General features: G+C 64.7%; 41 protein-coding genes and 1 other RNA gene (2 of these 42 cut by a window edge). 21 read left to right on the plus strand and 21 right to left on the minus strand.

Translation table 11 applies throughout. The features are described 5' to 3' along the window. Positions 1 to 147 carry the final stretch of a DUF885 domain-containing protein gene (locus tag GA615_RS20120; protein WP_152053122.1) on the plus strand. It extends 1,626 nt beyond the left edge of the window, so only the last 147 of its 1,773 coding nucleotides appear in the window; the start codon falls outside the window, past its left edge; its stop codon occupies positions 145 to 147. Between the two features lie 224 nt (positions 148 to 371). Here GA615_RS20120 and GA615_RS20125 read toward each other — a convergent pair whose 3' ends face one another. Continuing rightward, positions 372 to 1,538 carry a hypothetical protein gene (locus GA615_RS20125; protein WP_152053123.1) on the minus strand — a complete coding sequence of 389 codons (1,167 nt, stop codon included), beginning with the start codon at positions 1,536 to 1,538 and terminating at the stop codon, positions 372 to 374. 228 nt (positions 1,539 to 1,766) lie between these two features. Further along, positions 1,767 to 5,492, minus strand: a complete 3,726-nt coding sequence (locus GA615_RS20130) for a WD40 repeat domain-containing serine/threonine protein kinase (RefSeq protein ID WP_161602453.1) — start codon at positions 5,490 to 5,492, stop codon at positions 1,767 to 1,769. A 257-nt stretch (positions 5,493 to 5,749) separates the two neighbouring features. On the opposite strand from GA615_RS20130, the gene thrS reads away from it, so the two are divergent. Then, positions 5,750 to 7,924 (plus strand): threonine--tRNA ligase, encoded by a 2,175-nt coding sequence (gene thrS, locus GA615_RS20135; protein ID WP_152053125.1) that lies wholly within the window; start codon positions 5,750 to 5,752, stop codon positions 7,922 to 7,924. 40 nt (positions 7,925 to 7,964) lie between these two features. Here the strand turns inward: thrS and GA615_RS20140 are convergent, their stop codons facing one another. The 6 genes from GA615_RS20140 to plsX all read right to left on the minus strand — a co-directional run bounded on the left by GA615_RS20140 (position 7,965) and on the right by plsX (position 14,215). Beyond that, positions 7,965 to 9,233: a polysaccharide pyruvyl transferase family protein gene (locus tag GA615_RS20140; RefSeq protein WP_152053126.1), complete on the minus strand. Its 1,269-nt coding sequence runs from the start codon at positions 9,231 to 9,233 to the stop codon at positions 7,965 to 7,967. Positions 9,234 to 9,274: 41 nt separating this feature from the next. Beyond that, a complete protein-coding gene (gene fabF / locus GA615_RS20145) occupies positions 9,275 to 10,522 on the minus strand; it encodes a beta-ketoacyl-ACP synthase II (protein ID WP_201750259.1) in 1,248 nt (415 codons plus the stop codon). Between the two features lie 97 nt (positions 10,523 to 10,619). Beyond that, positions 10,620 to 10,853, minus strand: a complete 234-nt coding sequence (gene acpP / locus GA615_RS20150) for an acyl carrier protein (protein WP_152053128.1) — start codon at positions 10,851 to 10,853, stop codon at positions 10,620 to 10,622. Positions 10,854 to 11,207: 354 nt separating this feature from the next. Then, positions 11,208 to 11,984 carry a 3-oxoacyl-[acyl-carrier-protein] reductase gene (gene fabG / locus GA615_RS20155; RefSeq protein ID WP_152053129.1) on the minus strand — a complete coding sequence of 259 codons (777 nt, stop codon included), beginning with the start codon at positions 11,982 to 11,984 and terminating at the stop codon, positions 11,208 to 11,210. A gap of 188 nt (positions 11,985 to 12,172) precedes the next feature. After that, positions 12,173 to 13,093, minus strand: a complete 921-nt coding sequence (gene fabD, locus GA615_RS20160; protein ID WP_152053186.1) for an ACP S-malonyltransferase — start codon at positions 13,091 to 13,093, stop codon at positions 12,173 to 12,175. Positions 13,094 to 13,153: 60 nt separating this feature from the next. Continuing rightward, positions 13,154 to 14,215: a phosphate acyltransferase PlsX gene (plsX, locus tag GA615_RS20165; protein WP_152053130.1), complete on the minus strand. Its 1,062-nt coding sequence runs from the start codon at positions 14,213 to 14,215 to the stop codon at positions 13,154 to 13,156. A 519-nt stretch (positions 14,216 to 14,734) separates the two neighbouring features. Between plsX and dps the strand changes: the two genes are divergently transcribed. Then, positions 14,735 to 15,241: a DNA starvation/stationary phase protection protein Dps gene (dps, locus tag GA615_RS20170; protein ID WP_152053131.1), complete on the plus strand. Its 507-nt coding sequence runs from the start codon at positions 14,735 to 14,737 to the stop codon at positions 15,239 to 15,241. Positions 15,242 to 15,385: 144 nt separating this feature from the next. On the opposite strand, the gene GA615_RS20175 is transcribed toward dps, so the two are convergent. Together GA615_RS20175 and GA615_RS20180 are read right to left on the minus strand one after the other, a co-directional pair. Beyond that, on the minus strand, positions 15,386 to 18,391 hold the full coding sequence (locus tag GA615_RS20175) for a hypothetical protein (protein ID WP_152053132.1): 3,006 nt from the start codon (positions 18,389 to 18,391) through the stop codon (positions 15,386 to 15,388). A gap of 388 nt (positions 18,392 to 18,779) precedes the next feature. Beyond that, on the minus strand, positions 18,780 to 19,559 hold the full coding sequence (locus GA615_RS20180) for a hypothetical protein (RefSeq protein ID WP_152053133.1): 780 nt from the start codon (positions 19,557 to 19,559) through the stop codon (positions 18,780 to 18,782). 278 nt (positions 19,560 to 19,837) lie between these two features. Here GA615_RS20180 and GA615_RS20185 point away from each other — a divergent pair, with 278 nt between their 5' ends. Continuing rightward, on the plus strand, positions 19,838 to 20,968 hold the full coding sequence (locus GA615_RS20185) for a YncE family protein (RefSeq protein ID WP_152053134.1): 1,131 nt from the start codon (positions 19,838 to 19,840) through the stop codon (positions 20,966 to 20,968). 43 nt (positions 20,969 to 21,011) lie between these two features. After that, positions 21,012 to 22,379 (plus strand): right-handed parallel beta-helix repeat-containing protein, encoded by a 1,368-nt coding sequence (locus tag GA615_RS20190; RefSeq protein ID WP_152053135.1) that lies wholly within the window; start codon positions 21,012 to 21,014, stop codon positions 22,377 to 22,379. A gap of 113 nt (positions 22,380 to 22,492) precedes the next feature. Here GA615_RS20190 and GA615_RS20195 read toward each other — a convergent pair whose 3' ends face one another. Together GA615_RS20195 and GA615_RS20200 are read right to left on the minus strand one after the other, a co-directional pair. After that, the gene (locus GA615_RS20195; RefSeq protein WP_152053136.1) at positions 22,493 to 22,678 is read right to left on the minus strand and encodes a hypothetical protein; all 186 of its coding nucleotides are present in this window, start codon (positions 22,676 to 22,678) and stop codon (positions 22,493 to 22,495) included. A 33-nt stretch (positions 22,679 to 22,711) separates the two neighbouring features. Next, a complete protein-coding gene (locus GA615_RS20200) occupies positions 22,712 to 23,845 on the minus strand; it encodes a DUF1559 domain-containing protein (protein ID WP_152053137.1) in 1,134 nt (377 codons plus the stop codon). 276 nt (positions 23,846 to 24,121) lie between these two features. Between GA615_RS20200 and GA615_RS20205 the strand changes: the two genes are divergently transcribed. After that, a complete protein-coding gene (locus GA615_RS20205) occupies positions 24,122 to 24,679 on the plus strand; it encodes a hypothetical protein (RefSeq protein WP_152053138.1) in 558 nt (185 codons plus the stop codon). 279 nt (positions 24,680 to 24,958) lie between these two features. On the opposite strand, the gene GA615_RS20210 is transcribed toward GA615_RS20205, so the two are convergent. Beyond that, positions 24,959 to 27,655, minus strand: coding sequence for a M16 family metallopeptidase (locus GA615_RS20210; protein WP_152053139.1), 2,697 nt, complete (start codon positions 27,653 to 27,655; stop codon positions 24,959 to 24,961). A gap of 953 nt (positions 27,656 to 28,608) precedes the next feature. On the opposite strand from GA615_RS20210, the gene GA615_RS20215 reads away from it, so the two are divergent. The 8 genes from GA615_RS20215 to GA615_RS20250 all read left to right on the plus strand — a co-directional run bounded on the left by GA615_RS20215 (position 28,609) and on the right by GA615_RS20250 (position 36,558). After that, positions 28,609 to 29,340 (plus strand): YceH family protein, encoded by a 732-nt coding sequence (locus GA615_RS20215; protein ID WP_152053140.1) that lies wholly within the window; start codon positions 28,609 to 28,611, stop codon positions 29,338 to 29,340. A gap of 22 nt (positions 29,341 to 29,362) precedes the next feature. Continuing rightward, a complete protein-coding gene (locus GA615_RS20220) occupies positions 29,363 to 29,650 on the plus strand; it encodes a hypothetical protein (protein ID WP_152053141.1) in 288 nt (95 codons plus the stop codon). A 199-nt stretch (positions 29,651 to 29,849) separates the two neighbouring features. Further along, positions 29,850 to 29,947, plus strand: an RNA gene (gene ffs, locus GA615_RS20225) — signal recognition particle sRNA small type. A 185-nt stretch (positions 29,948 to 30,132) separates the two neighbouring features. Then, on the plus strand, positions 30,133 to 32,106 hold the full coding sequence (gene dnaX, locus GA615_RS20230) for a DNA polymerase III subunit gamma/tau (protein WP_235905578.1): 1,974 nt from the start codon (positions 30,133 to 30,135) through the stop codon (positions 32,104 to 32,106). Between the two features lie 112 nt (positions 32,107 to 32,218). Continuing rightward, positions 32,219 to 32,566, plus strand: coding sequence for a YbaB/EbfC family nucleoid-associated protein (locus GA615_RS20235; protein WP_152053142.1), 348 nt, complete (start codon positions 32,219 to 32,221; stop codon positions 32,564 to 32,566). Next, a complete protein-coding gene (gene recR / locus GA615_RS20240) occupies positions 32,563 to 33,204 on the plus strand; it encodes a recombination mediator RecR (protein ID WP_152053143.1) in 642 nt (213 codons plus the stop codon). Before GA615_RS20235 ends, recR begins: the two co-directional genes overlap by 4 nt. Before the next feature lie 287 nt (positions 33,205 to 33,491). Beyond that, positions 33,492 to 34,919, plus strand: a complete 1,428-nt coding sequence (rpoN, locus tag GA615_RS20245) for an RNA polymerase factor sigma-54 (protein ID WP_152053144.1) — start codon at positions 33,492 to 33,494, stop codon at positions 34,917 to 34,919. Between the two features lie 148 nt (positions 34,920 to 35,067). Further along, positions 35,068 to 36,558 (plus strand): ATP-binding response regulator, encoded by a 1,491-nt coding sequence (locus GA615_RS20250; RefSeq protein ID WP_161602454.1) that lies wholly within the window; start codon positions 35,068 to 35,070, stop codon positions 36,556 to 36,558. Between the two features lie 19 nt (positions 36,559 to 36,577). Here the strand turns inward: GA615_RS20250 and GA615_RS20255 are convergent, their stop codons facing one another. The 6 genes from GA615_RS20255 to GA615_RS20280 form a co-directional block, all read right to left on the minus strand. Further along, on the minus strand, positions 36,578 to 37,012 hold the full coding sequence (locus GA615_RS20255) for a helix-turn-helix domain-containing protein (protein WP_161602455.1): 435 nt from the start codon (positions 37,010 to 37,012) through the stop codon (positions 36,578 to 36,580). Positions 37,013 to 37,550: 538 nt separating this feature from the next. Then, complete coding sequence (locus GA615_RS20260; protein ID WP_152053147.1) at positions 37,551 to 38,615, minus strand: polyprenyl synthetase family protein; 1,065 nt, start codon at positions 38,613 to 38,615, stop codon at positions 37,551 to 37,553. 216 nt (positions 38,616 to 38,831) lie between these two features. Then, positions 38,832 to 39,266, minus strand: a complete 435-nt coding sequence (gene moaC, locus GA615_RS20265) for a cyclic pyranopterin monophosphate synthase MoaC (protein ID WP_390622248.1) — start codon at positions 39,264 to 39,266, stop codon at positions 38,832 to 38,834. Positions 39,267 to 39,406: 140 nt separating this feature from the next. Next, a complete protein-coding gene (locus GA615_RS20270) occupies positions 39,407 to 41,062 on the minus strand; it encodes a glycosyltransferase family 39 protein (protein WP_152053149.1) in 1,656 nt (551 codons plus the stop codon). Between the two features lie 226 nt (positions 41,063 to 41,288). Further along, complete coding sequence (locus GA615_RS20275) at positions 41,289 to 41,861, minus strand: helix-turn-helix domain-containing protein (RefSeq protein ID WP_152053150.1); 573 nt, start codon at positions 41,859 to 41,861, stop codon at positions 41,289 to 41,291. A 644-nt stretch (positions 41,862 to 42,505) separates the two neighbouring features. Further along, positions 42,506 to 44,461: a flagellar basal body P-ring protein FlgI gene (locus GA615_RS20280; RefSeq protein WP_161602456.1), complete on the minus strand. Its 1,956-nt coding sequence runs from the start codon at positions 44,459 to 44,461 to the stop codon at positions 42,506 to 42,508. 587 nt (positions 44,462 to 45,048) lie between these two features. On the opposite strand from GA615_RS20280, the gene asnB reads away from it, so the two are divergent. After that, entirely contained in the window at positions 45,049 to 47,085 is a 2,037-nt protein-coding gene (gene asnB / locus GA615_RS20285) for an asparagine synthase (glutamine-hydrolyzing) (protein ID WP_152053152.1), read from the plus strand. 10 nt (positions 47,086 to 47,095) lie between these two features. Here the strand turns inward: asnB and GA615_RS20290 are convergent, their stop codons facing one another. Both GA615_RS20290 and GA615_RS28240 read right to left on the minus strand, forming a co-directional pair. Further along, the gene (locus tag GA615_RS20290) at positions 47,096 to 47,494 is read right to left on the minus strand and encodes a hypothetical protein (RefSeq protein ID WP_152053153.1); all 399 of its coding nucleotides are present in this window, start codon (positions 47,492 to 47,494) and stop codon (positions 47,096 to 47,098) included. A gap of 143 nt (positions 47,495 to 47,637) precedes the next feature. Further along, complete coding sequence (locus GA615_RS28240) at positions 47,638 to 49,692, minus strand: serine hydrolase (RefSeq protein WP_235905580.1); 2,055 nt, start codon at positions 49,690 to 49,692, stop codon at positions 47,638 to 47,640. 280 nt (positions 49,693 to 49,972) lie between these two features. On the opposite strand from GA615_RS28240, the gene GA615_RS20300 reads away from it, so the two are divergent. The 6 genes from GA615_RS20300 to GA615_RS20325 all read left to right on the plus strand — a co-directional run. Then, positions 49,973 to 51,775 (plus strand): cytochrome c peroxidase, encoded by a 1,803-nt coding sequence (locus GA615_RS20300; protein ID WP_161602457.1) that lies wholly within the window; start codon positions 49,973 to 49,975, stop codon positions 51,773 to 51,775. A 204-nt stretch (positions 51,776 to 51,979) separates the two neighbouring features. Then, positions 51,980 to 53,734, plus strand: a complete 1,755-nt coding sequence (locus GA615_RS20305) for an amidase (RefSeq protein WP_152053155.1) — start codon at positions 51,980 to 51,982, stop codon at positions 53,732 to 53,734. 149 nt (positions 53,735 to 53,883) lie between these two features. Continuing rightward, positions 53,884 to 54,279, plus strand: a complete 396-nt coding sequence (locus tag GA615_RS20310; RefSeq protein ID WP_152053156.1) for an acyl-CoA thioesterase — start codon at positions 53,884 to 53,886, stop codon at positions 54,277 to 54,279. A 589-nt stretch (positions 54,280 to 54,868) separates the two neighbouring features. After that, complete coding sequence (locus GA615_RS20315; RefSeq protein WP_152053157.1) at positions 54,869 to 55,858, plus strand: TIGR03000 domain-containing protein; 990 nt, start codon at positions 54,869 to 54,871, stop codon at positions 55,856 to 55,858. A gap of 141 nt (positions 55,859 to 55,999) precedes the next feature. Then, positions 56,000 to 56,599 carry a hypothetical protein gene (locus GA615_RS20320; RefSeq protein ID WP_152053158.1) on the plus strand — a complete coding sequence of 200 codons (600 nt, stop codon included), beginning with the start codon at positions 56,000 to 56,002 and terminating at the stop codon, positions 56,597 to 56,599. Continuing rightward, positions 56,584 to 57,671, plus strand: the 5' portion of a protein-coding gene (locus GA615_RS20325; RefSeq protein WP_152053159.1) for an HTTM domain-containing protein. 7 nt of this gene lie beyond the right edge of the window; the window shows 1,088 of its 1,095 coding nt (coding positions 1-1,088); the start codon lies at positions 56,584 to 56,586; its stop codon lies off the right edge, out of view. Before GA615_RS20320 ends, GA615_RS20325 begins: the two co-directional genes overlap by 16 nt.

Raw genomic sequence — 57,671 nt, forward strand, 5'->3', positions numbered from 1 at the left:
CTCCGCCAGGCCATTCAGCGCGAGCAGGGAGACGCCTTCGACCTCGCTCGCTTTCACGAGGCCACCCTCTCCCACGGCACCTTGCCGGTTAAGTATCTCCCGGAACTGGTCCGCCGATCGCTTGAAATGGGGGCGGTTGCCGAGTGAGCCGTGACCTGTACAGCCCAAATCCAAAAATTAGATCACACTTTCACAAGCTCAATAAACGACATGAACCAAACGAACTTCTGAGCGTTTTTCGATTAAGAATTCCATAATTCAGCACGCCCTGCTCGGGCCAATAGACCCGAGCAGGGCGTGCGTATTGCCGTTGACCGTCATCACCGATCCAAGACGCGATCGTCGGCGCGGATTGTCCCGAATCCAAAGAATCAGGCTGCGCGGAGCCAGTCCCGGATTCGGCCCAGCTCGCCGTTCCAGGAAGAGTCGAGACGACGGCGGACATAGCAGCCGTAAAGCAAGTCGAGCGACTCGGTCAGGTGCCGAAGCAGGTCGATCCGGCCGTCGATCGCCTCACGACCGGAGACGCCGTCCTCCTTGGGCAAGGCGGCGCCGGAGACGGCCATCGTTTCGGCCTGGATCGTCAGTTCGTAGGTCGCCCCCTGGCGTTCGAGCAAGAGACCGGCCTTGCGGGGCAGCTTGCCCGATTGCAAAGCGCGAAGGGCCTCGGGCATCCGGGTCGGACCTTCGTACGAGAGGCTATCGCGGCCCGTCTCGCCTCGGGGGCAGTCGAGTTGCAGGGTCTTGGAGATCATGACCGAGCATTCCGAGCCGTCGGCCAAGGTCAGCACGTCCCCTTCGTTCTGGAGCGTGTGCCAGAGCCAGAGGAGGAACTCGTTACCCCAGTAGTCTCGGCTCGTCGGGTCGGCCTCGGCCCAGGCGATCGAGGAATAGAGCGCCGAGTCGCCATCGCCGAACAGGGCAAGCGGGGCAGAGTCATAAAGCGCGTCGCCGTGGCCCATCTCGGCGGCGATCGACGCGGCCAGCACCCCGGCGGTCACCGGTTCGAGTGTTCGGTCAAACGTCTCGCGGAACAAGGGGAGCAGGCGGTCGAGCACGGCGTTGGACGTGGCACCGGCATACAACGTGTTGGTCCGGGCGTCCCAGAGAATCGGGTGCATCTTCCGGCGCCGGTAGCGGCCGTCGGCGGCCTCGGCCTCGGCTCGGACCTTGGCGGCTTCCTTGGCCTCCTCCCGCTGAGCCTTAGTGGGTCGGCCGCTGGCATTCTGGGCGGCACGAGCATCCAGCTCAATCTGAGTGTAGGCCTTCAGCAGGTCGCCGGGAATCTTGTCGGCGTCGATCCTCATGCCCAGGTGCAGGGCATCGTTAATCGAATTCTTGCCCAGCTCGAAGGTCATGTCGAGCACATGGTTTCCGCCCGACCAGCCGAAATGCACCCCGTCAGTTGGGTCGGCCTCGCCGTGTCGGCCGATGGCGTGGTTCGCCGCCTTTTCCAGGAATTCCTCGTCGAACGGCAAGGGTGACTCGCCGCTGACCCGGAACCGCACATAGCTGACGCGCCCGTTCAGGAAGCCCATGGGTCGGCGCTCCTCCGAGAGACCAGGCCCCCGAGGCGACCATCGCCGAGCGGGGACAAAAGACCATCCTGTCGCCGAACCATCATCGGCCGCGCCGACCGATCCTCCGAACCAAGCCGGGCGATCGTGAGACGCCGAAGGGCCGCTCGTACCGATCGACCTTGCTTTGGCCAACAGGGCAATCTCTGCGGCCTGCGAAGCTGTTTCCGGGACCGCAGGTCGCGGTCCTCAGGGTTCGACCCCGATACCCATCCCGTCCCACGACGCTTCCAGGCGGTCGAGTTGCCAAAGGCGCAGAGCGTGCTCCCCTTCGACCGCGACGGCCAGCGATCGGCCGTCGGGAGCGAAGTCGAGGTCCCGAATCCCCCCACTTGCCAGGCCGAGAGTGGCCACATGCCGGAGCCTCGGGGCGTCGATCCGCCAGAGCCGAACGGCCCGATCAAACCCTCCCGAGGCCAGGGATCGGCCATCCGGAGCGATCGCTAGACACGTGACACCTCCAGGATGAGCGTCCTCGACCGCCCGGAACGGAACCCCGTCGGGAAGCGGAATCGTCATGAGCGACCCGCCTGAGGTTCCTGAGACAACCAGGCCGCCCTCCGGCCGAAGCGCCAGGGCCAGGATGGGACCATTTGCGTGGTCCCATTGCCGAATCAGGACCAGCTCACCCGCTTCGAGCCGAAGCAGGCGGGTCAGGCCGTCACGTCCCCCGGCCACAATCCAGGGCTCGGCCTGGGTCAGACTGGGAAGCCGGAGCATTCCCCGGACAATCTCCGCCCCCCGATCGCGCCAACCAACCAGCATTTCGTGGCGATCCAGATCCCAGCACCCAATCTCCGTCTGATCATCGAACAGTGCCCAGATCCGCCGGCCGTCTGCAGAATACTCCAACGTCGAAGGCAGCCTCAGGCTGATTCGCTCCGGAGGCTTCTCCGTGCCGATCTCCCAGAGAAAGACACCGGCCCCTGCCCCACAGAATGCCACGGAATCTCCTTCTGGAGCCACGGCCATTCCCAGGGGTCCGCCATCCTTCGCACCTTCGGTCGGGAGATCAATCCCGGCAAGCCGCTCCGATCCCTTGAGACTCCACAAATCGACCCTCACCAGATCGTCCGATCGGCCGAGCCGAGCCAGGGCCTGGCCACCCGGAACGAAGCCCAGGGCCTCGACCTCCGTTTCATCGAGGCCAACCGCCTCATACGCCGGGTGATGCGTCAATTCCACCCGAGTCGCCCTGCCCTTGCCGGTCGCGACCATCCAGTCCCCGTCCGGAGCGAAGGCCACGTCGATCAGGCTGTATCCGGTTCCCTCGGCCTCGTGGATGGAACCGACCATCTGCCCCGTATTGGCGTCCCAGAACTTGATCCGCCGATCGTCATCGTGTGAGCTGGCACTGACCAGCAGCGAGCCGGACGGGTGGAAGTTCAACCCGCTGAGCCCGTGGCGATGAGCGGCCGACACCAGCTCCGGGTCGGTCAGACGACGAACCACCTTCAAGCGATCACTCGAAACCAGGGTGATTGCTTCGAATCCTCCGGCGGCAATCATCCGGCCATCCGGGCTCCAGGCCAGCCGATTGGTCCCGACCTCCGGCCCTTGCTCGACCGACTCCAGCGTCTCCGGGTTGTGCCGATGTAACCGACTTCCCACCACACTCGCCAGGGCCCCCGATCGACCAATCGCCAGCGTTCGCACCGGCCCATCGCCGTGGAACTCGGCCACCGGAGCCTCGGGAGCACGTCGGGGAGCATCAAGGTCCCAGCGACGAAGCACCCCGTCGTCTCCGCAGGTGACGATCGACGGAGCGTCCCCTCCGGACGCAAAGGCCAATCCAAGCACATCCCCCTCGTGAGCCGACCAGACCTGTCGGTAAGGATCGTCCTGGTCAAGGTCCCAGGCATGCACCCGACCACTTCGCGTTCCGACGGCCAGCCAACGCCCCTCGGCATCGAAGGTCATCTTCCGAACTCCGTCTTGCCCCCCGTCACGAATCTGATCTTTCAACGACGCCGGAAAGGAGAACCGGCGACGGATCATCCCGCTCGGCCAATCGACCAGCACCACAGAGCAGACCAGGAACCCCTGCGCCTTGAACTCCCCCAGCGCGAGGGTTTGCCCATCAGGAGCGAAGGCGAGGCAGCTTGGATTCAGGCCGGGCAACAGGTCGTCGGCGGCTTTGAAATCGAACGTGGCAAGGCGTCCGGCGGCGATGCTCCGGAGCAAGGCGGCCCCCTCCTCGTCTCCTTGCGGACGAAGCTCGGCGGCCTCGGCCAGTTCGACGCTTGCCTGCCAGGTCCATCCGGGCCTGGGGGTTGCCGACCGCTGGCGGAGGCGGTCGAACAGGGCGTAATACCGTTGCAATCGCTCGGCCTCGCGCGCTGCCTGAGCGTCTCGATCGGCCTCTCGGGCCGCGGCCAGCGCCACCCCCCGATCAAGCCTCGCCTGCTGACGATCCAGCAAGACCTGCGCGATGAACCCCAGACTTCCCAGCGCCACGACCAGGGCCGCCAGGATCCCGGCCACCCAGTTCTGATGCCGTCTTGACCAACGACCGAGGCGGATCCCCCACGGATCACGACGGGCCGAGACCGGCTCATCGGCCAGCCAGCGTTCCAGGTCATCGGCCAGGGCACGGGCCGTCGGGTAGCGGTCCGACGGCTCGAAGGCCATCGCCTTTGCACAGATCGCGTCCAAAGACGGGTCGATCGACCGATCTCGGGACCGAGGCGAAACCACATCGCCCGCCTTCACCCGCTCCAGGATCTCCTTCGGCTCCGTCCCCTCGATGGGAGGATACCCGGTCAAGAGGGTGGAAAGCGTTGCTCCCAGACTATACACATCACTCGCCGGCCCGATCCGATCGGGATCACCGATCGCCTGTTCCGGAGCCATGAAGTGGGGCGTGCCTACGGCCACGCCGGGCACGGTCTGTTCGGTCGACCCCGACCCTCCTCCAAACAAGGCACTGGGCGGAGGACCGATGGCGACAGTGGCGTCGATCCCGGTCGATTCCGATGCGACAACCCGCGCCTCGCCCTCCTCCACCCCGAGGTCGTCGAGCGCCCGGGCCAGGCCCCAGTCAACCACGAGGGTCTCTCCGTGCGGCCCGAGCAAGATATTCGAAGGTTTCAGGTCACGATGGATCACCCCCCGACTGTGCGCGTAATCCACGGCATCGCACACCGCCAGAAATCGGACAATCAACTTTCGCAGGCGCAAGGCCCGGTTTCTCGGAGACCGGGGCCGCCCCTCGCTCCGGTGAAACCGCTCGATCGCATCACGGAGCGACTCGCCCCGAACAAACCGCATCGTGTAGTAAGGACGGCCATCCTCATGCCGCCCCAGCGCGTAGACCGGCACGATCCCCGGATGCTCCAGATTGCCCGTGATCCTCGCCTCAAGCAGAAATCGGGTCCGACTGGACAGGTCATCGGCGTATTGAGCCTGAATTTCCTTCAACGCCACGTCCCGATCCAGTTCCGTATCGTACGCGACATGGACCTCTCCCAGCCCTCCCCTGGCATGCAACCGAATAACCCGAAACCGGCCATCGCCAAGAGCCTTTGCCGAACGCTCCTCCTTGCGGATGCCCAAGCCTCCCGGAATCACGGTACCGTCCGGGTCAAGAGTCGCAGGCTCTAAATCAATCACATACGAACATGGATCGCCTTGATCCGTTCCCGAGGCTTCTTCGCTGGTCACGGTCGAGAGTGCTCGGAGACTCTGCCTCGGATCGTTCCCATGTTGCGAAAGATGCAAACGCATCAATTGCTCAACCGCGGCTTTTTTCTGCGCATCGAGCGAACCGAGGTCGTCAAGCACCTCGGCAATAAACCGGGAACGGTCGGTCGCCCACTGCTTGAGCGCCGCGTCCAGCTCTGAGATTGAGATCAAGCCCGACCGCGCGGCAAGCGTAGCGAACAGAAGCGATCGGTCATCATCGGCGATCGACATGGATGAGCCGGGGTCCGGGACTGCCGCTCGCGGAGGAGCGATCGACCGATCTTGAAGACTCGGACACGCCAGCGAACCGCAACCGCGCCCTGCAGACAATTTCCGTCGCTGGACGCCACGCGATTCTCGATGATAGTCTATCATCCCAGAACAGATGATTCGAGTTGACGAAGCCGATCCTGGCCGGCGTTGTGGGTCGGAGGGGGCGGCCTCGTCGCCTCAAGGGCCGGTCTCATCAAGGCCGGACACAAACTCCGATGGTTCAGATTCAATTGCCGGATGGTTCCGTTAAGGACTTTTCCGAAGGCGTCCGTCCCCGAGAAGTCGCGGCTTCGATCGGTAAACGGCTGGCCGACGCCGCCATTGCCGCCGTCGCCAACGGTACGATCGTTGACCTCGATCGCCCGCTGGAGGTCACGACCGAGGGACCAGTCTCCTTCCGGGTCTTGACTCCGAAAGATCCCGAAGCGCTCGACGTTCTGCGCCACTCGACGGCGCACGTGATGGCCCGCGCCATTCTCCGCATCTTCCCCGGGGCCCGGCTCGCCTTCGGCCCGACAACCACGAACGGCTTCTACTACGACATCGACCTGCCCGATTCCCGGACCATCTCCGAGGACGACTTCGAGGCCATCGAAGCCGAGATGCGGACGATCATCCAGCAGGCCGAGCCCTTCGAGCGCTTCACCCTGCCCGTTCCCGATGCCCGGCAATTCTGCGAAGACCTCGGCCAGCAGTTGAAGGTCGAGCACATCGATCAGGAATTGCACTCCTACGGCACCCTCTCCTTCTACCGCCAGGGAGAGTTCGTTGACCTCTGCCGGGGGCCTCATATCCCCCACGCGGGCAAGGTCGGAGCCTTCAAGCTCCTGTCGATCGCCGCGGCCTACTGGAAGGGCCGAACCGATGGCCCAATGCTTCAGCGCCTTTACGGCACCGCCTTCTTCGACCGCAAGGATCTGGAGGCGTACCTCACCCAGATCGAGGAGGCCAAGAAGCGCGACCACCGCAAGCTCGGTAAGGAACTCGGCCTGTTCACCCTTTCCGAGAAGGTCGGCTCGGGCCTGATCCTCTGGATGCCCAAGGGGTCGATCGTCCGCGGCATCCTCGAACAGTTCTTAAAAGACGAACTGCTTAAGCGAGGATATGAGCCGGTCTACACCCCTCATATCGGCAAGGTCGAACTCTACAAGACGAGCGGCCATTACCCGTACTACCGCGACTCGCAGTTCCCCACGCTCAAGATGCTGAGCGACCCGGCGATGGCCCTCGTCGCCGGGCTTGAGCGAAATGAGCTGGACGACGAAACCCAGAAGATTCTCCTGGCCGAAGCCCGCATCGACGACACCCCCTACTGGAAGCTCGACGCCGCGGGCCGTATCGGCTACGTCATGGAACATGGCGTGAGCGAAGAATATCTGCTCAAGCCGATGAACTGTCCTCATCACATCCAGATTTATGCCGCCCAACCACGGAGCTATCGCGATCTCCCCGTGCGGTTCGCCGAGTTCGGCACCGTCTATCGCTACGAGCAATCGGGCCAGCTCGCCGGTCTGACCCGCGTCCGAGGGTTTACCCAGGACGACGCCCACCTGTTCTGCACCCCCGATCAGGTCCGTGGTGAGTTCCGCGAGACGATGGAGCTGACCCAGTTCATTCTCGGTAGCCTCGGACTGAATGATTACCGCGTCCGGCTCTCCAAGAGCGACCGCAACGACCCGAAGTTTCAGGGAGCCGATTTCGACGTCTGGGAACGAGCCGAGGCCGACATCCGCGCCGTGCTCGATGAGATGGGCCTCGCTTATGAGGAAGCCGAAGGCGAAGCCGCCTTCTACGGCCCGAAGGCCGACTTCGTCGTCCGAGACTGCCTAGGCCGCCAGTGGCAGCTCGGCACCGTGCAGCTTGACTACGTCTTGCCCGAGCGCTTCGAGCTGGAATACACCGGGGCCGACAACAAACCGCACCGGCCGGTCATGATCCATCGCGCCCCGTTTGGCTCGATGGAGCGGTTCATGGGCATCCTCATCGAGCACTTCGCCGGAGCCTTCCCGCTCTGGCTCGCTCCGGAACAGGTCCGCGTCTTGCCCATCTCGGACAAGGTCGCCGACTACGCCCAGGAGGTCCTCAACGAGCTGAAGACCGCCGGCCTCCGTGCCGCGATCGACCGCCGACCCGAGAAGATCGGCGCCAAGATCCGCGACGCCCAGCTCGAAAAGATTCCCGTTATGCTCGTCGTCGGTGCCAAGGAAGCCGAGGCCCGCCTCGTCGCCTACCGCGACCGGATCGACGGCGACCAGGGAACCCTTCCCCTCGCCGACGCCATCGCCCGCCTCCGCGCCGAATCCGACGCCCGTACCATCCGCCAGACCGTCACCCCCTCGGCTCCTGAGCCCGTCACCCCCGAGAGCGAGGGGGAAAAGCACGCCTATTAAACCGTGCTGGACCACTTCGACCTCAAGGCCCGAGAGACGATCACGCCTGCGAAATCGCCTCTCGGGCCGTTGCAACGCCCAGGCGGAATCGTTCTGCGGCCGAGTCAATCGCTTTGGAACGGCGGGCCTCGGCGGCGTCGGGATCGGTGTGAAGGGTGAGTAACCGAGCGGCAACCTCCGCGCCGGTGACGTCCTCAACATCCATCATCCAATCACCAAGGCCGAGGTCGGGGTACATCTGCCCCTTCCAGGTGTCGGTCGGCTGGCGGACGTAGAGGGCCGGGGTGCCGCCGGCCAGGGCGATGATCGGCGAGTGACACTCGTGGCTCACCACCGCCGCGGCCTGGCGATAGACGGACGCAGCCTCATCGGTCAGCCAGTAGCGGTCGAGCGGGACGGTCTTGGCCTTCACATCGTCGGGCAAGGGGTCGAAGACAAGTGGCCGGATGATCTCGACCTGATAGGTCATCTCCGGGACGATCAGGGCCTTGCCTCCGGTCTCGCGGACCCAGGCGATCAGCGCCTCGCGGAGCTTTGCATGGTCCTGCTCGGCGAACTGCTCGTTGATGGCCAAGCGCTCGGCGATTTGCGCCTCGGGAACCGATCCCGGCCGCATTTCCCAGTACGGCGTGTACCGGAGCCGGGGAACGAAGCAGGCGAAGCGGCCCGGCTCAAGCCCATGCTCGGTCCTCAGCCGGTCGGCCGACTCCTCGTCACGCAGGTCGAGGGCAAAGGTTGCGTCGGGCACGAATCGCACGTTCGGCCCGTCGATCCCGGCTTCCTTCACCAGCGCCAGCGATCGCGTCTCTCTCGTGAAGACGAACGAAGCGGCCGCAAGGAGGTCTCGCGTTGCGTCGCTGATCGCGCTGATCGTCACGCCGAACAGGCCGAAGGGCTTGTCGGTGGCCGCTCGCCACTGACGGATCGACGAGGCGCCGACGATCGATGGTCCGGAGCCGTGCAGCAAGAGATCGGCCGAGGCGATCGCCTCGTCGACCGTCGGGTCATCGGCCCGAGGCTCGCCCACCTGCTGCTCCCGAATCAACCGCAGGCTCGGGAAGCGGGCGCGGAGCATCGGCTCGACCCCCCGGTCGAGCGGGCGGCTCGGCCAGAGGATGACCTCGGCCTCGGGCCAGTGCTGCTCCAGCACGGCAATCAGGCCCGGCGTATGGGCGATATCGCCGATATTCTCGGTCTGCCAGCCGGAGCGGAGCAGGACCGTCGGCACATCAAGACGCCCCGGCCTGGCGGCGGCGGCCAGGGCCGGGGCGATCAGCGCACTCAGGGCTTCGCGACGGGTGCAGCTCATGCCGTGGCTCCCGATCGAGCCGGAGGGTCGGCCAGACGAACTCAGGGGCGGCCGATCAGGAGGCTCGCATTGTGGCCGCCGAAGCCAAAGCTGTTCGACATCACCCGATCGACGCGCACCTCTCGGGCGGTGTGCGGAATGTAGTCGAGGTCGCAGCCTTCACCGGGTTCGTCCAGGTTGATCGTCGGCGGCAAGACGCCTCGGTGGATCGCCAGCGCCGACGCCACCAGTTCCACGCCTCCCGAAGCCCCCAGCAAGTGCCCAAGGTGGCTCTTGGTGCTGGAAACCATCAGGCCGTTCTTCGCATGGTCGCCGAAGATCGTCTTCATGGCCTTCGTCTCGGCCAGGTCTCCCAGGCCAGTACTCGTGCCGTGGGCATTGATATAGCCGACGCTCGACGGGTCGCATTTCGCGTCGTTGAGGCACATCCGCATGGCTCGGGCGGCTCCTCGGCCTTCCTCGTCCGGAGCGGTGATGTGCGAACCGTCGGCCGACATGCCGTAGCCGAGGACCTCGGCATAAAGGCGAGCCCCTCGGGCTCGGGCCACTTCCTCGGCCTCAATGATCAGCACACCGGCCCCTTCGGCCAGCACGAAGCCGTCGCGATCCTTGTCAAACGGGCGACTCGCGTGCTGCGGGTCATCATTGCGGGTCGAGAGGGCCCGCATCGAGGCAAACCCGCCGAGCCCCATGTGAGTAATGGCCGCCTCGCTCCCACCGGTGACCATCAGGTCAGCCCAACCGGCCTGAATCGCCTTGAAGGCATCGCCGATCGCGTTGGCGGCACTGGCGCAAGCGGTTGCCATGGCGGAGGTCGGGCCTTTCAGACCGTACTTGATCGAAATCTGCCCGCTGGCTGCGTTGACCATCAGCTTGGGGATGGTAAACGCACTGATCTGCCTCGGGCCCTTCTCGATCAGGTTGCGGTGCTGTTCCTCGAACTCGTTCAGCCCTCCGATACCCGACCCGATATACACGCCACAACGTTCGTGGGGGATGGGAGGAGCGTTGATGAAATCGAGCCCGGCATCCTGAACCGCCGATTCGGCGGCGACCAGTGCGAACTGGGCAAAGCGATCGAGCCGACGGGCCTCCTTGTGCCCGAAGCGGGCATCGGGATCCCAGTCGCGCACCTGCCCTCCGAAATGGACCTTGAACGGCGTGGTATCAAAGAGCGTCAGCGGGCCAACCCCGCTCCGTCCTTCGAGCAACCCGGCCCAGAAGTCCTTGAGGGTTTCGCCCAGACCGGTGACGACACCCATGCCCGTAATAAAAACGCGACGCGACATGACGATCGATCTCGGTTCGGCCCGGCGTGGCCTCGGCGGGGAGAACCCCGCCGGGTGACTCGCTTGCAGCCTTGCAATGGGCGAGAAGCGGTTGCGGTTACTTACTATGTTCCTGGATGTAATCCACCGCCTGGCCGACGGTCTGGATCTTCTCGGCTTCCTCGTCCGGGATTTGGATATCGAACTCTTCTTCGAATTCCATCACCAGTTCGACGGTGTCCAGCGAGTCGGCGCCCAGGTCCTTGATGAACTCGGTCTCGCGAGTGATCTGGTCCTTGGCGACGCCCATCTGCTCGCTGACGATCTCCACGACACGTTCTTCGATCGACACGGGCGGACCTCCTTGGTCACGGGGGCAACGGCCGGCCCCCGCCCGTCCGTGGACGATCGGCAGCGGCCCGGATGCCGGCGGGTCAGATTACGGGATGAGTGCGTTGCAAATGCGGATGGTGGGGTGAACCGGCCCAATCGTGGCAGGCATCCTCATGCGTGCCTCGATCGTCAGTCCTTGTCCGAAAGGGCCTCCGTCCACCGAGCGGAGGCTCATGGCCGGCCGACATTCGGGTCGATCAAGACCCCGAGGGCAACACCTTATCAGCGCGCCCCCGGATTGTCCAGACTGCCTACGCCATGACCGACCCGCTCGCGTCCGCTTCGGATCGGCCTCGATTGCTCAATACTCCCCTCAAGCGGTCATTCCGCCATCGACGGCAATAACCTGCCCGGTCAGGTAGCGTGCTCCGGGACCGGAAAGATAACAGACCAGATCGGCAATATCGTCAACCTGGCCGAACTTTTTCATCGGAACATGATCTTTGACCACGTCTTTCACCTTGTCGGGCAAGACATCGGTCATGTCCGTCTCGATAAAGCCAGGGGCCACCGCATTGACGGTGATGTTCCTCGTCGCCAGCTCCCGGGCGACCGTTCGGGTAAACCCGATCAGCCCTGCCTTGCTGGCCGAATAATTCGCCTGGCCCGGATTGCCCATCAACCCAGCCACGCTGGAGATGTTGACGATCCGCCCATAGCGCTGGCGCATCATCACCGCTCCCACGGCCCGAGTGAAGTAAAACGCCCCGAACAGGTTCGTTTCCAGCACGTCTCGGAAGGCCTCGTCCTCCATCCGGAGCATGAGGCCGTCCTTCGTGATCCCGGCGTTATTGACCAGGACGTGAACCTTCTCGAATTTCGCTTCGACCTCGCTCACAATCCGGCTCACGTCCTCGGAGCTGGCCACGCTGCCCGCGAAGGCCTCGGCCGTGCCACCGGCCGACCGGATTGCCTCGATCGTGCCGGCAAGCCCGTCGACCGATCGCGCCACGGCCGCGACCGTCGCTCCGCAAGCGGCCAGCCGCTCCGCGATCGCGCGGCCAATCCCGCGCGAGGCACCCGTCACCAGGGCCACCTGACCCGTCAAATCGACAGTACAACCGGAATGCGGAATCGCGTCGGCGGGCATGATGCTGAAGATCCTTCACGCGGCAATAAGTCCGTCGGGGGCCCGAACCGATCGCTCGGGCAATTCGAGCGGTTATATCCCCCCCGATCGCGGCCGATCAAGGCCAATCCGGGACGTCGGGTCCGGTCTCGACGGTTCAGGAGCGTCTCCGCAAACCGTTTGCAGGACGGACCAATCGCCCTATCACATCACCGGGCCGGAACGCTCGTGCAGGGCACTTTGCGGTTGATGCGCTTCAACAGACCGGTCAAGACCCGGCCCGGCCCGATCTCGTAGAAGGTATCGAAGCCATCGTCGAGCATCCGACGCATCGAGGCCTCCCACAAGACCCCTCGCGTGACCTGCGTGGCCAGCGTTCCTCGGATGGCATCCAGATCCTCGCCATGCGGTTCGGCCGTCACGTTCGAATAGACTGGAATCCTGGGCGGTTTCAGATCCGCCGAGGCCAATACCTCGGCCAGTTGCTCGTCGGCCGGCTTCATCAAGTCGGTGTGAAAGGCTCCGGCAACAGCCAGGGGGATGACCTTCATCGCGCCCAGTTCGGTGGCGATCGGCTCGACGTGCGTCAGGGCTTCCTTCGACCCCGAGACGACGATGTTCCCCGGGCAAAGCATGTTTGCCTTCCAGATCGTTCCGCCGCCAGTCGTCGCCACGCGGGCGATCAGCTCATCGACCTTGGCTTCATCCAGGCCGAGCACGCTCGTCATACCGCTCGGCGAGGCGTTCGAGGCGGCCTGCATCGCCTCTCCTCGGCGTCGAACCGTTCGCAAGCCGGCCTCGAAGTCGAGCGCTCCGGCAAACACGAGCGCCGTATACTCTCCCAGGCTCAGGCCCGCCGCTCCGACGGCCGAGGCGACCAAATCCGGCTCCCTCGCCTTCAGATCCTCCAGGGCCGCCAGGCTCGACACAAAGATCGCCGGCTGGCTGACATCGGTCGCTTCCAGCGCCTCGGCCGGCCCTTCAAAGCAGAGCTTCGACAGCGGGATGCCGAGGATCGCATCGGCCCGATCGAACAGTTCCCGAGCTGCCGGGACCTCCTCGTACAGTTCCTTGCCCATGCCGACCGCCTGGGCACCTTGACCGGGGAACAGAAACGCAACCTTCATCAGAACATTCATCCATGTTCGGGGTATCGATCAATCCAAGGCGTTCGAGCCGATCATTCGCGCTTACTGGGCCGCTTCTCCTTCGGCCTTCGGCGGCGTGACCTCCTCGATCTTCGGCGCGGCTTCCAGCTCTCGGATGATCTGGTCGTTCACCTGATCGGTGGCCAGGGTCGAGGCCACCCGCAGGGCGTTCTTGATGGCTCGGGCGTCGCTCGAACCGTGGCAGATGATGCAAGAGCCCCGGATGCCGAGCAGCGGGCCGCCGCCATACTCGTGATACTCGTAGCGCCGTTTCAGGCCCCGAAGCGAGGCGATGATCTTTCCACCGGCCTCCTCAGGAATCTCGGGCAACAACCGGGCGATCTCCTGCTTCAGCTCGGCAAAGAGGAACTCGACCGCCCCCTCGCCCGCCTTGAGCAGGACGTTCCCGACGAACCCTTCGCACACAACCACGCGGGCGTCCCCTTCGTAGATGTCTCGCCCTTCGATATTGCCGTGGAAGCGATTCGCCATCTGACTGGCGCGGAAGAGGGCGGCGGTGGCTCGGGTCAGCTCGGTTCCCTTCGTCTCCTCGCTGCCGACGTTGAGCAGACCGATATGAGGCTTATCCACGCCAAGGATCTGCTCGGCATAGACGGCCCCCATGACACCGTATTGATACAGGTCTTCGGGCCGAGCGTTCATGTTCGCTCCCACGTCGACGATGACCACCGGCCCGTGGTGCGACGGGAATATCGCGGCGATCCCCGGTCGTCGGACGCCGGGCAAGAACATCTTGGCGTTGAACAGGGCCGAGGCGACCATCGCGCCGGTGCTCCCGGCCGAGACGATCCCGCCCACCTCTCCAGCAGCCATCAAGGCCCAGCTCTTGGAGATCGAATTGTCTCGCTTCTTGCGCAGGGCCTCGACCGGCTTTTCGTCCATGCCGATCACTTCCGAGGCATGAACAATCGGCAGGCGGTCGCGGGGAGCGTCGGGGTAGTGGGCCAGTTCCGCCGCCACCCGAGCCTCGTCGCCAACCAGGACCACGGTCAGGCCCGGCTCTCCCCGAACCGCCTCGACCGCTCCCTCAACGATCGGCCCGGGGGCCAGATCCCCCCCCATCGCATCCAGCACGATCCGCATCGGTGATCCACTCCAGCAAGGAAGCGACGTGACACGCTCCCGATCCGTCGGAAAAAATGCCCCGGCCGAAGCGATCGGCCCATTCACCCCATCCAGGCCTGTGGCTCCGCATCCGATCCGGACTCGTCCGGCTGTCCGGCTCGACGAGACCGGTCTCGCAATCCTCGACCGGGTCAGCCCAGCAACACGGGTCGAAACCGCTCCAGATGAGGTCGTCGAGGCATCGCAAAGAGCGACATCGTAGGACATCGGACGCAGCCATGTCAAGCACCGCCGCATTGCCCTAAGCCAAGACAATTTCAGCGGATCGGCCCGACTCCCCGGCAGCAATCTCGTTCGAATTCTCCCGGCCTGGCCACCCCTTTCGTCACTGGCATGTCACTTGCACAATCCTGTTCCGGTGTGCGAGCGTTCCAGGTGAAGAACCCCAGACCCAGACCACTCCGAACGACTCGCGCCCTCCTCTTGAATTCTGAGTACTCCGCCCTGTGCCACGATCCTTGGAAGGACATCACCATCATGGCGACCGGTCAAACCCATCGCATGTTCCGGACCCGTGTTGACTTGCCCACCGATCAACGCGAGAAGCTGGTCGAACTGCTCAACCAGCACGTCGCCGATTCGATGGACCTCTACACCCAGGTCAAACACGCCCACTGGAATGTCAAGGGGCGCAACTTCTACTCCATCCACGAGCTGACCGACACCTTCGCCGCCGAGTTGCTTCCGTTCGTCGATGAGATCGCCGAGCGCGCGACCGCCCTCGGCGGGTTCGTCACCGGCACACTCCGCATGGCGGCCGAATCGACCAGCCTGCCGGAATACCCGACCGACCTGGTCGATGCCCTCGACCACGTTCAGGCCCTCGTCGAGCGCATCGGGGCCTACGCCAATAGCGTCCGGTCTGCCATTGATCAGGCCGAGGACCTCGGCGACAAGGACACCGCCGACCTGTTCACCGAGATCAGCCGGCTGGTCGACAAGCGGCTCTGGTTCTTCGAGGCCCATCTGCAGGGCAACGAGTAACCGCCAACGCAACGAGCCGAGCCTGACGACACGGGGTCGGCCGCGTGTCCTGCGACATCGTCAGAGACAAGCAAGGCGTCGGAACGCCGAGCGTTCCGACGCCTGTTTTCGTTTCGAGTCAAACGCCTGGTCAGCCTGCATCAATCAGGGTTGATCGTCTCGTCTCCCCGCCCCTCCACCGATCACGTCGCGGAGCAAGCCGCGCCCCACGTCTCGGAGCAGGTCCTCCGCCGGAGGAGCGACCGGCGGCGGGTTGGCGGGACCTTGCTGGTCCTGGCCGCCTCGATCCTCCTCATCACCGAGCATGCGAAGCAACTGACCGGCTCCCGCGGCCGCCCCTCGACCGATCAGGCGGCCTCCTTGCTGGCGAAGCCCGATCCGGAACGCCTCCTGGTCCAGTTTCGGCTGGCCGAGTGTCCCTCCGATCGGCACGCCGACGCGAGTTCCGCCCAGCACATCGTTCAACACCTGCTGACCGCCGAGCATGCGTTCGCTCAACGGGACTCCCACCCGCACCGCGAGGGTCTGGTCGAGTCCGACCGACCCCTCAAACTGCAATGCCACCCCCTCGGCGGCCACAATCTCCAGGCCGCTCTGATGCACCCGCCCCTCGGAAATGGCCACGTCCACCACCTGGTTGATCGTCAGGTTCGGGACGTCCTGTGCCGCCAGACCGGACAGCCCAAGGATGCGCTGCATCATCGGACCGGGGCCGTAGGTCACCTCCTCGAAGGCGACGCGCGAGGCCAATTCAACCTCCGCCCCCCCCTCCTCCGGCGATGGCCCGGCCAGCGGCACCCGCAACTGGTTCACCCGAACCGAGAGCCTGCCGTTGACCTGCGTCGCCTCGCGAAGCACCGGGGCAATGTAGGCAAGCACCTGTCGAGACACCTCGTCGGTAATCTCCACCTTGTCGATCCCTGACCCTTCGGCAATCGTCAAGATCGCCGAACCGTCCTCTCCCAGTTCGACCGCCGGCGTCACAACGAGTTGACCGCCGTTGAGGGTCGTGGCGATCGGGTCAATCAGGATCTCTCCCCGATCGCAGCGGACCACCAGTGGCGCCGGGCCCACCTGCAAGCCAAAGATCGCCGCCTCGGTCAAATCGACACCCAACTCTGCATCGATTCCGCTGAGAATTTCCTTCGTCGAGCCGACCGAAAGTGGGCCGTTCAGGCGGAACGGCCGGGGCGTCCCGACGAGTCGGGCTTTGGGCTCGGTCGCTTCCGCCACCTGAAGGCTAATGGCATCCCAATCCGGCTCAAACGCCCCGGTCAGCGACGCCACCCGAGCCGACGATACCGCATCGATCCGTCCCGACGCCCGCACCGTCCCCATCGCGTGTTCGACGAGCAGTTCGGCCAGATCGAGCCGATCGTCCGACGCTCGGTAAACCGCGTCGAAAGCGAGTGACGGCGAATTGCCCACCGGTGCCCCACCTTCGACCGCAACCTCCTCAGCCATCGCCAACCGGCCTCGGACGGCCAGCGCCTCCTCGATCGGCGACACATCCACCACCGCGTCGATCCCTTCGGTCTTCGCGGCGACATGCACCCGGTTCCAGCCGCTCGGCACGCCGGGAGGAGCCGCCGAACCTTGCACGATCAGGTCCAACCGGGCGGCATCCCGAACGATCGGCTCCTCGGTCAAGCCGGCGACCTGAAGCGCCTGGCCCTCCACCGCCAGCCGAGCCGTGAAGGAACTGCCCGCCTCATCGCGTCGATAATCACCGCCGAACCGCCCCGATCCCCCCAGCATCACCTCTCCCAGATCGACCCACTGGCGGAGTTGAGCATCGAGTGCGTTCAGGTCGATCGAGCCGCCAAACGTCACCCCCTCGTCCAGATCCCCCTGCCCTTCGGCATTCAGGAAGCGAGAGGCAACCGCAACCGTCTCAACCGCGACCGTCGTGCCTGTCCCCTGGAGCAACCGGGCCGACAGGGTGATCGGCTCCTCCATCGCCACGACCCGCGCCCCTTCCCGAGCCGACAGCCCGGCAATGCGGGCCGTCACCTCGGCCGGAGAGGCGCCATCCTCCCGAGCCGGCTCGAGGATCGCCACCACATCGACCGCCCCTTGTTCCAGAGTCAAGCCGTCTCGCAAGGCGAGCGTGTTCGGCAGTTGCTTCGCCAATGCGGCCAGATCAACCCGGCCAACCCATTTCGATGCCCCGTCCGGCCCGTCCGGAGCGAGTCCGACAGTGGCCACCGGCGCGGTCAGGTCAAGCTGTCGAATGGCCACCCCTGCGGTCGCCAGATCGAGATCCCAGGCCGCCTCGATCCGGTCGAACTCTGGCTGATCCCCCTTCAAGGTCGGACCTCCGACCGCAAGCTGGGTCAAGATCGCATCCCCGGTCAGGTGCAGATCCTCCCCGAGCATCCGGACTCCGACCTCTCCGCCGAAGATCCCTTCGGCCACCACGCCCGCCTGCTCGACGGCCAGCGGCCAGCGCGAGCCGGCGATGGACACCACCGCCTCGGCTGCCTCGGGATTCCGAGCGTCATAGTGACCCGTGACCTCCAGGGTCCTCGCGTCGGGATTACTCAGCGCGATCTCCCAGTTCAACGGGGCCGGCAGGCAATTCAACGTCATGTCGAGCCGTTCGGCCGTCACCGGCTCGGCCAGCTCAGGGCTGGTCAACAGCAAGGTTCCGTCGTCAATCGCCAGGGTAAAGCGCGTGGGAGGCCCCTGGTCGTCATCCGGCGTGTCGTCCTCATCGTCGCCACCAGCCAGAATCGGGCCGAGCGCCTCGGCCAGGTCGATCGACCCATCGGCCCGGCGCTCGATATCGACCGAGGCTCCATGCAAGGTCAACGTGCCGAAGTCCGGTTGCATCGTGACCAGTTGCCAGAGCGATCGGTTCAGTGTCGCCGTCGGGCTGCTGACCACCGCCTTGCCGTTCCCATCTCGAAGCACCACCCCCGTGAGCCGCACGGGTTCGCTCCACGAAACGGAGAGCCCCTCCAGCTCAATCACGGTCGGAGCGTACATCACGTTGACCTGCGCAATGATCGCTCGCCTCACCATCGGCGTCCCGACCAACCACGGCAGACCAGCAATTCCACAGATGAGGAGAATCAAGCCGACGACCGCGATCCCTCGCAGACGTCTCCTCCAACGGGGGCGGGGGCTCTCGGGCGAATGTGACACGGATCAAGCTCCTTGAAGATCGAGCCCCTTCCGAGGCGGAACGGTCGGAGATCGGTCAAAGCCCACCGCAGCAATCATACCGAATCTCAATATTTTCCGTGGAACCCATGCGGATTCAGAACCCCAGGAATCATCACAGGGGTCCATTGCGAACATGAACAATCAAAATTGCCTCCCCACACCCGGCCTTTGCCACCCGCTCGGCCCCTTGCGGGGGTAAGGGCTATCTCTCTGGCTCCCTCTTCCCACGATCGCGGGGAGAGGATTGTCTCTCTGGCTCCCTCTCCCCGCGATCGCGGGGAGAGGGTCGGGGTGAAGAGTCCCCTCTCTCAAGCGCAGCGCAAGACCCTTCAGCCACTGGCAAGCAATCCTCAACCGCCTCCGCTTTTCACGGCTGCGGCGTCTCGGGAGCGGGAGCCGGAGCCGGAGCCGGGCCGATCAGATCATTCAGCAGTTGGCCCGACAGTTCTCGGGCCGACTTCCGCAGCCCTTCCCGGGCGCGCTGGGCTTCGCCGGTCACTTGCTGGCGAACATTCCCCACCGCCTGACGAACCCCTTGCCGGGCACCTTCAACCGACTGATCGACCTGCCCTTTGACCACACCCAGGGTCGACTCAACCTCGCCACGCAGCTCGTCGGCTGCCTGACGGGCTTCCCCCTTGACCCCGTCGATCGTCAACTCGACTTCCGATCGAAGCTCGCCGACGGTCTGATCGACCTCGCCGCGCAGCTCGTTCGCCGCGCCCGCTGCCGCCGCCCCAACGGCTTCCCGAACGCCGCCAACCACCCCGTCAATCACCTGCTCGGCTTCGGCCTTCGCCTTCGGAGCCAGTTCCTTGGGCGCGGGCAACTGAGGCAGTTCGGGCAAGGCGGGCGGAGTCAGGGCCTCGGCCGAGGAGGAGGAGTCGAAGCTTGACGGAGTCACGGAATCGTCGAAGAAGAACGGCGCGGGCATCTCCGCCTCATCCCGTGGAGCGGAACGTTCCGGAGCGACCTGATGGGCGGTCGAGGCCGCCGGATTCGGGGCTGACGTGGTGGCAGCCGGGGACGAGGCGACCGGCGTGGCCCCATCTCCAGAACCCGACCCGCAGCCGGTCAGCACCAAGGCCATGCCGACAGCCATTCCCATCGAGCCGAACATTCTTCGGACGGCAAGCGGACCACTCATCTTGAGCATCTTCCGTGACTCCCCAGCAGTTCCTAGGCGAGGCCCAGCCCGGAACCTCCCCCTCGGGGCCTCCGTGGCAGGGCTTGCGAACGACCGGAGGATACTCGGCTTCGCTCAATCGACAAGGTCACTTCCGAGCCATCGGGGCGTTGCTCCCACCGATCGCGCCCTGTAGCCTGACCTGGAACATGCGACCGCCCCCCGTCCCTGGCGGTCTCCGCTCGTGCGAGCTTGCCCACGACGACCGACCCCTCGGCCGACTTCTGGAGGAGGAGCCCATGCTCCCGACCCGCCGCGCCCTCGTCCTGCTGGTCCTCGCCCTGATCGCGGCCTTGCCAGCCGGATCGACCCGAGCCGACGACCCCGCCGACGAACCGATCCGTCGCCTGCTCTTCGTTGCCGTGCCCGGCATCCGCAACTACCTCGAATACGGCGGCCACGGCCTGCTCGTCTTTGACATCGACGATGGCCACCGCTTCCTCAAGCGCATCCCGACCGGCGGCCTGAATTCCGAGGGAGAACCGATCAACGTCAAGGGCATCTGTGCCAGTGCGATCACCAACCGCCTTTACATCAGCACCATTACCACCCTCCAATGCCTTGACCTGAAAACTGAGCAGATTCTCTGGGAAATTCCCTACGAGGGTGGTTGCGACCGCATGTCCCTTTCCCCCGACGGCAAAACCCTCTACCTCCCCTCCTTCGAGAAGGCCCACTGGCACGTCGTCGATGCCCTCAGCGGTGACGTGATCGCCAAAATCGTTCCCGATTCGGGGGCTCACAACACGGTCTACGGCCTCGATGGGCGTTTTGCCTATCTTGCGGGCCTGCGGTCGAACCTGCTCACCGTTGCCGACACCTCGACCCACACCATCGCCAAAACGGTCGGCCCCTTCTCGCACTCAATCCGCCCGTTCACGGTCAACGGATCGCAGACGCGATGCTATGTCAATGTGAACGAGTTGCTTGGCTTCGAGATCGGCGACATCACCACCGGCGAGAAGCTCGCTCGCGTCGAGGTCCAGGGCTTCAACCGAGGCCCCGTCAAGCGGCACGGTTGCCCGAGCCACGGCGTCGGCCTGACGCCCGATGAGTCTGAAGTCTGGGTCGTCGATGCCTACAACCATCGCCTCCACATCTTCGACAACACCACCATGCCCCCCACCCAACGCGAGAGCATCGCCGTCCGCGACGAGCCCGGCTGGATCACCTTCAGCCTCGACGGCTCGATCGCTTGGCCCTCGACCGGCGACGTGATCGACGTGGCCTCCCGCCAGATCATCGCCACCCTGACCGACGAACACGGCAACCCCGTCATGAGCGAGAAGGTCGTCGAGATCCACTGGCAAGGGGACGAACCGATCCGCAACGGCGACCAGTTCGGGCTCGGGCGCGTCATGACCGACTGACGACGATCCCCGCCCCTTTCTTCCGATCAGGAGCAGCGTTCCCATGGCATCCGTCCGCGACTACGGCGCCGTCGGCGACGGCCAATCCGACGACACCGAGGCCCTTCGCCATGCCGTCGAGGCCGGTGACGGTTCACTCGAATTCGACCGAGGAACCTATCGGATCTCAGGAACGGTCGACATCCCACTCGACACCCACGGTGCACACGCCATCCGAGGCGACGGCACGGCCCGCATCGTGATGACCGCGGCGGGACCAGCCTTCCGCATCGTCGGCACCCACCGCGGGACCGCCGATCCCGGCTCGCTGACCGAATCCGTCGCCAACCGAGAGCGCCTGCCGACCGTCTCCGGTATCGAGATCGTCGGCGAGCACGACGGGGCCGTCGGCATCGAGCTGACGGGCACGATGGAAGCCACTCTTCACGCCGTCTTGATCCGTCAATGTCTCATCGGCGTTCATTTGACCAACCGCAACCGGAACGTCCTGATCAACGCCTGCCACATCTACCACGGCCGGGGACCAAGGGCGATCGGCGTCTTCTTCGACGCCGTGAACCTGCACCAGGCAATCATCGTCGGCAGCCACATCAGCTACCATCGTCACGCCGGCATCAAGATCGCCCGGAGCGAGATCCGGAACCTCCATATCACCGGCAACGACATCGAGTACAACCACGACGACCAGGACAACTCCCCCGATTCGGCCGACGTCTGGATCGACTCCAGAGAGGGGACCGTCCGCGAGGGGACGATCGCCTCGAACACGATTCAGGCCAAGCCGAGCCCCAACGGGTCGAACGTTCGCATTGAAGGCCCCGAGCGCGACGACTCGGCCGGGGCCGGGCTCTGGACGATCGTCGGCAACATCCTGCAAAGCCAGGAACGGAACCTCTGGCTCCGATTCTGCCGGGCCGTCACCGTGTCGGGCAACTCGTTTGCCTCGGCATCGCGTCATTCCATTGACATCGACGCATGTCGCATCATCAGTCTTGGATCAAACACGATCGACCACAATCCCGACTATCGAGGCTCGTTTCTCGATGGCATTGTCATCCGCCGATCCTCGGCCATCAACCTCAACGGCATGATCCTTGAAGGGGTCCGCGTCGGCCGCCCCGACCGCGGCGCGGCGATTGCCGTGAGCGACTCGGAGGCCATCACCATCGCCCACTGCCAGGTGCTCGATCCGACGGCTCGGGCGATCGAATTGAGCAACGTCCGATCCACAATGGTCGATGGTTGCACCCTGCTCGACCGCCGATCGGAACCCTCGATGACCGAGGCCATTCGCCTCCGTGGTCAGTGTTCCGGCGTGGCCATCCGGGGGAACCTCGTCACGGGAGGGCAGTCGGCCATTATCGCCGAGGCCGGAGACGCGATCGTGGTGGAGGGGAATCTCAGTGTCTGAGATTTCGAGTATCCTCAGGCGATCCCTTGGGTCATGGATGACGAAACGAGTCGAGACGTGAGCCGTCAAATGGCGACTCACGTCTCGACAAATCCGTCGCGAGCGGTTCCCGATCAGGGGGTAATCATTCCTCCACCGGTTCGCTCCTCTTCCTCAACCATCGCATCGTTTTCCTGGATTTCTTGCTTTTGTTCCTCGGTCAGCGGAGGGAGTTGCGACGGGTCGGTAATCGGCCCGTCCTCGGAACCACATCCCGCCAGACCAAGAACAATTGCCATGAGAAGAAATGACCGATTCATTGGAAAGTCCTTTTTTAGAATTGATTTTGAACCTTAGAATTCGTCGGCGCTGAGCGGTTCGCCGTCGTCGATCACGCAGAGTTTGCGGAAGGTCGAAGGATTCACCGTGAACTTGATGAATCGAACCGAGCCGTCACCCAGCAGGGCGTTCATGCCACCCGGGTGCGAGGCGCCGAACATCCGACGCCAGAGGGTGCCGCCGGTGTTCGGCTCCGAAGGAACGGAGCAATGTCCCTTCAGGGCCGGGGCCGCCGAATCGGCGATCGGGGGGAAGTGCCAGCGGATGTTGTCCTCGTCCCAACCGGAGTTGTTCCAGCGCTCGTTGTCGCCGCCGTCACTCCCCCATCGGTTATCGGGGAGGCTCTTCTCGGCGACGAGGATCGAGTTCGAGGTGCCGTCGCGGAAGTCGGCCAGCTTGCGAGTCGCACCCCGTCCACTCCAGACGATTGCCCCTCGCCGACGGCCCGTATTGCCCTGGTTCGGCGTCGCCCGTTCATCGCCGATCGGTCCCAGACCATTCGGCGGCAGCGGCAGGAACGGCGATTCCGTGCCCGAGCTCGTGCACTCGTAGGTTTCGCCCTGGAAGAACCCCGCGTTGCCGGCGTAGTCGTTCCGGGTAAATCCCGCCGATCCATAGCGTTCCAGCGATCGGCGGGTCGGGCAGTTGTAAATGGCGATCGAGACGCGAGCCACGTCATCCTCACCATTGAAGTTCGCAGGCCGTCCCCCGTGAATCGGAGGCGTGTCGAAGTTCGCCAGGTTGTAGACCTGCTGCATTTCGATATACGGGGTGATTTTGAAGAAGTGATTCCAGCCATCCGGGTGGGCGGCATTGCAGCACGTGGTCCCACCGTAGGTATCGATTCCGGGACGCTCGTCGTAGTTGTATCCGGCAGGATTCGGGGTCACGCCGTCCGAGGTCACTGCCTGCGGGCTGCCGTCATGAGGTCCCTGGGGCAGGAAGCCATTGGCACTCTCGAAGTTCATGAAGCCCAGGCCGATCTGCTTCAAGTTGTTCGTGCACTGGGCGCGCCGAGCCGCTTCCCGGGCACTCTGAACCGCCGGCAAGAGTAAGGCGATCAAGACTCCGATGATCGCGATGACCACCAGCAACTCAATCAGGGTGAAGGCACGACGATGGGGGGTACGACGAAGAAGGCAACGCACGAGTCAACGCTCCAGGGAGGGAATGCCTTTGCAGGCCGAGGTTGGGTAGGAGCCACAGTTATAGGCCAACTCTGTTTCAACTCGATGAGGCCAGCGTGAACATTGGATTAAACTTGCCGACTCGATCCCAACCACGAACACCGCCCCTTGAACGTTCCGAGAATTGAATATGAAGTTTCGTTGAAACTCCTGGACAGAGACGGTTTCCCTGGTATTCTCCCTGGATTCCCGCCAATTCCCCCACGGCTTCCCCGCCTCTCCCACGGAGTTTTTGCCATGATCAACCTTCGTATCGTTGGCTCCTCCCTTTGTTTGAGTGTCTTGATTGGTGTCGCGGCCCAGGCCCAGACCGCCGAATCTCCGGTTTACAAAAGCTGGGCTCAGGTCCCGGTCGGAACCCGCATGATCCAAAAAACGGTCTCGGTCGGATCGGACGGGAGTACCGTAGAGTCGAAAACGATCCAGACCTTGCAATCGATCGACGACGACGTGGCGACCGTGGAGCAGATCTATGTGGACCCGCAGGGGGAGGAGTTCACCCAGGTCTTTCGACACCGGCGCAAGGTTCTGCTGCTTCCCGGGGTCAAGGCGGAAAACCTCGGCATTCCGGCCAACGCGACCGACCAGGGCGCGGAAACCCTCCAGATCGCCGGCCGGGAATTCGAAACGAAATGGTACGACACCACCGGCCAGGCCGAGGCCGGCACCATGTTGATCCGGACCTGGTACTCCAACAAGGTGCCCGGCCTGATCGTCAAGTCGTTCACCCGGATCGAGGGTTTCCCCTCCACCACCACCATCGAGCTGGTCGATCTCATTCGTCCCGGCTCGTGATTGATCGAGCTGATCGTGCGGCCCCCGAGCCGCACCACGGCCCGGCAACTTCGCTCGGCCTTGCCCTGGTGCGGAGCAATTGAGGTGAACCCAGCCCTCGGCCACTTGCCCACCGACCGTCGAATCGGTGGGCAAGACGAGGCATGTCTGCCCAAAGAGACGCAACATGATTTTTTGAATAAAGGGCTTTTAAGAAATCCAAGTTTGAATGATCGAATTTTATTGCAAGCCAGGATCGTTAAATTGCGTGAGACGTTTTGAAGAATGAAGCCAGGTTGATCAGGCGCACTCGGAGCGATCGGATCGGCCTCGACCGCGGATCGGGCCGTATTCGACCCGGGCCAGCGCGGTCGGGTCGATGTGAGTTTGGGCAGCGCGACGGACGGCGTCTGGCGTGATCCGGGCCAGGCGAGACGGCAGGCGGATCGGGGTGTCGAGGGGCAATCCGTAGTAGGCGAGATCGACGAGCCGTTCGGACCGCTGGTTGACGGACTGATAGTCGAAGACCCAGGAACCGCGCAGGTAGTGAATCGCCTGGGCCACCTCGTCGTCGCTAAAGGCCCCTTGATGGAGGGCCTGGATCTGGTCGAGGACGGCGGCGGTGGCCAGGTCGGCCTCGGCCGGGCCGGTGCCGACGTAGACGCGGAACAAGCCCGGTGCGCGATCGGCCGAGTCGGTCATGCCGCCCGAGACGTTGTAGGCCAGTCCCAGGTCGTCGCGCAAGGTGGCATTCAGGCGGTCGGTGAAACCAGGGCCGGAGCCGAAAATGTGGTCGAGCACGGCCAGGGTCTCAAAGTCGGGGTGGCACCGTTCCACGCCGAGGTGACCGATCATCAAATGCACTTGTTCCCCCGGATGGTCGACCCGACGCAGCCGGGGGCGGGTTGATCGGACCGGAAACGGCACCGACGCCGGAGGAATGCCGCTGGGCGTCCAGTCACCGAAATGGCGAGCCAGCAACGTCCGAAGGGTTCGCGGATCATAATCCCCCACCACGACCATCACGGCGTTGTCTGGCGCAAAGAACTGGCGATGATGCGCCAGCACGTCGGCACGAGTGAGCGCGGAAAGCTGCCGAGGTGTCCCTCGGGGATCTCGGGCGTAGGGGTGATCGCCGTAAACGAGACTCCGGAAGATCAGATCGGCTCGGAAGGCCGGGTCGTCGCGATCGCCCCGCAATTCGGCCACGGTGCGACGGCGGGCCCAGTCCACCGCGTCGTCGGGGAAGGTCGGTCGGCGGACGAGGTCGGCCAGCACCTCGACGCCGAGGGCCAGGTCTTCGGCTCGCATCTGGAGCGAGGCCCCCGTGGATCCTGCGTCAAGGACTGCGCCGACATCCTCGACCGCCTCGGCCAGTTGCTCGGCCGAGTGGCGGGCGGTCCCTTCTTCGAGTAACCGGCCGGTCAGATAGGCGGCGCCGGGGACCGCTTCGCGTGTCGAGTCGGCATCAATGAAGAGCTCAAGGGCAACGACCCCCGCGCCGGGGTGTCGTTCGGTGATGATCCGAAGCCCGTTGGCGAGGAACCGGGAACGAGGTCGATAGTTCGGCAGGGTCGGAGCCGATCCGGCGGCCACGCCAAGGGGCAACTCGGACATCGGGCAGGTTGATCGGGCCGAGGCGGGGGAAGCGACCGGAGGAGACGGCGGAACCTGCGGCGACGTCGCGGGAAGCATGGCGAGCGTCGAGCGGCCCGATCGGGGACGCGCCCAGCCGACCGTCTCCCGGGATTCGGCCAGGTAGGCCGAAGCGACGCGGCGGATGTCGTCGGCCGAGACGGCCAGGGCGGCACGGTGCGATTCAAGCCAGTCGGTCCAGCGTCCCCAAAGGGCCGTCACGCCGAGGCCACCGACCAGGCCCGGCAGGTCGTCTTGCTGCCATCGCCAGGCGGCTTCCAGGCGGCGCCGGGAGCGGAGCAATTCCTCGGGAGTCGGTCCCTCGACGGTCAGGCGGTCCAGCTCGCGGCGGACAACGCCTTCGATGCGCTTGGGATCGACGCCGGGAACGGCCTCGATCTGCACGACCAGTTGACCGGCCAGGTGGGCCGGATCGTGCATCGCATCAACGTACGTCGCCATCTGGCCGCTTTCAACCAGGGTTTCCCAGAGCCGAGAGCGGCGGCCGCAGGTGAGCAGGTCGGCCAGAACTCCCAGGGCCGGGGCGTCGGAATGGCCTCGGGGGACGGTGTGCCAGCCGATCAGGCCGCGGGCGATGGCGTCGGGCTCGACCAGCTCAAAGCGTCGCCGCTCGACCTGCGAGGGCTCGACCTCGGGAACGTCTGGGCGGATCAGGCGGCCGGCGGGAATCTGACCGAAGCCGTGGGCCACGGCGTCGAAGACCCGGTCGGCCTCCAGGTCGCCGGCCAGCACGAGCACGGTGCCGTCGGGTCGGTAATGCTGGTCGTAGAAGGTTCGAAGGTCGTCAATCGAGATCTCGGCCAGGTCTTCGGGCCAGCCGATGATCGGATTGCGATACGGGTGGTCGTGGTAGCAGTGCAGAAGGAACTGCTCGTCGAGCCGGCCCGAGGGGGAATCCATCTCTCGGGCCCGTTCTTCCTGAATGACGTGGCGTTCCGATTCGATCTCCAGAGGGTCGAACAAGGCCCCTCTCATCCGGTCGGCTTCGAGTTCGAGAGCCAGCTCCCAGCGATCTCGGGGGAAGCGAAACCAGTAGTGGGTGCAATCCTCGTCGGTCTCGGCGTTAACCTCACCGGCCGAGACGAAGGTGAGGCGGTCAATGAGCCCCTTGGGGAAGCGTTTGGTCCCCTTGAACAGCATGTGTTCAACGAAGTGGGCCAGGCCGGATTTTCCCGCCGGCTCATCGACCGAGCCGACCGGATAGTACAAATCGCAGACGACGACCGCGGCGCTGGGCCGGGGAAGCACGAGCACGCGCATCCCGTTCTCCAGCACCCGTTCGACGACGGGAAGCTGACCATGATGGACCGGGAGGGCCTCGGCGGTCCGACGTCGGGCCATGACTGCCCCCCTCCTGCACAGAGTTGTCGCGTGGCGGCGCGGCGGACGGGATTGCAAACCGCCCAGACTGACCCGGCTCGGTCCCAATCCCGCGTGGAGATTCCGATACCCTTCCAGTTTATCATCCCGGCCGTCGCTCGGCGATGGCACCCGCCACCGGTTCTCGACCGAGTGCAGTCTTCGCGTAACCTTTGCCGCCGCAATGCAGGTAAACCGATTGCCGAGGGCACTGGGAGCGCTCGGAGCGCTCCGAGACCTTGACCAGAGAAGTTTGACACAACCTCCGATCTTGGAAGAGGTTTGAACCTCCGGGCTCCGATCGGGGACCGGCCGAAAATGGGTTCGTTCCGTTGCGGAGCGCTCCGGGAGCGCAGGCATCGGGAATCGCTCGCGGTGGAGTTGCAGGGCAAGGTGATCGAAGGGTGAGCCGGGCTCGACGATCCGATCCCGAACCGGACCAAATCGGGATCGGTGCGCGCGCCGCCGCTCGAATCGGAGCCCAGACGATTTCGATGCAATCTGTTTTGCGACAGAAGGTTCCGCCGTTTTCCCAACGAACCAGAAAGGCAGAAAATGGGTTCGCTTCGTCACGGCGCCCCCGAGACAACGCGGTCGCAACGCGAGCCTTGTGCAGCGATCACCAGGGGAGATGAAAGAAATGCACACAAACATTTATGCACGCAAGCAACATTTCCAGAGGATCGGTTTCAATACGTTCGATACGACGGCAAGGGCCAGGAGTCTGGGACACGGTTTGAAGATCACAGGACCAACAGAAATCATCGGGGAATTGGGGAGGCTCAGTCACTTTGAATGTGAGAAGGTCGAGGAGGGTTGGGGATACGCGGATCGGAGTGCTGGGGAGCGAGGGATTGCCGGTCGGGGCGGAGGGGGGAACAATGGGGGCATTCTTGCCCAGGTGATGGCGGTCGGACCGAGGCGATCGAAGCGACATGAGTGACGCAAGTAACCCACCCGAACGGCGATGGAGCCCGTTGTCCCTCCGAGAGCGGAGGGTGCTGGGCGTGCTGGTCGAGAAGCAGAAGACAACGCCGGATGTCTACCCGATGTCGATTGCGGGCATCGTGACCGGGTGCAATCAGAAGTCGAACCGCGATCCGGTGACGAGCTACGATGCCGACGACGTGGAAGAGATCCTCATCGGCCTCCGGAAGAAAGGGGCCGCGATTCAGGTCGAAGGGAGCGGCCGGGTCGAGAAGTGGCGGCATAACCTTTATGAGTGGCTCGACTTGCGAGGCCAGGGCATGGCGATGGCCGTCCTGGCCGAGCTGATGCTTCGAGGCGCCCAGACCGTCGGCGAGCTGCGCGGGCGGGCCGCCCGGATGGACCCGATTCCGGACCTGGAGACCTTGCAGCCGATCCTGGAGATGCTGGCCGAGCGGGGCCTGGTCGTCTTCCTGACCCCTCCCGGTCAGCGCAGAGGGGTGACGGTCACGCATGGCCTGATGCCGCCCGAGGAGCTGGATCGGGTCCGACAGAGTGTCGCCTCGGCGAGCGACCGTGATAACGACGAGCCGCGACCGGCGCGGTCGAGCGGCGGCGCGGCGTCGGCCGGCCTGGCGGCCGAGGTCGCGAGCCTGCGGGCCGAACTGGAGGCGCTTCGGGGGATCGTGGAGACCCTTTCGACCGACGTGAAAACGTTGAAAGCGTCACTCGGTGAGTGATCGGGGTCTGGGAGGGCCATCGATGCTGATCGATCGATGGAAGCGTCATCGCCTGAGGGTGTTCGCCGTCGTCGGTACCGCGCTGATGCTCGTCGGTGGCCTGGTCAAGTGGGTGGGGTTCGAGGAGGCAGGCCGCGCTCTGCTTCTCGTCCTTTGGGGACTTGGCACCGTGCTGATCGTGCTGATCGTCGCCGACGTGACGGTCCACGCCCTGCTCGGCCGGGGGCAGGCCTGCATGACCTGCGGCCATGTCCGGCCCCTCAGGTCATTCCGTCCGGCAGGCCCCTGCCCCAGGTGCGGCGACTTCTGAATTGAGGGGGAAAGGGGGGCTTCCTGGCACCGGAGCCGAACCGGATTTGATCCTGTACGTAAGAATAGAAGAATCGGGCAACATCGCCCGCCTCTGGCTTGCGAGTCGGAGCGGGTTGCGGCATAATAGGTCTTTCCGCTGGTCCCGAGACAGAGCGGCGACGCGGGCTCTCGATTTCTTGAGGGGGTCCGGGTGAGTCGGGGGGGACCCGAGCAATTGAGGCGCGTGAACCTGGTCAGGGCGGGAACGCAGCAGCCATAAGCGTGACCTCGATGTGCCCGGGAGCACCTCCCCGGCTCTCCCGGCCTCCTTCGGGATGGGATGAGAGTGGACCCGACACCGACGCGATCCCCGCAAGGGACGATGGACTTGCGGAGCAGGTGATCGATCGGAGGGGGATCGGATCGGGTCTGCCAGAAGTTAAAGTGTGAGCGACGACGCCCCCCGTCTGGGTTCCCTCGGCACGACGGAGCGCCTTATCCGTGGCACGGACCAAACCCAGCGCCCCGGACCCTTCGACCGACTCTCCGAGCGTGGAGACGCTCTCCGTCGCCCCAAGGCGGGAGGGAGAGGCGTACACGGTCGTGGCTCGCCGCTACCGACCGCAACGGTTCGAGGATGTGGTCGGGCAAGATCACGTGGTTCGGGCCTTGCGCAACGCGATCCGGATGGATCGGGTGGCCCAGGCGTATCTGTTTAGCGGCACCCGAGGGGTCGGCAAGACCTCGATGGCCCGGATCTTCGCCAAGGCGCTCAACTGCGAGCGGGGCGGGCCGACGGAAACCCCGTGCAATGAATGCGACACCTGCCGGGCGATCGCCCTGGGGCAGGATGTGGACGTGATCGAGATCGACGGGGCGAGCAACAACGGCGTCGAGGCCGTGCGCGAGCTTCGCCAGAACGCCGGATTGCGGCCGAGCCGATCGCGGTTCAAGATTTACTATATTGACGAAGTGCATATGCTTTCGACCAGCGCCTTCAACGCCCTGTTGAAGACCTTGGAGGAGCCGCCGAGCCACGTCAAGTTCGTCTTCGCCACGACCGAGCCGAACAAGATTCCGATTACCGTCTTGTCGCGCTGCCAGCGGTTCGACTTTGCCGGGATCGGACCGGAACAGATCGTCGATCAACTGGCGAGCATCTGTGAGCGCGAGGGGATCAAGGCCGATCGGGAGGCGTTGCACGTCGTCGCCCGTCGCGCGGCCGGTTCGATGCGGGATGCGCAGTCGTTGCTCGAACAGTTGCTCTCATCGGGGGCCGAGCATCTGACGGCCGACCGGGTGCATGAGCTGCTCGGGATTGCCGGGGATGACCGGGTCTTGAATCTGCTCGACGCGCTGGCGGATCGATCGCCGGGCCGGGCACTGGAGATTCTTGATCAGGCGGTCAACGACGGCGTGCAGCCGACCGACGTCTTGAATGCGTCGATCGAGTTTTTACGAGACGTGATGGTCGTCGCCGCTGGAGCCGAAGTCGCCCCCCTGGCAGCCTTGCCGGGTCAGCGGGAGCAACTGGACGGGCTGGCCGGGCGCTGGACGCTCGACTCGGTGATCGCCGCGCAACAGATCCTGGCCGAAACCCGAGGCAGGCTGAGGGGCAGTCCGTTCCCGAGGCTGCTGGTCGAGCTGGCCTTCTGCCGGGTCGCTCGCCTGGAGAACCTGACGGAGTTGAGCGAGGTGATCGCCCGGCTCTCGGGGCAGGAAGCCGGGGCGCCCCCTCCCGGGCCGGATGGTGCTGTAAAAAAAAAGTCCGTTGAGCCGCTAAGCAAGGCGGCTCAACGGTCGTCGGGATCGTCAGCATCGGAGGCGAAGACCGCGGCCGAGCCTGCGGCACCGGCCCCGAGGCCAACTCCGGTGAGTGAGCCCTCCACGCACCTCGGCAATGGGAACGGCAAGCATCGGGGACACGCCGAGGAGGTGGTCGAACGGCCTCTCCCCCCTGCCCCAGAGGGCCGGCACGAGCCGGAGCGATCGCCGTCTGTAACCGCAACCCAAAGCGGGGACGGGTCGTTGCTGGAGCGTGCCCGATCGGCCTGGCAATCGCTCGTCGATCGGACCGAGGAATTGAAGCTGCCGGCGCAGTTCAAACGACTGGAACCGTCGGATGTCTCGGAATCGGGACTGGTGGTCGTGGCCGTGCCACCGGCCTACAACTATCTGGCCGATCGCTGCAATGCTCCCGAGCTGCGGTCGAAGATCGAGGGGCATCTGGCCGAAGCACTGGGCCGGGGCGTCTCGGTCCAGTTCCATCGGGAAGCGTCGACCGCTCCCGAGCCGAGCGTCATCGAGCCCGGCTCGTCGGCGCATCAGGCCGTGCTGGAGGATGATCTGGCCCAGCAGCTTGTCGCCCGGTTCGAGGCCCAGTTGCGGCGGGTCGAGGTGGAACCGGAACGCCGAGCCGGGTCCGAGACCGACTCCGAACCTGACTCGGAGGCCGGAGCCGAGGCCGACGACTGACGAACCGACTCCGAAGGTTCCTGGAGCGGCGCATCGCGTCGTTTCTCGTCGCCATTCTCTGGCTCCTTATCGTTTTCTGATGGATTCAATCGACCTGCGAGGAGGAGACGAGATGTTCGGGAACCTTGGCAATCTTGCCGACCTGATGCGCAACGCCGGAAAGATCCGGGAACAGATGGAACAGGCCGCCGAGCAGCTCGGCTCGGTTCAGGTGGAAGGCTCGGCCGGCGGGGGAGTCGTCAAGGCGACCGTCAATGGTCGGATGGAACTGATTTCGGTGCGGATCGATCCGAAACTGACCACCGACGGTGATGTCGAGCTGCTGGAAGACCTGGTGACCAGCGCAGTCAACCAGGCCATGAATCGGGCTCGGGAGGAAGCGGCGAAAACGATGACCGGCGGCATGGGCCTGAACATGCCGGGGCTCGACTCGCTGTTTCCCGGAGGAGGCCGACCGTGAGCGCCCGCGGTTTCGGCGACCCGGTTCCGGTTGATCCGAGCGCCTCGGGAACGGTCGATCGCCTGGTCCGAGCGCTCGGCCGGTTGCCTGGGATCGGAGCCAAGAGCGCCGAGCGGCTGGCCCACCACCTGATCCGATGCCCGCTTGAGGATGCCATCGCCCTGGCCGAGGCGATCCGGGCGGCGCGCGATCAGATTCATCACTGCGCGCTTTGCGGGCATCTGACCGAGTCAGGACAGGACCGCTGCTCCATCTGCCGAGACCCGAGGCGTGATGAGGGCCTGGTCTGCGTGGTCGAACAGTCGCGCGATTTGATGGCGCTGGAGAAGGCCGGAACCTACAACGGGCGCTACCACGTTTTGCACGGCCGGCTGGCCCCGTTGCAAGGGGTCTTCGAAGATCAGTTGAATCTGGCCGGCCTGGAACAGCGGGTCCGAGCGGGGGGAATTCGGGAGGTGATTCTGGCCACGAACCCGACGCTCGAGGGCGACGCGACCGCGCGGCTAGTGGCCGATCGGCTCGGGCCGTTCGACGTGCCCATCACCCGACTGGCCCGAGGGCTCGCCTCGGGCGGCTCGCTGGAGTTCGCCAACAAGGAGATGCTGGCCGACGCCCTGCAGGGCCGTCAGCAGTATTGATCGCGGACGAGGGGTAGGAGCGAGGCCCTTCGCGTCGTGCCGGGTCAGCGCGACCGGCCCGAGCCGTTGCGAAATCACCCGGAACTTTCGGGATCGCAGAGAACTGCCCTCCCGTTCCACGGCAGTCGATGGTATGATTTTTGCTGTTCGATGTTCCTCAACGCCAGAGATGCTGGTCGTCGGCGGTTCGGTCGTTGGCAGGGATGGCGCCAGGGGCCATCCTGAATTGCCCAGGAACCGGATCAGGGACGATTTGCCCCGGGACACTTCGCGGAAGCTCAACGCGTATGCGGCTCGATACCTCTCAACAAATGCGGACCGACATGCGAATGCGCATGGCGCCCCGCATGATTCAATCCATGGAAATTCTGCAACTGCCGTGGCTTGCGCTGCAGGAGCGGATTGACCAGGAATTGATCGAGAATCCGATCCTCGAAGACCTTCGGGAGTCGGTCGCTCCGGAAGGTCAGGTCGAGGAACCCTCGACGGACGACGACGCGAAGGTTGACGAGACGGAAATTTACGACGACTGGGACAACTGGGACACGTCGGGCGAACAGCACCGTCCGAGCCGGGCGGCGCTGATCGAGGAATCGGATCGCAAGCACGACGCGATGCAGAACATGGCGTCGCGTCCCCCGTCGTTGCACGACTCGCTGACGGAGCAACTGTCGTTTCCGGATCTCGACCCGAAGGTTCGGGGGCTGGCCGAGTACATCATTTCGAACCTGGACGAGAACGGGTACTTCACCGGGATGGATATTCCCGACCTGGTGCGAGACGCCGGCGGCGCGGTCACGTTCGAGCAGGCCGAGCAGGCGCTGGCCCTGGTGCAAAAGCTGGATCCGCCGGGGATCGGCGCGCGGAATCTGCGCGAGTGCCTCTTGTTGCAACTGACGCCGGAGACACCGCACGTCGAGGTCCTTCGCCTGCTGGTGAGCAACCACCTGGACGACATCCAGCAGAATCGCTTGCCGGTGATCGAGAAGAAGACGGGGTTGTCGCTGGCCGAGATCAAGGAAGGGCTGGAACAGCTTCGGCGGCTCGATCCGAAGCCCGGAGCGCGGTTCAATCCGGGATCGGCGCAGTATGTGGTGCCCGACCTGATTGTCGAGCCCGACGAGCACGGGGACTATCAGGTCCGGCTGGTCGATGAACACGCGCCGCAGTTGACCATCTCGCGGCGGTATCAGCGGATGCTGAAGGATCGCGGGGGAGACCCGGAGGCTCGGGCCTTTATTCAGAAGAAGATTCAGTCGGCCCGCTGGCTGATCGAGTCGATCGAGCAACGGCGCAGCACGTTGTTGAAGGTGGCCAAGGCGATCATCGCCCATCAGCGCGACTTTCTCGACAAGGGGCCCGAGGCGATCCAGCCGTTGAAGATGCAGCAGATCGCCGATCAGGTGGGCGTGCACGTGACGACCGTGAGCCGGGCCGTCGATGACAAGTGGGTTCAGACCCCCCGGGGGATCTTCGCCCTGAAACGATTCTTTGGCGGCGGCACAGTGAGCGCCGACGGGGAGGAAATCGCCTGGGACACGATCAAGCAAAAGTTGACCGAGATCATCGCCAAGGAAGACAAGAGCAAGCCCCTCTCCGATGAAGAAATCGTCGACGAACTGGGCCGGCAAGGGCTGACCGTCGCTCGGCGAACCGTGACGAAATACCGCAAGGCCATGCGGATTCCGTCGAGCCGGCATCGGAAAGAATTCTGATCGCACGTGGGTGAGCCTGCGGAACCAGGCCCAGAGTCGCCTTAATCCACATAGACTCTCCCCCATATTGCCAAAAATAGCCTGCATGCTATAATCAATCAGTTCAGGAGGACATTTTCGACGGCAGTTCCATCAGGGAGTGATGACAATGACCGTGTCGCTTCGATTGGCTGAACTCCACGTTGATCCCGAGGAGCTTCGTGTCATTGAGCACGCGGTCGAGGCCGAAGGGGGCTCGATCACCATCCGGCACGTGGATTGCCCGACGTCGTTGGGAAGGCTCGGACCGGTCGATGCGGATGTGATTGTAGCCTTGCACCGGCCGGGGCCCTCGGATGCTCGCAACTGGCTGCCGCTGAGGAAATCCGGACTGGGGCCTCCCGTGATTCTCATCACGGAGGAGGAGTCGCTCGAACAGTTTGAGCAGTTTCGGAAACTCGGGACGTACACGGTTGTCCCTCGGGGCCATTCCGCGTGCCTGGTGCAGGCGGTTCGCCTGGCGGTGGGGTCGTCGATCCTGGTTCCGTCATTTGGGCTGACGACGGGTCCTCCCGCCGAGGCCGAACACCGCCGGCTGGCCGGATTGCTGCGGGTGATTGGCCACAACATGAGGGATCTGCTCGGGGTCATCACCAACGCGGTGGAAGTCCTGTCGTTCCAGAACGTCTCGGGCTCGTTGAGCCAGCAGCGGACCATCGAGCTGCTCGATCGGCAATGCCAGCGCATGGCCGGATTGCTGGATGATTCGTCGGAGATTGCCCGAATCGAGTCGGGAGAGGCTCCGGAAGTGGTTGAGGTCTTCGAGCTGGGCGACCTGATGATGCGGGCGATTCGACGGGCGCAGCAAGAGGCTCGGGACGAGCAGGTGGATTTCGATCGTGTTCCGCGCCCGGCCCCGCTCTGGGTGCGGACCGATGCCCGGCGGCTCGAACATCTGATCCGCCATGGTTTGCATTATTGTCGTCGAGCCGCCCGGGCCTGTGAGCTGATCCGGATCGACTGGCGACTCACAACCGACCGGTTGGAACTGGTCTTTGAGGTGTTGCCAGGGGTCTCGCACTTCGAGATGCCGAGGTCCGACAAGGCCATTGACCTGGACCTGTTTCTGGCGTCCATCTTCGCCGACCGGCTCGGGGGCGTGCTCCGGCCAGGGCCACCGTTTCTGGTCGAATTACCCGGGACCATCGTTCAGGGCGGGGTGCCGGACGAAGCCAGGGCGGCCCCCAGACCGACGGGTCCGCCGCCACCTCGCCGGTCGGCCGGTCACGTCTTGCTGGTCGATGAGAATCTGGAGTCGATCCAGGCCCTCGGTCTCCTGATTGGTCGCCTGGGCTGGCATGTTCGGGCCACCCCGAGAATCGACGAGGCTCGGGAGATGATCCAGGCCTTTCGGCCTCATGTCGTGCTGATCGGGCTGCACATGCCGTTCATCGAGGGGCAATCGCTCGCCCGGAGCATCCGGCACGACCTGGTCATGGGCGCTCCCCTGCTGATCGGGATTAGCAGTTCATCCCATCCGCCGACAATCGACCGGGACGGCGAGCGAACGTTTGACCACATTGTGACCAAGCCGGTTCGGCTGGCGGAGCTGGCCGCCCTGCTGGGAGCCGCAGGTTCGCAGAGGGCGGCATCGAGTTGACCGGGCCGAGACGCCCGAATCACTCGGGAGCCGAGTCGTTGCGTGCGGGTGACGCGGGGAAGGGCCGAAATTCGGCACCATAAAGCCGTCGAATCGCAGTCTCGAAGCCGAGAATGCGGGTCGCGTCGAGGATCATGGACACCTCCCGGCTGCCGATCGACCGGACGAGTTCCAGCAGCGCCTCCTCTTCAGGAGGGACCGAGGAACGATCCTGGCAGGGATCGTCTTGCAGCGTGTCATCGGCCAGGAAGTCAACCGAGACATCGAGTGCCCGGGCGAGCCGCAGGATGTTGTGTAATCCTGGCCGCTTGGATTGCCCCTTGAGGAGCCGGGAAACCTCGGAGTCGCTGACCCCCGATTTCTGGGCCAAGGCTTGCTGAGACAACCCAAGCTGAATCATCCGGCGATCCAACTTCCGGGCCAGCGTTCTCGCGGGAGAGTTCTGGGCAGACACGGCTTGGGGTGCTCGGGAATCGGACTGCCGCGCGCTGTGGTGGACAGTCCCCGAATGTGGGGGAGAAACCTTGCGGGACGGTTCCACCGTGGCGGGGAACCGCTCATTGGAGGTGTGTGGTGGTGACATACTGGAATCAGCGTCCCTTGACCGGCGAATGGACCAAGATTTTTGGGATGATCGCCCCCGATGATCCCAGACACGCCGTCTTGCAGCCGTGACTCAACCCAACGTTGCAAAATCGGGGGCGGGGACGTGGTTTTTTGGAAACACAGTCCGCTCGGGGCGAGCCGAAGCAAAGCAGGCACGTCGGCAACACAACGGGGACAGGAGCCTCGCCAGATTGGAGCCGATCACCCCTGTTCTGATCGACCGTCCGTGCGCGAACCGCGTGTCTGGTTTCCCGCGAAGATCCGTGCGTGATGAAGAAGCCTGGGGACTTCTCGGCCCAGCCTGTGGGTACGATGCGGACTGATCGGCCGCTGGGGTCGAGATTGACCCCAGGATCCCCAACCAATCGTCAACGGCAACGCCTAACCTAGAAGCTGCGACGGGCGACGAGCTGGGCCAGGCCGTCGAGAATGTCTCGGGCCGGCGAGGGAGGAAGGATGAGGAGCTGTTGACGAGCGGAGTCGATGAACGATCGGGCACGCTCCCAGGCGTCGTCGAGGGCTCCGGAGGCTTCGAGCATCGGCCGCAAGGTTCGGCGGGTCTGACTGGATGGGGTGGCCAGGAGATTCCGGACGGTGGCGGCGTCGGCCGGGTCGGCCGATCGCAGCAGGAGGATGATCGGCAAGGTGAGCTTTTGCTTGTCGAGGTCGGTGCCGAGGGTCTTGCCCGTGTCGTCCTCGTCTCCCCAGAGGTCGAGCAGGTCGTCGGCGATCTGGAAGGCGACGCCGAGGTCGCGACCGTAGTGGTCAAGGGCGTCGCAGGTTTCGGGATTGGCCCCGGCGTAGTGAGCGCCGAGGCGGCAGGAGACGGCGGTCAGCTCGGCGGTCTTGCCGCGGACGATCTCGTAATACGAGGTTTCGTCGAGGTCGAGGTCGCCGCGGTGGTGGATCTGCTGCAGCTCTCCCTCGCAAACGAGGTTGGTGGCGCGACCGATCACGCGGCAGGCGTAGGTTGATTCGAGCGAGGCGGCGAGGTGAAAGGCGTGAGTAAACAGGTAGTCGCCGAGCAAGACGGCGGCCTCGGCCCCCCACTCGGCGTTGATGGTGGCGGCGTGGCGGCGGACGGTGGCCTCGTCGAGGATGTCGTCGTGGACAAGGGTGGCGGTGTGGATCATCTCGACGACGGCGGCCACAACCGGGTGCGCCGGCCGGATGCCGCCGCAAGCCTGGGCCGTAAGCAAGACGAGCGCCGGGCGGAGTTGCTTGCCTCGGAACCGCGCCGAGTGTTCGACCAGGCGCTGAACATAATCACTTCGACTGTGCAGTTCGTCGCGGAAAATCTGCTCGGCTTCGACCAGGTGGGGGGCGATCGGGGCGTAGGCGTCTCGCAACTGCTGGGCGAGTTCGTCAGGACCGATCCACGAGGAGGTCCGTTCCCCGAGTTGAGATCGGCCGGCGAGCGGATTGTGATGGAGGGTATCGACTTCGGCCATCAGCTCGGGTCCCGTCGGCTCAAGCGGGGGCGAGGCCCCCGGGGAATGGGGATCGGGAGAGGCGGGTCGTGTGGAACGGGCTTGGAAATCGACCCGAGGCCCCCGATGTCTTGCCTTCGTAACCGGCTGGGGAACGAAGGCGAAGCAGGGCGATCAACACGGGTTCCGGGGCCGCCCCCGGCAGGGTTTCGATGCGTGGAATCGGTGGGGTGATCGTCATTCGAGGCGCTGGTAGGTTCCGCTCCGACCGCCCGACTTGGCCTCCAGGACAATCTGTTCGATGACCATGCCACGATCGACCGCCTTGCACATATCGTAAATGGTCAGGGCGGCCACCGAAACGGCGGTCATCGCTTCCATCTCGACCCCGGTCCGACCGACCAGGCGGGCCGTGGCCTCGATCCGAACGGCGTCGTCTCCGAACGGCTCGAAATGGAGTTCGACCGCGTCGAGCCCGAGCGGATGACAGAGCGGGATCAGGTCTCCGGTGCGTTTGGCCGCCAGAATTCCGGCAAGCCGCGCCACTTCGAACACGTCTCCCTTGGAGAGCTTGCGATCGCGGATCAGAGCCAGGGTTTCCGGCTTCATCCGAACGAGGCCGCTCGCCGTCGCTGATCGAAGCGTCTCAGGCTTGCCTGAAACATCGACCATTCGACCGGCTCCCGACTCGTCAAAATGGGTCAGGCCGGACACTGAGCACTCCTCCGCTCCGTCGAACTCAAGAGTCGGACGCTACCAACCAGGGGATTCGTCCGTTCTTGCCAGGATTGTAGACGAGGAGCCAGCAAAGTTCAATTCGTTCTGAACGAATCTTCGCGATTGTCAGGGACGAACGCCGGATCGGGAGCGTCGAATCGGTAGAGTCGGGAGAGCCAGACACCTGCTCGGGATTGCTCAAGGACCGGCTCGCCGCGGGTCAGGGCGTCCTCGATTGCCGGCGACCAGTAGGCGGAGCGTCGGAAGACCAGCAGCCAGCGCGATTCGTCGAGCCCCTGTTCCGGGAGCAAGCGGATTTCCTTTTCGAACAGCCCGGCGTTGAGCAAGGCCGTGGGGTACAGGTGATGGAAGGTGGGGGCGATGGCGACCGCTTCGCCCTGAGGCACGAGATGCTGGACCTCGGCCAGCAACGGGGGGGCGAGGGTGTCTCCCCAGTACGTCAGTTCCATCCCCAGGCGTTCGGCTCCCGGAAGACCACCGATCAGCAGGTTGTAATAGCTCAACTGGTACGGGTGCATCCGGACCACTCCCCCACCTTGCGAGACAACCAGGGCAATGAGAAGCCCTCGAAGCCATCGACGCTCACCGAACCGATCCCAGAGCCCCTGGAAGCCGAGACCAATGAGGATGGCCCAGCTCGGGAAGGTAAGGAGAAACAGACGCTCGCCGTCGTAGACCGGGGCGCGGGTGCTGAACAGGACCAGGAACAGGAGGATCGACGAGGCGAGCAAGGCGGGGAACGGGTCGGTCCGAGGCTGTCGAAGCCCTCGGATCAGGCCGAGCAAGCCAAGCAGGTGCAGGCCGACCGGCACGGTCAGGGCGAAGTAGACCCAGGGATAATGCCAGGGCAAGGCGACGTCCTCGACCACCCGTCCGAAATAGAGGACCCGGATCGGCTGGCGATCGACGCTCGTGGAGAGGAACCGGACGAGGCGATCGGCCGAGTCGTTCCAGAGCCACGGCCAGCCGACCAGGAAGACGAGTAAACCGACCAGCCCCCACAGGATCGCGCCGGGGATCGCCTTGCGAATCGGCAGACGAAGCAGGGCATAACCGAGGACCAACGGGGGCAAGAGCCAGGCGTGGATCTTCGTCAACAGGGCCAATCCCCAGAACGCCCCGGCGATTGCCAGGGCAAGCACGGGACGGGTTCCCTCGATGGCCCGAGCCGCCGCAAGCAAGGCGAGGGTCCAGCAGAGGGCGAGGATCGTGTCGAGCGTGGCGAAATGGGCGTGCGCGAAGACGCGGGGCATGAGGACGAGAGAAACTCCGGCGACGATCCCGGCCGGTGGGCCGAAGCGACGCCCTGCCTCTCGGGTGATGAGTCCGACCAGGACGGCGAAGGCGAGCATCGGCGCCACGCGGGCCGGGTGGACCGACATCGGATCGGCCCCGCCGAGCAGTCCCTCAATCGGCTCAAAGACGACCGAAGCCAGGCCGACGAGCCATCGGCCGAGCGGAGGATGCTGCGCATTGTCGGCGAAGAAGGCGTCGAGATTGGCCTGACGGACGGAGCCGAGCCCTCGACTGCCAACCTGATCGATCAGGGAACCCGCGAGGCTGAGATAATTGCGACCGACCTTCACGTCGATCGGCTCGTCGCTGGTGATCCCCGGATCGCCGATCGTCAGCAGCACGGCCAGACCGGCCAGCGTTCCCAGGAGCCAGGGCCAGCGGGCGGCGAAGGAGGGAGCCGGAGTCGGTGGTGCCATCGGCGAGGGGTCGGGCATCGGGGAGCATCGGGCGAGAGGAGCGATCGGGGGTTTGGCAGAGCAAAATGGATCGTCAGCATCATACCCGGGGCAATCACGCGGATGCCAAAGGTCAGCGGTTTCGATTGGGGACGGTTCGGAAACGATCGCGGGCCCCGAGGGACTGCCTCGGCGAAGAACGCCGGGAAATCCCGATGGGGCCCGAGAACGCAGTCGAACGAATCGAAGAAGGAATCGCGGACGATCAGTCTTCGTTCTTCTTCTGGGCGATCAGTCGCTTGACCCGTTCGGCGAGCAAGGCGCCGTCGAAGGGTTTCTTGAAGCCGTCGTTGAAGCCGAGGCGGTAGATCTCGTCGCCGGGCTCGTCGCTGGTCAACGCGATGAGAACGGTGTTGGCGTGATCTTCGCTTCGCTTCAGGTTCTGGGCGATCTGACCGGCTTCGATGCGGCCGATGGCCATGTCAATAATGATGCAATCCGGGTGGAAGCTTTCGGCACGAATGCCGGCTTCGAATCCGGACGCGGCGACTTCGAGGCGGAAGTCCTCGGTTTCGCGGAGGTGGTCGCGGAGCATGGACTGGAGCGGGCCGTCGGCCCCAACCACCAGGACCTTGCTATAGACCTCGGCTTCGAGCTCGCCGAGGGGCATCCCGTATTCTTTGAGGAATCGCAGCAAGTTATCCCGAGGGATGCGGCGATCCTGCGAACCGGGGATGCGATAACCCCGCAGTCGGCCGGAATCAAACCACTTGCTCACGGTTCGGGGCGCAACTTTGCAGATCTTGGCGACCTGACCAGTCGTATAAACCTTTTTCATATCGAGGACTCCACTCGGATCGGAGTACGTGAGAGACCTCGGAGGTGTCCGAGACCCCCTCCTGGGGCCGGGCCGGCCCGATCCGACGCGGACGGGGAGCGTCGCCAGCTCCGGCCGCGTCGGCCGGGGTCAGCGGATCGGGTTGCCGAGAACGAGCCGGGTCCGGGGCGAGCGGACATCGGCGGGCAACCAATCGACTCAACCGTCACCATCCGTGGATCGCAGGGACCGATCGCTCCGTTGACGCGCCTGGCGGAGGGCCTCGAACGACCTTCCGATGAGTACGTCTCAGGAACCGACCCGCTGACACCGCGTCATGCAGGCCGCCCGGTTCAGGTCACCCGGAGGGGGGTTCGCTCGCCTCCTTGCGGTAGCGGACCTGACCGTCAAGACTAATTTTCGATCGGCGCGGCCGGCGACTTTAGGGAGGGTTACAACACAAGCCCGGTCGGGAGACGTGTACCGGGGGTCGCCGAGGGGGGAATCGTGCCGAGAGGAGCCGTCAACACGGGTGTTCCGGCCAGTGGAGCCGTACGGACAAGGCGGGCAAAAAATGCTTCGGAATTCGAGCGGTGCCCCTCCCCCTGAGGACCGGATGCGCTCCGGTCTCAAGGGGTTAGGGCATGGTCAGCATCACGGGAGGCTCAGCGCTCGGAGTCTCCCGAGCGGTTTCGGAACCGGTTCAAGAGGCCAGGACGCCGGGGTTCGGGCTCTTGAAATTGCGGATCGAGCCCGAGTTCAGCTTCGAGCTCGCTTTTTGGCTCCTCCTCCTGCGATTTCGAGGCCGGTCCTCCGACTCGAAACCGCTTGAATAAGCCAAAACCACGACGGCGCTCGGCCTCCTCGTCGTCGTACGAAGCGGGTGTGACGTCGTCGTCCTTGACCACGTCCTTGCCGGTGAGCAAGGCACGATCGTACTCCTGGACGTCGTTGGAGATGGAGTCGATTTGCAGGGCCGCTTCGAGGTTCGCCTGGTTGTGGGCTCCCTGAAGGATCGTAACGACCTGCGGGTAGGTCGCCCCGAGCGCCGCGACGCAGCGAATCACCTCGACCAGATCGGTCGAGCAGGACAGTACCTGTGGAGCGGCTCCCGTCAGTTCGATCCGGGAGACCTCGATCCGGCGGTCCCCCTGAGCGGCGTTGAGCAGGATCGGGCCGGTTCCCCCGAGGACCACGGGGGTTTCGAGCAGGTGCTGATCGCCGAACAGGACGATCTCGGGGCGTCGGGTCCGGCTGACGTGAATCATCGGCGGCCCGTCGCTGCGAACGACGAAAAGCTCGAAGGGGTCTTCCCGAGGGGGTTCGTGGCGGATCGGGGCCGACTCGGCACCAACCTTGAGGCTCATCGGGTCGTCGGCCTCGTCGGAGCGTCGGCGTTCTTCGAGGAAGCCGAGCACTCGGGTCCGGCCGAGGTACGGATCGCCAGGGTCGGAGGTCCGCAAGGCGTTGAACGCTCCGTAGCGGATGACCGGGTCGGGCTGATCCATCAACGTCCGGAGCCGGACGATTCCGGCAGGCTGATCCATCGCCGCCAGGGCGGCCAGGGCCATCGTCCGGAACTCGGGTTGCTCGATGACGGCCTTCACGAGTTCATCGGTGCCGGCAGAGTCGTCAAGGTACGCCAGGGCCTCGGCGGCGAAGAAACGGACCTGGGGATGGTCACTCGTCAGCGCCTGGGCCAGCACCGGGGAGGCAATGCCTCCGACCGATTCGAGCTTCAGGGCGGCTTCGCCGGCGGTCTTGGGATCGAGCAGTTCTTTGCCCCAGGCTTCGAGCCGCTGATCCTGGAGTTCCGGGGTCCGCTTCAGGCGAATCTGGGCGAGGACCTGAAGATAACGAAGCTGGTTGTGGTGGTAGCGCTGCGGCACGTTCAGAACGATGGTGTTGTCGGTCTTGGCCGTCGCCACCCCCTTCTTGAACCGGCCGTCGCGGTACTGGAAGCGCTGATTGATGAGATCCTGAAGCTGCTTGGCCACGCCTCCGCTGCGGTAACGATCGTTGATCAGGAGAACGTAGGGAATCTCCTGCTTGATCCGACCGCCACCGAGCACGCGACCGACTTTCGGGTCGTCGGGGGCCTCGGAGTTGCCGGTGATGACGGGGCCGTAGGCGTAGACCATCGGCTTGCCATCGAGCTGATTCCCCGAGGCGATGCCGATTTCATTGAGCCAGGTTCCCATGAGGAAGCCACCTTCGAGGCTGCTCGTCTCGCTGTCGGGCGGGAGCAGGACCTCAATGTTCAGCTCATCCTGGGGAGACATGCCGGCCGTGATCCTCGCCCGGACGACCACCAGAGACGTCCGCTGGAGCGGGTCGCCGAGGATCGACTGGACGTCAAGTTCCGGGTTGCGCTTGATCTCGGTTTCAAGCTTCTCGCGATAGGCAGACGGTCGGGGTTCCGATCCGGTCCCCGCCAGGCCGATAACGAGGCCGACCCCCTCGACGACCTTCTGCCCGAAGCCCAGGGGCTCGGCGATGTCGACGACCTTTTGATCGGTGTCTTGCCCGAGGACCACTGCCGGAGTGCCGATCAAGAGGATCGCCACGCCGAACCCAACCAAGGCCCTCGCCGGGACCGCGCGTCGATCGCCGCGTCGCATCACCTGGCCTCCTTGCCTGTGACTGCTGTGTGACCGTATCGAGGCGCCCCGAGACGCCCCCCGCCCGCCGCCGAGGACCGGGGCGAGCCCCATCTGGGCGATCGACCCGGCTTCCGTTCCGGGAAGCTCCAAAGGTCGAATCGCCCTGTCTGGACGATTCCGATTGCTGTCTCGGCCAACGCTCCAACCGTTCGGGGTCGATCGGGAAGGGAGTGTCCACCCGGAGAGCGGGCAGACCGGTGCGGTGGAGACGGTTGACCGGGGGCGGACCTTAAGCAAATCACGAAGAACGGTCAAGATCGTCTCCGGACGTGCAGACAGGGGACTCTGGAGGCAAGTCGAGCCTCCGGCGCGACCTTTGCCCAAAGAACCGCTACAACCCGCAGACCCAAGGCGAACACGCTCCGCCTCGCAGGCTACCCATATGGTATAAATCTCCTGGGTTCGCGTTACGTGCGGGACTGGTCGGCCGAGCTGGTCGCGTTCTTCGGTTCGGCGCGGGCAGGCGGACCTGGCCGGCGGGTGTTGATCTCGCCTCGATTGGCACCCGTGTGATTTCGTCCGGCTGCTTCGTTGAGGATCGCATCATGTGTGGCATCGCTGGCGCCGTGGATCTGACCGGAGCTCGTCGCACCTTCCCGCTCGATCGAGCCGTGGCCATGACCCGGGCGATCGAGCATCGGGGACCGGACGCGGAAGGGATTCACCGCGAACCGGGGGTGTTCCTGGGGGCCAGGCGGTTGTCGATCGTCGATCTCGACGGCGGCTTTCAGCCGATGGCGAATGAAGACGGCTCTATCTGGGTCGCCTTCAACGGCGAGCTGTACGACGACGACCTCCTGAGGCGCGACCTGATCGCCCAGGGGCACCGACTCCAGTCACGATGCGACACGGAGATCTGGGTCCACCTGTTCGAAGACTACGGCGAGGGAGCCTTCCGCACCGCCAAGGGGCAGTTTGTCGTCTCGCTCTGGGACCGCAACCATCGGACCGTGCACCTGGCTCGTGATCGCGTGGGCATCTGCCCCTTGTTTTATGCCGAGCGGGATGGCTGGCTGCTTTGGGGCTCGGAGATCAAGGCCCTGCTGGCGTCGGGGCTAGTCGATCCGATCCCTGATCCGAAGGGGCTGGACTCCTTCTTCAACACCTTCTCAGCGAGCATCCAGCGCACCTGTTTTCGAGACGTTCATCTCTTGCCCCCCGGACATTTCTTGCGGGTCGACGCGGAATCGGGGCGTAAGCATGTCGTGTGCTACTGGGATCTGGAATTCCCCGATGCGGGCGAGGAGCGACGAGAAGACAACGTCGAGGGGCTGATCGAGGAATTCGAAGGGTTGATCCGCAACGCCGTCCGCCGCCGATTGCGCGGGGATGTGCCGGTGGTCAGCTACATCAGCGGTGGCCTCGATTCGGCCATCGTGCTGGGCGTGGCCGGGCAGGAGCGGGGCACCCCCCTGCCCTCGTTTTCGGTCGCGCTCGACCGCGCCGGTCCAGACGAACGGACCAAGGCGAGCGAGGCGGCGGCCGGGGTGGGATCTCCGTTGACGCTGGTGGAAATGTCGAAGGCTCGGATCGCCGAGACGTATCCCGAGCTGATCGTCGCCGCCGAGATGCCGGTGATGGATACCGCCTGCGCCACCTTGCTTCGCCTGGCGCAATCGGTGCATCAAAACGGCTACAAAGTTGCCCTGACCGGCGAGGGGGCCGACGAGGCGATGGCCGGCTATCCGTGGCACCGAATGCACGCCATGCGCGATCGCTTCAAGGCCCGATGGGGAGAAACCCTCCCCCGGATCGGCCGAGAATGGTTCCTGAACCGCATCTCGACCGACCCGAGAGCGCGCAATCCGAGGTTCCCGGTTCGCGGGGCTCGGGTCGCGCAGCAAGAACTTTATGACATGCTCGGGCAATCGCGTGCTCGCGTTTATTCGGAGTCGATGTGGTCGTCCCTTGAGGGATATAGTGCCTACGGCGAGGACATGGGGATTGCTCACGATCGCTTCGGGCACTGGCACCCGCTGCATCAATCCCTGTACCTCGGATACAAGGTCATGCTGCCCGGCCTGCTGCTGGCCGGAAAGGGTGACCGAGTGGCGATGAACGCCTCGGTCGAGACGCGGTATCCCCTGCTCGATGAAGACGTGACCGCCTTCTGTGCCGCCCTGGCCCCGGAATACAAGCTGCGCGGCAAGACGGATAAATGGCTGCTCCGCCAGGTCGCTCGGCGCGTCTTGCCGAGCCCGATCGGCGAAAAAACCGCGAGCCGACCGAAGGAGATGTTCCGCGCCAGCCTGTCGAGGACCTTCCTGGGCCCGCACCGGCCGGGATGGGTTGACCAGTTGCTCAGCCCCGAATCGCTCCGCCGAACCGGATTCTTTGATGCCGAGGCCGTCGCGGCGGAAGTCGCCCGACGCCGGTGGTTCCCCCGAGTGACCCCGAGGCAAGGGGGGATGGACCTGAGCTTGACGATGGTCGTGGCCACGCAGCTCTGGCATCACACCTATTGCGGTGGGGGACTCTGCGACCTGCCGACGTGGTCGGCCCCGACCATCAGCCGGGCGGATCTGGCGATTCCGGATGCCTCGGTGTTTGCTTCCCACGCGGCGGCGGCGGCCAGCGCCTGATGCGGTCGGCTCAGATCCGATCCCACACAACCGGCTGATCGTGGGCAATCGCCTCGGTCAGGCAACGGATCAGGGCGACGAGGGCGGCATCGACCTCGTCGCCGGGCTCGGTTGGGCCTCGGGCGAACCGATCGCGGAGCAATCGGAACGCGGCCAAGGTTTCGGCCGGGTCGTTGAGCACGGATCGCCCGACTTCGGGATCAAACAGCCCTCGGTCGGCGATCCAGTCGCTCAAGAGCTTCAGTCGCTTGATCCGACGGTCGCACCACCAGAGATCATGCAGGCCGCGCAGGATGACATCGAACGTACCGTACCAGAGGGCGACCGGCGTGGGGTCGTCGTCTCCTGCGGAAACGCGGACGCCGGGAGCACCGGGGCGGCCGAAATCGTCGGGATCGTCGTCGATCATGACACGCATCGTCTCCGCGGGCGATTCGCACGAGGATCGAGATTCCTGCACCCTCGGCCCACTCAGCCGGCCTTCGGCCACCCTCTCCCCCGCAGCAGGGGAGAGGGTAGAAAACCGGGATCGCATCAACACAACCACACAACTCAACGGCCGGCAGCAGCCTCGGTGGCAAGGGCGTCGGCGGAGTGGCCGAGGGTGGTCCAGGCCCATCGGAACAGGTTGCGGGCGTCGGTGTAGCGGGCATCGGCCGAGGTGCTGCCGAGGACGACGGTAATCACCTGGTCATCGCCTCGCGAGCCTCGGGCGACGAGGCAGGCACCGGCGGCGCTGGTGGTGCCGGTCTTCACACCGTCATATCCCTCTGTTGGCAAGAGTCGATTGGTGTTCCGCCAGACGACGTTGCGAGGCGTGTCGTCGGTGTCGAACAGGGTGCAGCCGCGCTGCCGGGTGGAGACGATCTCGGCGAACCGTTCGTTCTCCAGGGCGACCCGAGCCAGTCGGGCGAGATCCAGGGCACTGGCATGGTGTCCTGGAGCCGTCAGACCGTGGGTGTTGGCGAAGCGGGTTTCGGCCAGTTCCAGCTCGATCGCCAGGCGGTTCATGGAGGCGACGAAGCGAGGAAGGGGATCGACCTCGTTCGGGTCGTCTTCGATGGGACCGAGTCGGGCGCCGAAATGCTCGCCGAGGGCAACAGAGGCATCGTTGCCGGATGGGAGCATCAGGCCGTAGAGCAGTTCGCGGACGGTCAGACGCTCACCGGCGCGGACGCCGGCGGTCGATCCGGTCGTGCGGTCGGCCCGCTCGGAGAAGGTGACGACCTCGTCGAGGATGCCCGGGTCTTCCTCGGCCAGGCGGAGGACAACCAGAGCGGTCATGATCTTGGTGGTACTGGCCATGTCGAGCGCCGTGTCTTCGTTTGCGCCGCCGAGCAGCTCGCCGGAGTCGGCGTCGATGATAGCCCAGGCCTTCGCGGTGACAAAGGGAGGGCCGTCGATCGGGTCGGGCTCGGCCTTCTCCTCGACCTGGTTGTTGACTTCCTCGGGAGAGGGGACGGGCGGGTCTTCGAGCGGTTCGGTGCCGAGAGCCGCGAGGGTTTCCGGGTCGGCATTGCCGCTGGTGGGCAGATTGCGGAGCTTCTGGAAGCGGAGGAGGGCCGACTGAGTCGCCGGGCCGAAGTCGCCATCGACCGAGAGGCCGGGGGAGGGATCGAGCGCGGCGTTCAAACGGCGCTGGAGTGCCTCGACGGCCGAGCCGTTGGCGCCGAATCGGATCGTCTCGGGAGCGTCGTCGGTGTCTTCGGTCTCTTCCGGCAAGCGGTTGAAGTGGTCGTACACTTCTCGAGCGACGCGGGCAATCAGGCGTTCGGCGGCGTTGTCCTCGGTCCAGCGGGTGTCTTCGTTCTCGGAGGTCAGGACGCAGAGAGCAACGGGGCCACCGGGGGTTTCGATGATTCCGGCCGAGGTGCGAACCTGGTTCACCGCCCCGGTCTTGTGCGCCACCTTCGTGCCGGAGGGGAGAAAGCGCTTGAACAGTTTGTCATCCTGGCAGTTGAGCAGATGTTCGTACATTTGCTCGGAGGCGTCAGCGCTGACGAGTTCGCGGGCGTGAAGCTGTTTGAGCAGGGTGATCATTTCGTCGGCCGTGGTGCTGCCGAGGCCGAACTCGGGGCTGCGGTCGGGGAAGACGGAGGTATCGCGGCGGTAGACCTTTGAGTGAAGCTTCGTGTTCGGCAGGCCCATGCGCTCCATCGTGTCGGCGGTTGATTTCAGGCCGATGGCGTCGGCCACGAGGTTCGTCGCGGTGTTGTCGGAGTAGGCGATCATCAGGCGGATCGCGTCGCGGAGCGGAAACGAGGCCCCCGCAGAGAAGTGGTACGTCAAGACTCCCGAGCCGGGGACCTTGTCCTCTTCGGTCAGGGTGACCGGATCGTTCAGATCGAGCCCGTCCTCAGCGGCCTGGCGGTAGGCTTCGACCATGACGGGGAACTTGATCAGGCTGGCCGTCGGCATCGGACGCTCGGCGTCCTTGCGATAGGTTTCGCCCGACTCCAGGTGCTCGACCGCGACGGAGACCTTCCCCTGGTGCGACTGGAGCAGCGGGTCCAATCGCTCATCGAGCGACGTTTGCGCGTGGAGACAGGGACAGATGGCCAGCAGCAGGACGACACCCGCGGGCGTCAGGGGGGCGCATCGAATCATGGCAAGGAAATCTCTGGGGGGCGTCGGAATGGGATCGAGCCGCCGCCGCATGATCCGCCGATCCGGGTTGATCCTGCGCGGGAGAGGTGAGCGGCGATCCCGCCATCGTGGCGAATCGAAGGACGTGACGCAATCGGTCAGACGGGATCGAGGCCGAGCGATCGGCGAGGGTCCGGCGGCGAAGCCGTGGGCATGGGGGACGATTCCGCGTAGAATCGTTCTCAAATCGCCCGCTCCGGTTGACCCGTTGCACCGCAAAGGCCCCAGGGAGCCCGACCGCATGAACCCTTGGCGATCCGAGACGATCGCGGCGTCTGCCCTGATCGCGTTCTCTCTTCTGTTGCTCGTTCCGCCGGTCAGCATCGCGGGGAATCCTCGGGAGGGCGACCCGTCCGATCCGTCGACCTCGGCTCCGGAGTTGCGCTGGCGAGAACCCGTCGCGCTGGCCGTTTCCCCCGAGGGATCATGGCTTTACGTGGCGAACCGAGGCAGCGGAACCGTCTCGGTCATCGACACGCAACGGTTCGTGGTCGCTCACGAGGAGCCGGTTGGTGCCGCCCTTTCCGCCCTGGCGGCGACGCCGGATGGCCGGTTTCTGCTGGCGGTCGATGAGGAGAAGGACGAGGCCGTCTTGATGACAGTCGAGGGGCCAAGCCTCTCGGTCGTCGATCGCCTGACGATCGCGGACACGCCGGTGGGAGTGGCGATCGAGCCGGATAGCGCTCGGGCGTTCGTCGCGTCGCTCTGGTCGAGAACACTGACGATCCTTGAGATGAGCGAGGCGGATCGGCCGTTGCGGGTGGGGCACACGGTCGGGTTACCGTTCGAGCCGAGGAACGTGCTGACGATCGGGGACGGTCGTGTGGTCGTGGCCGACGCGTTCGGCGGGCATCTGGCGGTGGTGGACGGGAACGCCGGAGCGGTGGAGTCGATCCGGGAACTGCCTGGGCACAACATCCGAGGCATGGTGCAAAGCATTGAGGGGGATCGGCTCCTGATCACCCATCAGATTCTGAATCGGTCGGCACGCACCGACATGAATGATATTCACTGGGCCGGATTTATTGGCAGCATGTTGCGGACGATTCCGATGACGGCCCTGCTCGACCCGGATGCCGACCTGCACGCGGCGAGCACCCGTCAGCACCTGAGCGATGTGGGGGACGGCGCGGGGGACCCGAACGGCGTGCTGGCGATTCCGGGAGGGCGGATCGCCGTGGCTCTGGGCGGAGTCAACAGGGTCGCGTTCGGCCCCGAGGGGAGCTCGATTGGGCAGCGGGTCACGGTCGGGCGTCGGCCGGTGGCGATGGTCCGGCTGCCGAATTCCGATCAGATTGCGGTGGCCAATGCCTTCGGCGATTCGGTTTCGATCGTCACCCTGGCCTATGGATCGAAGCCGGTATCGATCTCCCTCGGCCCGGTCCCCGAGCCCGACCCGGTTCGCCTGGGCCGCTTGCGATTTTATGACGCGAGCCTCTCACACGACGGCTGGATGAGTTGCCATAGTTGCCACACCGACGGCCACGCCAACGGCCAGATGGCCGACACGCTCGGCGATGATTCGTACGGGACCCCGAAGCGCACCCTCTCGTTGCTGGGCGTCGGTGAGACGGAGCCCTGGGCATGGGACGGGGGAATCGAGGTTCTGGGAGACCAGATCAAGAAGTCGGTTGCCTCAAGCATGAGGGGGTATCCGCTCTATGACGACGAGGCGACGGAAATCGAAGCCTTTCTCCGATCGTTCGGCCCTCCCCCTGCCCTGACCCCTCCGGAGCATCCTTCGTACGACGCCGAGGCGGTCGCCCGGGGGGCGAATCTGTTCCGCTCCTTACGGTGCGACCGCTGCCACACGGCGCCGGTTTATACCTCGGCCCAGGTGTACGACGTGGGCCTGAGCGACGAGCAAGGCCAGACCGCGTTCAACCCGCCGTCGCTCCGAGGGGTTGGCCGACGGCGACTGTTCTTTCACGACGGACAGGCAAACAGGCTCGAAGACGTCTTCACAGAACATGAGCATCAACTTGAGGAACCGCTCAGAGGGGAAGACCTGGCGGATCTGATCGCGTTTTTGAAGAGTCTTTAAGGACCGTTCTCGCGCCCCCGGCACTGCCCCCTCACCACGGCCCTCGCCCCCGATTAGGGGGGAGAGGGTGGCCGAAGGCCGGATGAGGAGGTCAGCCAGGGTGAATCGCGAAAAACTTCACTTAATTTCATGTTTTGATTCGCACTGATCATCCTTCCGTGGCTCGCCCCTCTTCGTTTCTCTTGCACGTTGACAAAGGCACCCATGATGCACAGCAATTGCGGTGAACTGGCTGGGGATGACGTTCGATCCGAAGGTGAGGGGCGAGGAGGGTTGCATCGCCGGGCCGTCCTGAAAGCGCTGGGGGCGCTCGGGATCGGCTCGGCGACGTTTCATCGGGCGCTGGCGGCGGGGGTGGGAGAGGGAGTGATGGTCACTCCCGAATTGATCGCCCAGGCCGAGTGGATTTCCGGACTGGCACTGAACGACGATGAGCGGGCGAGCATCTCCAATGCCCTGATGCGGGCGCTGGCCGATTTCCGGCAACTGCGGGCCGTGCCGGTCGATTACGACGTGCCCCCGGCCCTGACCTTCCTGCCAGACCCGGACCTGCGCCCCGCGGCCGAGATTCGCCGCAATCAGGCCGAGCCGAGCGAATGGCACACCCTTGAGCGGCCGGCATCGGACGAGGACCTCGCCTTCCTGCCCGTGACCGAACTGGCCAGCCTGATCCGATCGCGGAAGGTCTCGTCGATCGAACTGACCGAGCTGTATCTTGAGCGGCTCAAGCGGTTCGATCCGATGTTGAAGTGTGTCGTCACGCTGACCGAGGAAACCGCTCGGGAACAGGCCCGGCGCGCCGACGCGGAACTGGCCGCGGGACAGTACCGAGGCCCCTTGCACGGCGTTCCCTGGGGGGCCAAGGATTTGATGGCCTACCCCGGTTATCCGACGAGCTGGGGAGCGCCGCCGTTTAAGGATCAACAGCTCGACACCAAAGCGACCGTGGCCGCCCGATTGGAGGAGGCGGGGGCGGTGATGGTGGCCAAGCTCTCGCTCGGCGCGCTGGCGATGGGAGACCGCTGGTTCGGCGGTCGGACCAACAGCCCCTGGGACCCGAGGCGGGGATCGAGCGGCTCGTCGGCCGGGTCGGCGTCGGCTTCAGCGGCGGGCCTGGTCGGGTTCGCAATCGGCAGCGAAACGCTCGGCAGCATCGTCTCGCCGTGTCGCGCATGTGGTGCCTCGGGGTTGCGGCCGACGTTTGGCAGGGTGAGCCGACACGGCTGCATGACCCTGTCGTGGACGATGGACAAGGTCGGCCCGATCGCCCGATCGCTCGAAGACTGTGCCCTGATCCTCGACGCAATTCACGGTTCGGACGGGTTTGACTCGGGCGCCATGGACCAGCCGTTTGCCTGGCCACCCAAGGTCAGCCTACCCAAACTGCGGGTCGGCTACCTTGAGGATCCGGAACGTTCGGCCGACGATCGACCGGAACTGGCGATCTTGCGAGACCTGGGGGTCACCCTTGTCCCCATCGCCCTGCCCGACCAGTACCCGACGTCGAGCATTACCCTGATGCTCGGCACCGAGGCGGCCACGGTCTTCGATGCCTTGACGCGGGCGAGCATCACCGAGGGGCTCAATAGCTGGCCGATCACCTTCCGGCGCGGGCAGTTTATTCCGGCCGTCGAGTACCTGCGCGCGGCCCGGGTCCGCACCTTGCTCATGCGAGCCATGGCTGAACTAATGGAGACGGTCGATCTGTACGTCTGCGACGCCGACGACCTGGCCTTGACCAATCTGACCGGCCACCCGACGGCAGTGCTTCCCTTTGGGATGAAGGACATCGACGGTCGAGACGGCCCCGGCTCGATCACCTTCACGGGCCGACTGTACGACGAGACAACATTGCTGGCGGTCGCCTCGGCCTTTCAACTCCGATCGGGCGACCATCTGCGACGGCCTCCGCTCGAACAGTTCCTCGCCGAGTTCTCCGCAGAGGAGGAGACCTCGTGAGCGGAGAAGGCCAAGCGGCACCGGTCGTGATTTGATCTGTGCCTTTGGCCTCAGGCCCCGTCAACGACGAGGTCGCCCACACCACGCACCGACACGACTCGCGGCCTGCCGAATCACCTTCCACTGCCCCCTGAGCGCCCCAAGGACCCATGGAAACCTCGATCGAGATCGTCGTTCGCCCAACGGAAATCGACGTGAACGGCCATGTGAATAACGGAAAATACGTCGATTACCTGGAGTGGGGCCGAGAAGACTGGTACGAGCAGCACGGGCTCGACTACGACACCTTGCTGGGGCTCGGAGCGATCACGGTCACGGTCAACCTGAACCTGAATTTTCGCAAGGAGTGCCGTCAGGGGGAGCGGTTGACCATCGTGACCCGGCCCGAGCGGCTCGGCCGGACCAGCTTCGCGCTTCGGCAGGAAATCCGGAAGGCAGACGGAACCATCGCCGCCGATGCGGTCGTAACACTCGTGACCATCGCCCCCGAGTCCCGCACGAGCCGTCCCGTTCCGGCCCCGCTTGCGGACCACTTCACCTCGTGAAAAGGACCGGGGCGCCCCGCCCTTGATCGTCCTCAAACGCAGAGAGCCCGACCGGTCGGCCCCTGGACACGGTCGGGCGATTGTTCTGCGTCCCCGGTTCGCCCCCCCGGCCGCTCAATGCAGGGTCCTTGAGCCCTTTTCCTGCCCACCCCCTCGGAAGCCAACGGGCTGGGTGACGATTCGGGGTTGCGCCCAGGTCTTACCAAACCCTCCCGTTTTCCTGGCTTGCTTTTGGAAATTTTTCACCAAACTGACCCTAACCGTTTGACTCAACGCAAATGCCCTCGTATTTTCTAGCTGTGCAGGGCACCCAGGCATCCCAGTTTTACAACTCGAAGGTGTCCTGACCTCCACCCTCCGTGTTGGGGTGGATGTCTCACCGTATCAAGCCCGGAACGCCTTGGTGGTCGAGGCGAGGCCGGGCAGCTCCCGACCGGGTCCGGATAAAGGCGGTTCTCGGCAGGCGTGGTTGTTCGTGCGGAACGGGCCATGTCGGTCGGACTCCTTCGGTCACCGGGCTTGGTGGTTCGTGATGGCATCTGGGTCGGACTCTTCGGTTCGCAATTCGCATATGCGGAGGAATTACGGGATGATCTCAATGCTTCGCCGATCGGCGTTCTCGGTTGCTTGCCTCGGAGCCCTTTCACTCGGCGTGCCTCATGTGGCGCTGGCCGGGCTGTTTGGTCACGGGTCGCACGGATCCAGCGGTGGATCACACGGATCCAGCGGTGGATCGCACGGATCGAGCGGTGGGTCGCACGGCTCCAGCGGCGGGTCGCACGGCTCCAGCGGCGGGTCGCACGGTGGCGGCCTCTTCTCGAAGCACCACGGCTCCAGCGGCGGATCGAGCGGCGGATCCAGCGGTGGTTCGCACGGCGGTGGCCTGTTCAAGACCAGCCACGGCTCCAGCGGTGGTTCCAGCGGCGGGTCGAGCGGCGGATCGCACGGTGGCGGCCTGTTCAAGAAGCACCACGGCTCCAGCGGTGGCGGCCTCTTCAAGAAGCACCACGGCTCCAGCGGCGGATCGAGCGGTGGCTCCAGCGGCGGATCGCACGGCCTGACCAAGACCAGCCACGGCTCCAGCGGTGGTTCCAGCGGCGGGTCGAGCGGCGGATCGCACGGTGGCGGCCTGTTCAAGAAGCACCACGGCTCCAGCGGCGGATCGAGCGGCGGCTCCAGCGGCGGTTCTCACGGATCGAGCGGCGGGTCGAGCGGCGGCTACGCCTCCGACGGTGGATCGTACGGCTCGGCCGGCGGATACTACCCGGCCGCCCCGGTCGCGGCTCCTCAGGCTGCTCCTCAGTACGTTCCGGTTGCTCAGAACGGCGTGCTGAACATCTCGGTTCCGGCCGATGCCAAGGTGTACCTCCAGGATCAGCTGATGACGCTGACCGGCGCCGAGCGTCGGTTCGTCACCCCGCCGATCGCCGAGGGTGAACTGTTCGTCACCAACGTTCGGGTTGAACTCGAACGGAACGGTCAGATCGTCTCTGAGACGGTCGAAGCTCGGGTCAACCCGGGTGAAGAGGTCAACGTGGCCGTCGATCTCGACGGCTCGGTCGTCCTCGCCGGTCGCTGATCGGCCGTAGGGTGATCGATTGAGAACGGATCCGACCCGGGAGGCTCATCCTCGGTGCCGTCGCAAGACGATCGAGAGAGTCCCCGGGTTCGGGTCGTTGGGCAAAGGGATTTGGATCGGATCGATCACGGAGGTCTCGAAATGGACGTCGATTCGGATCGCGACCGCGATCGTGATGCTGATGGGCTGGGCCAAGACGCCTGCCCTCCTCCTCGACGGATCGGGAGGCGCACCTTGCGGTGGGCGGTCAACCTTTGGCTGGTGCTGCATGTCTCGGCGATCATCATCGCCCCGGCCTCGGTGACTCCCTCGTCGGACCTGGCCCGGACGGCCTGGGACGTCGTTCACCCGTATCTGCAACTGCTCTTCCTGAACCACGGCTACCACTTCTTCGCCCCCGAGCCGGCCGAGAGCACCTTGCTCGGCTACGTGGCCGAGCGAGAAGACGGCACCGTCGTGACCGGCCAGATCCCGAACCGGGACATCGGCCCGCGATTGCTTTATCACCGCCACTTCATGCTCTCGGAACACATGGCGGGGACCGATCCCGAACTGCGAGAACTCTGGCACGAGTCGTTCGCCCGCCACATCGGGACGAAATACGGCGCCGATCGGGTGAGCCTGTCGCAAATCACCCACTACTTGCCGACCCGTGAGATGGTTCTGGAAGGCGTTCGCCTGGATGACCCGGCCAGTTACGTCGAGCAACCGCTGGGGGTGTACCAATGGGACGAGCAGTGAGCCTTGCCGTTGAGGCCGTTCGAGATCGCCTGCGGGCCATCTCCGAAGGTTGGAACCGCTTCTGGTTCGCACCGGCCGACCCGACCTTGCTCGGCGTGCTTCGCGTGCTCGCCGGCCTGATGTTGCTCTACACTCACGCCGTCTGGGGCCTGGCCCTCAACGACTTCTTCGGCCCCGACGCCTGGCTCAGTGTCGAACTGGTCCGCACGCTCCAGGAATACCAGTTCGCCTATTCGTTCTGGTGGTGGATCGAGCCCGAATGGATGTGGACCGCCTACGGTCTCTCGATGCTCATTCTGGCGATGTTCACCGTGGGGCTCTGGACGCGAGTGACCTCGGTCCTCTCCCTGATCATCGCCATCTCGTTCGCCCATCGAACGCCTGAAGCCCTGTTCGGCCTTGATCAGATCAACGTGATGCTCACGCTGTATCTGACGATCGGCGATGCCGGCCGCGCCGTCTCGGTCGATCGCTGGCGAGCCCGGCGCCGAGGGGTGACACAGGCCGCCCCCAGTTCCCGGGCAAACCTGGGCAAGCGGTTAATTCAAGTGCACATGTGCACGATCTACTTCTTCGCCGGGATTTCGAAACTCCAGGGGCTGGCCTGGTGGAACGGCGAGGCGATGTGGCTGGCGTTTGCGAACCTGGAATACCAGTCGATGGATATGACCTGGCTGGCCGGGCATCCATTGCTGATCAACCTGGCGACCCACACGACGATCCTCTGGGAAATCTTCTTCTGCGCCTTGATCTGGAACCGGAACTGGCGGCCGGTGATGCTCGCCGGAGGCACGGCGATGCACCTGGGCATCGGCGCCTGCCTGGGCATGTGGACGTTCGGCCTGATCATGCTCGTTGGCTGTGCGTCGTTCCTGCCGAATGAACGGGTCAGGCAACTTGTGGAAGCACTGGCCACCCGGCGATCTCGCGCCGTGCCGGTCTCCTTCCCGATCGCCGCGAGCCCACAGGCTGCCTCGTCTGCCCTGCTCGGCGGACCTCATCAGGCAATGCCTATTGTAGTGACGGTCGATTACGGCCCGCACCGATCCGCGAACGGGTCGCAACGCTTCCA

It is taken from the genome of Tautonia marina (assembly GCF_009177065.1).
GTDB classification, from domain to species: domain Bacteria; phylum Planctomycetota; class Planctomycetia; order Isosphaerales; family Isosphaeraceae; genus Tautonia; species Tautonia marina.

Excerpts from the sequence above, each read along its gene's own strand:
- GA615_RS20125 (WP_152053123.1), bottom strand. The coding sequence starts at position 1,538 with ATGGGCTTCCTGAACGGGCGCGTCAGCTATGTGCGGTTCCGGGTCAGC.
- GA615_RS20130 (WP_161602453.1), bottom strand. The coding sequence starts at position 5,492 with ATGTCGATCGCCGATGATGACCGATCGCTTCTGTTCGCTACGCTTGCC.
- thrS (WP_152053125.1), top strand. The coding sequence starts at position 5,750 with ATGGTTCAGATTCAATTGCCGGATGGTTCCGTTAAGGACTTTTCCGAA.
- GA615_RS20140 (WP_152053126.1), bottom strand. The coding sequence starts at position 9,233 with ATGAGCTGCACCCGTCGCGAAGCCCTGAGTGCGCTGATCGCCCCGGCC.
- fabF (WP_201750259.1), bottom strand. The coding sequence starts at position 10,522 with ATGTCGCGTCGCGTTTTTATTACGGGCATGGGTGTCGTCACCGGTCTG.
- fabG (WP_152053129.1), bottom strand. The coding sequence starts at position 11,984 with ATGCCCGCCGACGCGATTCCGCATTCCGGTTGTACTGTCGATTTGACG.
- plsX (WP_152053130.1), bottom strand. The coding sequence starts at position 14,215 with ATGCGGATCGTGCTGGATGCGATGGGGGGGGATCTGGCCCCCGGGCCG.
- dps (WP_152053131.1), top strand. The coding sequence starts at position 14,735 with ATGGCGACCGGTCAAACCCATCGCATGTTCCGGACCCGTGTTGACTTG.
- GA615_RS20180 (WP_152053133.1), bottom strand. The coding sequence starts at position 19,559 with ATGAGTGGTCCGCTTGCCGTCCGAAGAATGTTCGGCTCGATGGGAATG.
- GA615_RS20185 (WP_152053134.1), top strand. The coding sequence starts at position 19,838 with ATGCTCCCGACCCGCCGCGCCCTCGTCCTGCTGGTCCTCGCCCTGATC.
- GA615_RS20190 (WP_152053135.1), top strand. The coding sequence starts at position 21,012 with ATGGCATCCGTCCGCGACTACGGCGCCGTCGGCGACGGCCAATCCGAC.
- GA615_RS20195 (WP_152053136.1), bottom strand. The coding sequence starts at position 22,678 with ATGAATCGGTCATTTCTTCTCATGGCAATTGTTCTTGGTCTGGCGGGA.
- GA615_RS20205 (WP_152053138.1), top strand. The coding sequence starts at position 24,122 with ATGATCAACCTTCGTATCGTTGGCTCCTCCCTTTGTTTGAGTGTCTTG.
- GA615_RS20210 (WP_152053139.1), bottom strand. The coding sequence starts at position 27,655 with ATGGCCCGACGTCGGACCGCCGAGGCCCTCCCGGTCCATCATGGTCAG.
- GA615_RS20215 (WP_152053140.1), top strand. The coding sequence starts at position 28,609 with ATGAGTGACGCAAGTAACCCACCCGAACGGCGATGGAGCCCGTTGTCC.
- GA615_RS20220 (WP_152053141.1), top strand. The coding sequence starts at position 29,363 with ATGCTGATCGATCGATGGAAGCGTCATCGCCTGAGGGTGTTCGCCGTC.
- GA615_RS20235 (WP_152053142.1), top strand. The coding sequence starts at position 32,219 with ATGTTCGGGAACCTTGGCAATCTTGCCGACCTGATGCGCAACGCCGGA.
- rpoN (WP_152053144.1), top strand. The coding sequence starts at position 33,492 with ATGCGGCTCGATACCTCTCAACAAATGCGGACCGACATGCGAATGCGC.
- GA615_RS20250 (WP_161602454.1), top strand. The coding sequence starts at position 35,068 with ATGACCGTGTCGCTTCGATTGGCTGAACTCCACGTTGATCCCGAGGAG.
- GA615_RS20260 (WP_152053147.1), bottom strand. The coding sequence starts at position 38,615 with ATGGCCGAAGTCGATACCCTCCATCACAATCCGCTCGCCGGCCGATCT.
- moaC (WP_390622248.1), bottom strand. The coding sequence starts at position 39,266 with ATGGTCGATGTTTCAGGCAAGCCTGAGACGCTTCGATCAGCGACGGCG.
- GA615_RS20270 (WP_152053149.1), bottom strand. The coding sequence starts at position 41,062 with ATGCCCGACCCCTCGCCGATGGCACCACCGACTCCGGCTCCCTCCTTC.
- GA615_RS20275 (WP_152053150.1), bottom strand. The coding sequence starts at position 41,861 with ATGAAAAAGGTTTATACGACTGGTCAGGTCGCCAAGATCTGCAAAGTT.
- GA615_RS20280 (WP_161602456.1), bottom strand. The coding sequence starts at position 44,461 with ATGCGACGCGGCGATCGACGCGCGGTCCCGGCGAGGGCCTTGGTTGGG.
- asnB (WP_152053152.1), top strand. The coding sequence starts at position 45,049 with ATGTGTGGCATCGCTGGCGCCGTGGATCTGACCGGAGCTCGTCGCACC.
- GA615_RS20290 (WP_152053153.1), bottom strand. The coding sequence starts at position 47,494 with ATGATCGACGACGATCCCGACGATTTCGGCCGCCCCGGTGCTCCCGGC.
- GA615_RS28240 (WP_235905580.1), bottom strand. The coding sequence starts at position 49,692 with ATGATTCGATGCGCCCCCCTGACGCCCGCGGGTGTCGTCCTGCTGCTG.
- GA615_RS20300 (WP_161602457.1), top strand. The coding sequence starts at position 49,973 with ATGAACCCTTGGCGATCCGAGACGATCGCGGCGTCTGCCCTGATCGCG.
- GA615_RS20305 (WP_152053155.1), top strand. The coding sequence starts at position 51,980 with ATGATGCACAGCAATTGCGGTGAACTGGCTGGGGATGACGTTCGATCC.
- GA615_RS20310 (WP_152053156.1), top strand. The coding sequence starts at position 53,884 with ATGGAAACCTCGATCGAGATCGTCGTTCGCCCAACGGAAATCGACGTG.
- GA615_RS20315 (WP_152053157.1), top strand. The coding sequence starts at position 54,869 with ATGATCTCAATGCTTCGCCGATCGGCGTTCTCGGTTGCTTGCCTCGGA.
- GA615_RS20320 (WP_152053158.1), top strand. The coding sequence starts at position 56,000 with ATGGACGTCGATTCGGATCGCGACCGCGATCGTGATGCTGATGGGCTG.